We start from the raw sequence: 57671 nt of genomic DNA on the forward strand, positions 1-57671 counted from the left end.
CCTCATAGGCGAGCTAAAAACTTTATATTATTCTTTTTCTCTATTCAAGCATATTTTGTTTCAATCCCTCATAGGCGAGCTAAAAACTTTATTCTCTTCTACCTGCTGTTATTGAAGAGCCGAGTTTCAATCCCTCATAGGCGAGCTAAAAACTTTTTGTCGATTTAGAGGATGATGGGGTAATAGAAAGTTTCAATCCCTCATAGGCGAGCTAAAAACATATAACCCCCCTAAATAACCCTGGGGGTGATCGCAGTTTCAATCCCTCATAGGCGAGCTAAAAACTATTCAACATCAATAAATAATGCTGCTTCTCTTTCAGGTTTCAATCCCTCATAGGCGAGCTAAAAACTTAAAAATTTGTAATAATTACAATTTACATTTTTAAGTTTCAATCCCTCATAGGCGAGCTAAAAACGAATTTAAAAGAGAAGAGCAAATTACACCATTCCAATGTTTCAATCCCTCATAGGCGAGCTAAAAACTAGTTTTAAAATTTGACATTCTGGCTATCTTATCTAAGTTTCAATCCCTCATAGGCGAGCTAAAAACTAACAAAAATTTTTCCACATGTCAACCTAAGGATTTAGTTTCAATCCCTCATAGGCGAGCTAAAAACTTTCATCGCTAAATTGTATGCCATCTATTTCGTTAGAAGTTTCAATCCCTCATAGGCGAGCTAAAAACTCCTAGAAAGTGAAAAAAGAGATTATTAATATATCGTTTCAATCCCTCATAGGCGAGCTAAAAACTGAAAATACAAAACATAAACATAACTATAAAAGACGGTTTCAATCCCTCATAGGCGAGCTAAAAACCAATTGGAACATTTAATATAATTCCAGAAATTACATTGTTTCAATCCCTCATAGGCGAGCTAAAAACTTAAGTTATTATGGAAATTATGTTGAAGCTGTTCGTAGTTTCAATCCCTCATAGGCGAGCTAAAAACATAAAAAGACCATGAATAAAATGATACTTAATCCAAGTTTCAATCCCTCATAGGCGAGCTAAAAACATTTTTATACTCAAAACTTTTGAGCAACAATGAACAGTTTCAATCCCTCATAGGCGAGCTAAAAACTTATGAATGTTATAATGGTTAAAATATTGAGAGAGTAGTTTCAATCCCTCATAGGCGAGCTAAAAACGAATATAATTTGGGAAAAGATAGAAAATATTATAAAGTGTTTCAATCCCTCATAGGCGAGCTAAAAACTTTTATGAAAGAAATGTAAGAGATGCAAATAATCTTTGTTTCAATCCCTCATAGGCGAGCTAAAAACCTTTCAAGACGTACTAAAATAATTAAAGAGGGGTTGAGTTTCAATCCCTCATAGGCGAGCTAAAAACTAAGATATAGTTTTATAGTTGAACCTGTATCTGTAAAGTTTCAATCCCTCATAGGCGAGCTAAAAACGGTGTAATGTAATATGTTCTATTTCTATAAAACATAGTAGTTTCAATCCCTCATAGGCGAGCTAAAAACTATGATAAATATTCAAAAAATTAATATCGCCAGAAGGTAGTTTCAATCCCTCATAGGCGAGCTAAAAACGAAAATAAATAATTTTTAAAGGTCCCATCCTACTGAGTTTCAATCCCTCATAGGCGAGCTAAAAACTTTTATTTATCATATTACAAGCTTCTCTCAAAGTTATGGTTTCAATCCCTCATAGGCGAGCTAAAAACAAATTTTTCTGAAAAAAGAGCATAACAAGTATAAATAGTTTCAATCCCTCATAGGCGAGCTAAAAACAATATTCGAGATTGCAAATTATACAGGAGGTATAAAAGTTTCAATCCCTCATAGGCGAGCTAAAAACCTTGAAGCATTAGCAATAATGAGTCCAGTTAATAAGGTTTCAATCCCTCATAGGCGAGCTAAAAACTCCAGACCTGCCACTATTTCATCGAAATTAATATCTGGTTTCAATCCCTCATAGGCGAGCTAAAAACTCAGGAAGGCTTAGTTGTTTATTACGATGATGGTGGTTTCAATCCCTCATAGGCGAGCTAAAAACCTCTAATATCATCTCTAAATTTTTCAAAAAGAGCAAGTTTCAATCCCTCATAGGCGAGCTAAAAACTAAAAAGGAAATCAGTTAATACGATGATGAGATGCTAGTTTCAATCCCTCATAGGCGAGCTAAAAACTAAGATAAAACTTTTCCTTTGAATATGAAATTAAATGGTTTCAATCCCTCATAGGCGAGCTAAAAACTGCCTTTTGAAACTTCTGTTCCTACTCCAACAACTCCGTTTCAATCCCTCATAGGCGAGCTAAAAACGTGCACCTATGGATAATAAAAGGGTATGGTTTTTTAGGTTTCAATCCCTCATAGGCGAGCTAAAAACAAGAAAAGAAAAATGCTTAAAAATTATGGTTTTTTAAGGTTTCAATCCCTCATAGGCGAGCTAAAAACCCTCTTTCCAATTAGTGACATTAAACTCTTTTCTTTGGTTTCAATCCCTCATAGGCGAGCTAAAAACGCAACTGAACAAGGAAGACTAAAAGATGCAGAAGCTCGTTTCAATCCCTCATAGGCGAGCTAAAAACGGAATATTCCAATTTTTTTTCCTTCAATGGATAGAATAGTTTCAATCCCTCATAGGCGAGCTAAAAACGACATAAAAGCAGAACAAATAACAGACTATATAGAACTCGTTTCAATCCCTCATAGGCGAGCTAAAAACTTAAGATTTTCAAGAATTTTTTTATACTCATTATCAAGTTTCAATCCCTCATAGGCGAGCTAAAAACTCCTGATAAAACAACAACTTTAGGTGGATTATGAGGTTTCAATCCCTCATAGGCGAGCTAAAAACCGATTACTTACATTTTTACAGTTGCTCAAATAGTTTAGTTTCAATCCCTCATAGGCGAGCTAAAAACGAGGTATTGGAGGATACGAATTTTGATATTTTTATTGGGTTTCAATCCCTCATAGGCGAGCTAAAAACGAATTAGGTAGGAAACTAGAAGGGAAAGCACTTGTATAGTTTCAATCCCTCATAGGCGAGCTAAAAACTCATTTTATACTAATATAATGTAAATTTTTAAAAATTAATTTTCAAAGATCAATACTAATTATAATTATATTATAATTATGGAAAATTTTTTGTAAACTAATAAATTTTTACTTTTTAAGTTTCTGTCGATCTCCATATATTTTTTCAATTTTATAGATCGACTGAAATTGTTTTTAAAAAATTTATATAACAATCTCAGAACCTCCTTTTTTTAAACCTATTATTTCTCTTTGTGAATACATGGTTGTTCTTAATATATAAAAAATAACTGAGTCTTCTTCTTTATTAATTACTCTTAAAATTTCAGATTTAAGTTTTTCATATTTAGCAATTGTTATTTCGCCTTCTAAAACAGAATTTTGTATCCAATTTAAATATTTTCTTCCTATTTTTAATACTTTATTTACTCTCCTTTCATTTACATCATAAACCATGATAATATACATTTAATCACCACTCTGATATAAAAGGCTCATATTCTTCTTCACCAATTAAATGTTTTTCTAATTTATATAACTCTAATCTTAATATTCTTCTATATGAAACATCTTTACCAATTTTCCTATGTTTTATAGTTGTGTTTAATCTTTCCTCAAATTTTTCTATAAAAGTCCTCCTACCTTTCTCTTTTAAATATAACCCTCCAAGTTTTTGATCAAAATCTGATAAATCAATCATATTTTTATTCAAAAGATAAAAAATCACTCTATCTACAATAATAGGTTTAAAAATTTCTGAAATATCTAAGTTTAATGTAAATCTTCTAAAATTAGTAGCATGCAAAAAACCAATTCTAGGATCTAAATGTGTTTTATAAATTTCTGATAGAATCGTGGTGTATAAAAGAGAATTGCCAAAACTAATTAATGCATTTAATCTATTTTTAGGTGGTTTTTTACTCCTTTCATCAAAAGAAAATTCTTCTTTATCAATGATTCTATCAAAAGCGTTATAATAAACTTCTCTTATGTTACCTTCTATTGCCATTAATTGCTCTATATTTTCACATTCATTAAACAGTTTTGTTAAATTTATTATTTTTGAAATAATATCACTTAAATCTACACCTCTTGAGTGGTAATAATTCAAGACCTTTTCTATGTTTGAAGCCGCACCATAGACAAATTTCTTTGCAAGATGAAATCTTTTTTCAATGTCAATATAATGTTCTGCTTGCTTTAGAATCATATACCCTGAATTATAATGCTCACGAGGATAATAAGATCCAATATAATAACCATAATAGTTGTAAAAATGTAAAATAACTTCATTTTGAGTTAAAAACTCTAATATCTCTTTATTAAATGTAACTTCTCCAAATATGTGTAGTTCATTTAAATTCTCTATTGGTAAGAATTTTTTAATACCACCCTCACCTTCAAAGTAGATAGTATTTTGTTTTCTTTTTAACTCACCATTTGTGAAAACAAAAATTCTCTCTTTCATGACCAACAAAATTCTCTAAAAGCACATCTTTTACAAAATCTATTTTTTTGAAGTTCTGGTGGTTTATCTAAAATTATTATCTTTTCTATTTCTTCAATTGCTTTATCAATCTCTTTCTCTAATTGTTCATTTAATTCAACTTTTATAACTTTTCTTTCCTTAGGGATCAATAACTCACCTTTAGATTCTACTCCTAACTCCTTTAATTTCTTTAGATAAAAAGCAAGTTGTAATATACTTGATTTTTCATATTTACTTGATTTTTTAATTTCACCTATGAGTAAATATTTTCCACTCTTTTTTATAAGATCAATCTTCATATTTTTAAAATTGTAAAATTTATTTGCTCTTTTATAAAAATTTTCTTCAATAACTCTTCCAAATTCAAGAAAAGAATTATCTTGATCTGGATTTAGTTCTCTACTCATAAACCATACTTCTCTCTTGCATATATTAAAATACCAAATAAGAGTTCCAGTTATAGAGAACACTTTAAATTATCCAAACACTTTTTTCACAACTTTTATATCCAATTTCCATATCATAGTTTTTCTCAGTTATGTACCCTAAATATGGTTCGATTAGAAACTCCTCAACTTCTTTTTTAGGTACAGAAATTATAAAATTATAAAATTTATTTCTTATCTTTAAAAACTCATTTCTTCTTTTATATTTATCTTTAATCTTTCTTATCTCTTTATAATTTTTCCATATTTCACTTGACTCTTTGTTGATGTCAACAAATATATCAATCTTTGGCTCTTCATCTGTTATAAGTTGAAATTTACCAATTGTTGAAAACATTAACCTTTCCATTGCTTCTATATTTTCCTTTGATGAGTTTTCAGCTCCTCTTTCTAAGACTTTTTTAAAATATTCAGGTATTAATAAACCTATTTCTTTTTCTCCAATTTGTTTATTTTTTAAATTTTCAAATATTTCTTTTGTTATTCCAATTAAAGTACTATCATAAATTCTACTAAAAGTCCTATTATTATCTTTTAAATGTAAAATTTTTAAAACACCCTCATTTTTTTCATTGTTTCTGTTACATCTTCCTCCTGTTTGAATAATACAGTCAAAAGGAGCCATATCTCTATAAATTATATCTAAGTCTATATCAACTCCAGCCTCTATTAATTGAGTTGTAACTATTATTTTTCTTTTATCATTGCTGTTTTTAATATATCTTATTCTTTCTATTCTATGGATAGGTAAAATATGTGTTGAAAGATTAATTAAAATTAAGTTTTTGAATTCTAAAATTCCTTTTAATCCTTCATTTTCTATTTTATTTTTAGGCTCTCCGTATATTTTCTTTAATTCATCTTTTAAAAACTTATAGAGATCTTTTGAGGCATTTATTGTATTTACAACAATCCCAATATTTTTATTGCTTTCTAAAATTTCATTTAATAGATTTTTCTTAAATTCATCAAAATCTATCTCATCAGTATTTATCAAGTATTTCACTCTATTAAATTTTCCAAAATATTTATTTTTGTCTTTTATCAAAGGAATAATTTCATCTTCTTTAAAAATAAAAGGTTGTGTTGCTGTCATCAAAATAAGCCAACTGTTATAATTATAAACGAGATGTTTTAATGCCTCTTTCACTAAAAGCCAATATTCATAAGGAATAGATTGTACTTCATCTAAAATAATTATGGAATTTGCCATGTTATGGAACTTTCTCGCTGCTTTATTTCTATTTGTAATCAAACTGTGGAAAAATTGGACAAATGTAGTCATAATTATTTCTGAATGCCATCCTTCTATTAACAATAAAGATTTACTTGGATCATCTTCTAATTCCTCCTCACTTGTTATATATTTAATATCTATAAGATGGTGATGTTTTAAAAGTAGACTACTTGGTATTTTTTCTAATTTTTCCCTTTTTTCTTTTTCGTTCATTTTTAATAATTCTTTCCAGTTTGCAATTCCTGCATATTCTGCCAAAACCTCAGAAAATACATCTACATTTTGATCTATTATGCTTAAAAAGGGAAGTGAATAAATTATTCTTGGTGTAGTACCTAATCGAGATTTAATAATATGTCTCAATTTTAATGCAAAAGATAAAACAGTTAATGTTTTTCCAAAACCTGTTGGTAATTCTATAGAAAAAATTCTTTCATTTTCCAAGTTTTTTTCAATTTCTTTTAGTCTTGAAATTATCTCCTTATATGAGTCATTTCTTACAATATTTATTTTCTCCCCATCATCTGTAAATTTTACTTTTTTATAACGATCAACTAAGTCTGATGGAATATTAATCCACTTTTTTCTTTCTTCTTCCAACTTCTCAAAATCAATTTCTGATGCATCAAGTTTATCTGAATCCAACAAAACAGAGTATAGAAATAGAATCAAAAAATAGTTTTTAATATTACTTTCAAATGCTATTTTTTCTCCTTCTTTCTTTATTTCTTTACAAATATCTTCAAATTCTTCAAAAAATTCCTCTAAATTTATTTCAATCGGGCTTAAGTTACTGTATATAGCATTCACTTCATTAAGATGAAATTGTCTAATATTATTTATTTTCTCCTTTTCTATATACAAATCATTTAATTTTTCTAATTCTCCTTGTGTTCCCATTAAATCTTCAAGATCAAGATGGTGTTTCATTATTACAAGCCATGAAATTAAAGAAATATTATAAGAGGTATTATTAAATTTTGTAAATTTTTTTATTAAATAATACCCAAAAATTGAAGACAATCTCCCATGATATGCTCTTTCAGTTTTTATACCAGTCTTAAGGTATTCTTGAAAATATGTTGTCGACTTTGCAAAATCATGAGAAATACCAATTAAATAAGATATTTCTGATAATAATTCTTTATCTTTTATTCCTTCTTTACTAAGCACTATTTTCTTAGAAATCTCACCAACATTTTTTAAATGATGATATAGAAGTTTTTTTGGGTGTGATTTGAGCTTAAAATAAAATGACATTGACATCGATATTCTTGCCTATTACTTTATAATAGTTTCCACTGATTATTTTTATTTTTTTTCCATCTTCTTCATATATCATCTCTAAAAAATCCTGTATAACTCTATTATTGTCCATAAATCCCGGGATTTTAATTTTTCCGTATCTTTTGCCTTCTTCTAATACAATTTTAATATCATTACTATTTTTAATGATAGATGATATTTCAACTATTTCATCTTCAGTATATTTTGGTTCAACCTCAAGTATATCAATATATTTGAAATTTGCTATGCACTCTGAAATTCCAAGGTAAGGAGTATAGATAGACTTATGTTCTTTTAAGAGACGCGCTAGATCATCTAAATTTTCTTTCATCCATAAATAAATTCTGTATTTTGGTTCTTTAAGATATTCAAAAGGAATCTGTGTTCTTTGTCCCTTATTATCCCATAAATAAAAACCTGTTTTTGTATCAATTAAATTTTGTGTAATCTTTATCCTTTTTATAGGGTTTATAATTTGTAAAGCAATGGCACTATTATCTTTACTAAATAAGTTATAATAACTATCTCTTGGTAATCCTATTATTGCAGCTATCATTCCAGAAAGAGCAGTTCGTGGAGGAAAGGGGTAAGTTAATGGAGATGTTGTTGTATAACCTCTCCTAAAATGTGCATAATCTCCCCAAACATCAAAGACAAGAACTTTATTTATATCAGGCATTTTTTCTTTACTTATCCAAGTTAAGCTCTTTTATCTTATCCTTCAATTCTACAATACTTTTTAAACCCTCTATTAGTGCTTTTTTACCTCGGTATTCCCTATCATCAACTTTAAACAGAACTTTATCATTTGCTTCTATTTGAACTTCTTTTATTCTATCACTTTTTTCTTTTAATATTGTTACAAGATCTGATAACTCCACTTTTACCTCATCGATACTTCTTAAAGTTTTTCCATTTCTCCCATCTTTATCAATCTCTTTCCCATTAATATCGAGAAGTTTTATCTCTTTATCCAAATCACCAATATGATAATTTTTTTCATTATAAATTACACGTAATAATAATCTAGGGACTTGACCTATTTTGGATCTAGTAATGAGATTTTTGGTTCCATTCCACATTCCATCAAGGAGTTCATTTATATCCTCTTCCGTTAGTTTTGTATCTTTGGCTGCATTTTCATTAATCAAACCATAAAAGCAAATTAAAGAATAAGGTACTATCCATGATTCAGTAAATGACCCACCTGCTTTCATTTCTTGTGTTGGTAATACACTTGTTCCTTTAATAAAAACAGGCTCAACTTTATGAAGGGAATGTCCAAATCTAAACTGTACAGGTCCTATCCAAGTGAATACTTTTTCTCCTTTTCTTTTTGTTTTTCCAACCTCTTCGATTTCCTCTTCCTCCCCTTTTCTTTCTTTAGGTTGTTTGCCAGCTATAGTTGCACCAAAAAGTCTTAAATCAATATACTTCTCTAAAAGATTCACTGCATTAGCTTTATTTTTTATCCCGGCTTCCTCTAATTTCTTTTCTCTTGTTTTCCTTGATCCGTCTTCTTCAATTTCTTCCTTTAGCCAGATATCTTTTCCTTTGAATTTAGCTAAATAGTCTCTTATTGTTCTCTTTAATCTAACATCAGTCACAATGTTTATTTCAGTTTCTACATCTAAACGTGGTTTATTCTCATCTGGATCTCCATTAGGATTTGCATCTTTAACATCATACAAAAAAATTAACTCAGATCTTCTTACTACATCCATAATAATTAACCTCCTTTTTTATTTATTTTTTTGATTCAAATATAAACATTTCATTAAGAGTTATTCCTAAAGCAAAATAATAACTTATTTCATCTTTTGGTATATTCCACTTATTTCCAGCTTTAACTAAGAATTTGGCAGCAATTTCCTCAAGTTCTTCAAAACCTACTTTGTATTGTCTTAATTTATTGATTGCCTCCGTAAAGATATTTTTTATTCTTCGTTCATCCATCATTAATCCATGTAGTTTATCCCAAAATGGCTCTTCCCCAAATTTTGTTTTTCTTTCTTTCCTTTGGACTCCTAGTAAATATCCTACTAACATTCCAACAGAGAAGGCCGCTTTTGATGGGGTATCAAATTGATATTCTTTAAAGAAATTTTCTATTCTTTCTTCAAACTTTTCTTCGCCCATTTTTATAACCTCCTTTTCTAATCTTTCTTCTATATTTTCATCTATTAATAATTTTAACTCTCGAAAGAATAAATAAAGCATAAATGACTTTAAACAAAGAACTTTCATATTATAAAAATCATTATCTTTAATCGCGTTCCTTATTTCTCTTACAAAGGCTGAAATTAGGAAATCTTTATTAATTCTTCTATTTGATAGAATAGAACGAGTTATCTCTCTAAAATATTTCTCGTAAATTCCATGTGTTCTTGAAAAAGGAAAGAAATTTCTAGTAAATACTATAAACCAGTTATTTATTCCTAAACCTTTATCTTTTTTAGTTCTTCCTTTTACAAAGTCTCCGTGCCAATCTTTACCCAATATTTTTTTGATATTCTCCTCTTGAAATATATCTTTTTTTCTAATATTTTCTTGGATCCTATCAATTTTTTTAATCCATGATGGAAGGACATCTTCTACATATTGAACAATATCAATATATTTTCCACCACCTTTTTTGCTATAAAAAATAAAAATCAATCTCAAATCATCCTTTTTCTCTTCAAGTGTTTTTTCTAACCAATCTTCTTTACTTAAGAGCCCTTCTTCATATTCTTTATCTTTAAAGAATTCAATGTATTTATAGAATTCGTCAAATAATTCACCATACATAAATTTAGGAAGAACATAATAATTACAACCAAAGAAATTATTTTCCTCTTTCTTGGGGAAATTTAGATATAAATCTAAAAATCTTTTCCCAATCTCTAAAAATTTTGCACAATCTTTACAAATTGGTATATATTTCCAGTGATCTGTTTGAACAAAAGAAGGTGTAAACCCAGGTTTATCTGATGTAGCAAAGGAGAATCCAAAAGCAGGTAAAACAAAACCATAAAGATCTTTATGTTCTTTACATAAGAAACAAATACCTTTTCCTTTCGACTCCCCTATAGATTTTAAAAAATAATATTTTTTAGATGCATCTTCAACTAAAATTTTTCTAAATATTTCTATTTCTCCTAAATGTTTCTCCTTACCATTCTCTTCTATTTTTATTGTCAATAATACATTTTTTCTTTCATCTTTATGAAAATTCTCATATTCTTTTATTAAAGCTTCAATTATTTTACCTTTATTATTTTCTAAAATTTCTCTAATTTCTTTTACTTCACTTTCTTTCTGATCATTAAACCATTTTATGATTTTATTTTCAAATGTTTTATTAACTTTTTCAGTGATTAATGAAGAAGGTAAAATATCTTTTCCTCTTCCAGACCCTCCACGATAAAGAATAGGCTTATCAACTGAGTAAGGTTCAGAAATTACCTTTTTGTAAAAATATTTACCATCTTCCGTTTTTTGTAAAAGTATACATAAAATCTTCTTTGTTTTTGAAAGTTTTGCTTTGTCCAAAAAAATTTCTATTTCACTCTTATTATCTTTTTTACTTATATGCTCTCCAATCTCTTTTAAAGCGTCAATCATTCTATCTCACCTCCTTTATAAATTTCCCATAAACCAAAACCTTCTGAGTTTCTATCACCCAAACCTGTATCATAAGATAAACTTATAAGTTGTTGAGAACCATCTAATTCAAATATACCATCATATGCTTCAATTGGTGTGTTTTTAAATTTAATAAGATGGAAGTTTGATTTTATTGAAAAATAGATTGGCTTTATTTCAAATTTTGTACATTCTGGATCTTTTCCGTAAAGTGCTCTAAATTTTTTAATTAAATTTTGAGTTAATAATGAATTGAATGCTTTTTCGATAGGTTTATAATAAATACTTCTTTTATTTCCATCTTGAAGTTCAATTGTTGAGTGAATAGTAACTGGAGATAAAAATTTAATTTTTAAAGGTGCTTCTAATCTTGGCGTCATATAAACTCTAATTTTTGATAAGTATATTCTATTTTTAAGTAAAGTAAACTCTCTTTCCTTTATACTTTTCTCCCCAAGATCTGATACTATCTCTTCTTTTGGTGAAGAGAAAATAAAAGAAATTGAATTTTTAAAAATCAAAAAATCTTGATCTTTTAATTTTACTTTTTCACCCTTTTCTAAAATTCTTGAAAATGTAAAAAATTTAAAACTTCTCTTTTCAAATTTAAAACCATCGTTATGAAGTTTCGTTGCAAGAATTGGAGAAAATATTTTATAAATTAATGATTGAATGTAAAAATTATAATGCACAGGCAAAATAATTTTTCCATTTAGACTTTCAAAAGATATCTCAATTCTCATCATATCCTCCATTTTAATATTTTTAGGGTGAAAAATAAGTTCCCTTTACCTCTTATATAATTTTTCCAATTTTTTAATTTCCTCAATAATTTCATCTCTAAATGATTCTGGCTCTAAAACCTCTACATGACTACCATAACCAATTATCCATCTTTTAATTTCATTTCTATTTCCATTTATTTTTAAAATTATACTTCCATCATCTAATTCTTTAATTTCTTGACTTTCGTGCCATATTCTTTCTTTTATCCATTTTGATTGATAGGAATCAAATTTCAACTTTATTGTTTCTATTTCACCCTTATAAATCCTAAATGCTTGATTTAAATAATTTTTGATATTAAAATTTTTATCTCTTTCAAATCTTTCGTTTAAAATCTCTATTTCTTTGATTCTATCTAATGCAAAATCTCTAAACTCATTCCTTTTATGACAAAAAGCAACAAGATACCAAATTCCTTCTGAGTTGTAAATATGATAGGGATCTAAAATTCTCTCACTTGTTTCATCTCTTGTGATTGTATAGTAAACAATTTTAATTCTTCTGTTTTCTCTTATTGCTTTGAAAATCTTATCAAAGGTTTTTAATATATCTTTTTTTATTTTTATTGGCGATATGCTTACAGATAAAATATTTTCTAAATCTTCACTACTTATTATTAAATTTTCAGGAAGAAGTTCTTGCAATTTTCTTGTTAAAGTTTTTGCTGTCTCGAAAAATGGGGTTGATTTAAATTCTTTTAAAATATTATTAGCAATAAAAAGGGTCAAAATTTCTCCTGCAGAAAGAAAGTTTAATGGAAAATTCCAATCTTCTTTAAAATAATATCCACCATTCTTTTTTGAATAAAAAATAGGAGCGTTGAATGTGTATTTAAGAGTTTGAATATCTTTTTTTATTGTTCTCTTTGAGACCTCCTCTTCTTCTGATAGTTCATCTACAGATGGATATTTCCCATCTTTTATTTTTTTATAAATTCTAAAAAGCCTCCCGAGTTCAAATCTTTTCATATCTGTTTTTTCTTAAATTGAACAGTTTCTTGAGTTGGTTTAAAGTTTAATTTTTTCGAAATATCATTAATTAATGAAAAAATGTATTGTTGAGAATAATCTGAAAAACCTTTGTTTTTTAAATTTTTATAAACTGTTTCTTTTTTTATAAAAACTTTTGATTGAGCATTTTCAAGTAAAATATTTTCTATTTCTTTTTCTATATTTTTTAATTGTATTTGAGGTTTAATTTTTGGGTTTAGAATTAAATCAAAATCAATCCCACTTTGTTTTAATAATGTTTTTAAATCTTCAAAATTGAATTCACTTAAATCAAATATTTCAGATAAATTGATAAGATAGGAAAGATAAGCAAGTTCTGTATTATTTAATTCATCTTTTCTTAATATTCTATAACTTATAAACATATCTATTGAAACATCTTCAAGTGGTGATTTTGTTATCCAATATAGATATCTATTTTGATTTTCTTTTAAAATTTCAATTCTTGATTTTATATCATCATACCCTACTCTTCCTTCTTTCATTTTAATTTCGAAAATAACCTCATAAGGTGGTTCATAATATTTCATAACTTTAAGTAAAATATCTGCGGAGTAATTTAAAATTTTAACTTCAGAGTCTGCTTCAATAAAGATTTTATTTGATTCAAAATATTTTTTTAAGTAATTAAAAATTTGTGATAACTTCTCATTTATAAATTGAGAACTCTTCTCTTGTTTAACCCTTTTTTCCAATTCATTTCTAAAGAATTCACACTCTAATTCATTAAGATTGACTTTATCTTTTTTAAATTCTTTTATAAAATTTTTAATATCATAATAATAAGTTATTTTTCCATTCTTTCTTATTTTTTCAATTAAATCAAAAATATTTCTCAAAGTGTCTCTCAAATCTCTTCTATTGTAATCATATAAAAACTTTAAAGTATCCTTATTAAAAATTCCTAAAATATTATCTGGTGGTAAAGCTCCTTCTTGAATATAATCTTTCCAAAATTTATTAAATGCACTTTTTATTAAATCTACAAAATTATCTGGATTTAAATTTTCAAAATAAATTGGATAAAACCAATCTTCAATTCTTTTCCTTTCATTTTGACTTAAACTTTGAATAAATTCATCATAAAATGTAGAAGATCCTGCAAAAATAAGTGTAAAATTTTTTAATAATGTTGAATCATTTCTAAATCCCATCAAAATTTTATATAAACTTCTATATATTTTTTCATTTCTTTCATAAATATCAAAATCATCAATCATTAAAACTGTATGAGTGATTTCTAAATAATTTTTTAAAAATTTTGAAAAATTACCTAATTTCGTGATAGCATCCATCTCATTTTTTGAATTTACTAAATCTGAAGAGGGTATTTCATTTGGTACCTCTTGATCATTGTAAAAGAAATTTTCATAATATATTTCAGTTGGTGAGGGTGAAGTTGATGATATAACAAAACTAATTATTTTAGGATAACTTCTTAAAATTGGTGGAAGATTCCCCACTTCTTTTTTTAATTTATTTAATAAAATATTTAATTCTTCTTCTGTTTCTGGTTTCTTCAAAAATATATAATTACATTCTTTAAAAATTTTATCTTGTATCTCATTCAAGATTTTAGAATAAAATAGTTCTTTTAAATAATTTTTATAAATGTATGAGAAATTAAGTTCCTCTAAATCTATTGGAAATTTCATGTAAACATATAAAATGTTACTCTTCGGATATGAGTATTTTCTTTTAAAATTTCTGAGGAAAGTTGTTTTACCTTTTCCTTGATCTCCTAAAATAAAGATTAAAAATCCACTATTTTCAATTATTGCTTTATTTACAAATTCTAAAAGTTCTTCTTCCTCCTTTTCTCGATTTATAAAACCAAATTTTTCATCTAAATCAACATAAGGAGGCGGAGGTATTGGATTTGGAAGATTTTTATCTAATAAAACGCTTTCCCAACTCTTCATTTTTTAAATTTTAAATAATAATAACTTTTACCATCAGGAGTGACCAAATTTCCTTCTTTTTTATCACCATATTCAAGTAAAATCTCATCTTTCAGAAAAAGATTGTATATTGCATTGTGAACTTCTTGAACACTTACGCCATATCTTTGAATCAAACTTGAAACTATTGATGGTATTGGAACAAGACCAGCTAAATATGAATAATTTTTAGTTGATAGTTCTTTGTAAACTCTATAAATCTCATCAAAAAGATTAACTTTTTCTCCAAATTTTGTTAAGGTTTCTTTCTTTATGGATAGAATTTTAATTAGATTCTCAAGATTTTCATTTAATTTTTTGATTTCAGATTGAAGATCATTTATTCTATCTTTTACAAAATTTTCAAAACTATCTTTTTCCATTCTTTTAATAAACTCAATTTCACCTTTTTCAGTAATAAAGAACTTTTCGCCTCTTCCAACTTTTTCTGATTTTGCAAATCCATCTTTTATTAATTTGCTTAGAATTTCTTTAAATTTTTCACCAGAAGGTAAATCTTTTTTTCCAACACCATCTTTTCTTTTCTCTATTAATTTACTTAATATTTTATTAACCTCCTTCTCCATCTTTTCCTCCATTAATTTATAAGTTTATTTTCATTTTACTATAAATATTCTATTAAAAAATTTTAAAATTATTCTAATTAATTATAATTCCTACAACTTTTAAAAAGGTTCCCATAATAGATTCTCCCTCCTTGATTTTAAATTTTATTTTTCTAAATCAAATGGGTTAATATAGTCTCCAAATTTCTCTTTTGCTTTAATTAACCTCTCCCTCTCATTTTTTAATTCAAAAAATACAACATCTGGAGTATCTTTTACTTTCTCTCGATATATTTTTTCAATTCTTTCAATTTTTGAAAGATTTTCTGGAACTCTTATCATAAATTGTTTTATATAATCATCCTTTTTGTATTCTTTCATTAAATATTCTGAAAAAAGTTTTACCAAATCTTCATATTTTGGAATAATGCCAATTGGTGTTTCTATTCCACCAATATCGCCATTACATCTTAATTCAATCCACTTGAGCCAGACTTTTTTATCTAGTTTATCATTAAGCCAATTTCCATTTTTATCTTTTAAAAAGTAGTTTACACCATAAATTCTTGGAGGATTTTTTAAAAACTTTCCAAAATCAAGATTCATTTGGATATATTTCCCAATTGGAATAGATAAGAAATCAAGATTTGCCATTGGATTAAATTCTCTTACACCCTCTTTTCCAAGTGTTGCTGCAGTTGTTTCAGATTCTAAAGATGCACCTTTTAAAATAATTCCGTGTTGATAGTTAAATGCCTCACAAATAGGAACCCAGGTGTCTGAATCTCTTCCTCCATAAATGAATCCTTTGACAACAACTCCTTCTGGATTCTCAAGATTAGCATCACAATTTTTCAAATTTTTAAGTTCAAATGTAAATCTTGCGTTTTTGTGGGATGGATCTATCTCTTTTCCTTCTTTATCCTTTTTTCCTTTATACCACTCTCCGGAATGGTTGTATCCTCTTTCTGGAATCTCACCGTCTTTTCCAATCCAATAAACAGAACCATCTGGTAGTTTAAGGACATTGGAAAAAATAACTTCATATGGAGAATTTAAAACTTCCCAAATATATGGATCATCTTTTGAATTTATACCCATAATTATTCCAAACATTCCTTTTTCAAAATTTGCTGCCCTTACCTCTCCATTTACACTTTTAATTAAAGCAATATCATCTCCAACTAATCTTTCACCCATAAGAGTTGCAGTTGATGTTTTTCCACACAAAGATGGGAAGGCGCCAGTTAGATAAGTTACTCTTCCATTTGGGCCATTTATTCCAACAATTAACATATGTTCGCAAAGCCAACCCTCAAGATATGCTTTTTTAATAGCAAGTCTCAGTGCTAACTTCTTTAAACCAATTGAGTTTCCTCCATATTGAGTGTTTAAAGAATAAACAATTTTTTTATCAACATCTATATAAATTCTTCTTTTATCAATATTTTTACTTGTTTTATTATCATCTAACTCACCCTCTGAATGAACAAATCTAAAAAACTCATCTTCATCCTTTAGTTTCAAAAAATCTTCATATCCATCTCTATACAGAAGATTTTCAGAATGAGCAACATATGGTGAATCAGTAATTTGAATGCATGGAATTGTAAAAATTGAATTTTTTGGTCCAAGAGTTTTAAAAAGAATATAAATTTCTCTATCTTTGCAAATATCTTTCATGAGTTCATTTAACTCTTTTTCACCCTCTTCTCTTAAAATAAGATTTAATGTAGGATCAAGATCTGTATCAGGAGATACCATAAATTTTGTGTTTTTCTTATCTCTTCCCTGATCATAATATCCATCAAAGTGAATTGTATGATTTGGGATTTTTAAAGGTTCCTCTTCTTTTTCTTCAATTGCTCTTCTTTTTATATATTCTCTATCCTCATCTGTTCCTATTGAAACAAAAATTTTTTTTGGATTTAAAATTTTTAAGAAATTTTCAATAAAATTATGAACACCTCTGCTCTTAATTTTTTTTAATCTTTTTAAACTCTCTTCATCAAACTTTTGAGAAAACTCATCTAAATATTCAAACATCTTATACCTCCAAATTTATTTTAATAGATAAAACCTTGAATTATCAAAAATTGGGCTAAACCATAAGTAATCATTATAATAATTGAATTTTTACTAATTTTACCTTTAAAAATTTGAAGTGCAAGAGTTGAGTCAGAGAGTATAAAAAGGATAGAACCAATAAATACTAAAAGAGAAGATTTTAATGGAAATATATAAATTCGTGGAATTGTAATAAAACTCATCAAAATTATAACAATTATGTAAATTAAGATCTCTTTTTTAAACTCTTCAATTTCAGGGAAGAGAAATTTATAAAAATAAGTACCATAAAGAATATATGGAATAAGAAAAATAAAAATATAAGAAGGTGTGTTCTCCTTGAAAAAATTTGATGTAATCAAAAATGTTAAAATGTAAAAAATGTGAGAGAGAAGAAAAGAAAATAAACCTAATTTGAAAAATATTTTTCTCTCTTCAAATAAAAGGAGTACATCTCCTAGAAAACTCATAAATAAAGCAACTATTAAGAGAAAAAGAACATTTTGAGAAGAAAAAACATAATACAAAATTAAAATTGGCATCAAAAGAGTTTTTGAAAAAAATCTTTTATTATAGAGTTTAAAATGAATAAAAATAAGATCAATGATGAGAAATAAAAAATATAAAAGTAAAAATATTATCTTCATTCAAATCTCCTTTTTGTTAATTATAAAACATATAATAACTAATTTCATGTTACAAAAGTGTCTGACACCTTTGTAACATAAGAAGATAATAAGTGAAATTCAAAAATTAAGTAAATGTGATAAAATTAAAAAAGTTAACATAAAACCTTCGGGGTCGGGTGGAATTCCCTACCGGTGGTAATGGGTTGAGTTAATTTAACTCAACCTTAGCCCACGAGCGTCTCTTCTTCAAAGAGAAGAGATGCAGATTTGGGTGAGATTCCCGAGCCGACGGTGAAAGTCCGGATGGGAGAAGGTTCCCTCCCCGAAGTCAAAAGGAGGGAAAGATGAGAAAAAAAACAAAAGAATTAGTTCTTGGTGCATTGCTTGCTGCACTTTCTTTTATTTCAATGTATTTTATCCAAATTCCAATTTTTGCTTCAGCGCCATACCTTCAATTTGATCCATCAGAAATTTTCACTCTCTTTGCTGCATTTTTTATCTCTCCAACAATGGGTGTTCTTGTAACTCTTGTTAAAGTGATTCTTTTTTACTTTACCAAACAGGAAAGTGGAATAATTGGGTCACTTATGAACTTTTTTGCAGTTGCACCATTTGTTTATTTTGCTGGTGTTATGTTTAAAAAATTAAAAAATTTAATTTATCCTTTAAATTATGTTGTTCCCATTTTAATTGGCACACTTGTTAGAGTTATTATTATGATACCTCTTAATTTAATCTTCTTACCACTCTTTATTGAAATTGGATTAAAGGAAACTTGGATTTACATTTATACAATCAACATTCCATTTAACATAATTGTATCACTTCTTAATGGATTTCTTTTTATTGTTTTTGCTTTTGCTCTATTTAGAATAAAGGAGATGAGAAAAAAGTTAGTTGATGTTAAAGAATGAAATCTTTTTAAAATTTGAAAAACCTTTAAGATATTTAGGTAGAGAATGGAATTCGGTTTATAAAAATCCTAAAGACAAAAAAAGATTCTTACTTATTTATCCCGACCTTTATGAGGTCGGGATTTCTTCTTATGCAATTATTCTTTTATATCATCTCATAAATGAAAGAGAAGATAGTTTCTGTGAAAGAGTTTTTTCACCCAATTCAGACTTTGAAAATTATTTAATAGAGAATGATCTCCCTCTTTTTTCAATTGAAACAAAAACTCCAATAAAAGATTTTCATATATTAGGTTTTAGTTTGCAATCTGAACTTAATTTTACTAATGTTTTAAATATTTTAAAACTTGGAAAAATTGAAATTTTTTCTAAAGATAGAAAAAATCTCCCAATTATTTTAGGTGGAGGACCACTAACTCTTAATCCATCACCACTTATGCCATTTTTTGATGCTTTTGTGATTGGCGAAGGAGAAGAGGTTGTAAATGAGATTCTTAATAAATTTGATTTAAATAAAGAGGCTTTTCTTGAAAATCTAAATGAAATTGATGGTATTTTTGTTCCAAAATTTGGAAAAAAGAAAATTAAAAAGAGATACATAAAAGATTTTGAAAATTCATACTATCCAAAAAAACCTTTAGTTCCATACATTCAAGTTATTCATGATAGAGGAGTTGTTGAGATTTTTAGAGGATGTGATAGAGGCTGCAGATTTTGTGTTTCAGGAATGGAAAAAAGACCAAGAAGAGAAAGAAGCATAAATAAAATAGTAGAAATAGTTAACTCAATTATAAAAAACACAGGTTTTGAAGAAATTTCTCTACTTTCTCTTTCAACAACAGATTACTCAAAAATTGAAGAACTTTTAAAAATTTTAAAAGAGAATCTTAATGATAAAAAAATAACAATCTCTTTACCATCATTAAGAATAGATAGTTTTTCTTTAAAACTACTTGATTTGATTGATACAGGAAGAAGGATAACACTTACCTTTGCACCTGAAGGTGGGAGTGAAAAAATAAGAAAGGTGATGAATAAACCAATAAAAGATGAGGAAATTTTTGAAGTTATAAGAGAGGCAGTTAAAAGAGGATATAAAAAGATAAAACTCTACTTTCTTGTTGGAGTTCCTTATGAAGATGAAGAAGATATAAAAGGAATAAGAGAAATTATAAAAAGAATAAAAATTGAAAATAAAGAAATAAAACTTTCAATTTCAATTAATCCTTTTATTCCAAAACCATTTACTCCTTTTCAATGGGAACCCTTTATTTCAAAAGATGAATATATTAAAAAAATAAAAATTATAAAAAGTGGATTAAAGGATATTAATTTAAATTATAGAGGATGGGAAGAGTCATTTATTGAAGCAATCCTCTCAAGAGGTGATGAAGAAATTAGTGAATTGATTTATGAGGCCTTTTTATTAGGTGAAAAGTTTTCAAACTGGAGAGAATATTTTCATTTTGAAATTTGGGAGAGGATTTTAAAAAGAAAGAACTTTAAAATTGTTGATAAAATTTTAAATGGATTTGATTTAAATGATGAGTTTCCATGGGATTTTATTGATATTGGAATTGATAAAAATTTTTTAATTTGGGAAAGAGAGAAAGCAAAAAGAGGAGAGATAACAGAGCCATGTTTTATGAATTTTGAAAAGTGCTCATCATGTGGAGTTTGTTTTAATTTATGATAAGAATCAGAGTTGAATATAAAAAAGAGAATCTTTTTATATTTTTATCTAATCTTGACATAATAAAGTATTTAGAGAGAACACTAAGAAGAAGTGAGTTACCAATTGTTTATACTCAAGGCTTTAATCCAAAACCTAAAATGGATTTTTCGCCAGCACTTCCTCTTGGAATTCCAAGTGAGAGTGAAATTTTTGAATTTTATTTAACTCAAAAAACTGCAAATGATCAAATTTTAGAAAAATTAAAGAAAAGTGTTGATAAGGAACTAACAATAAAAAGAGTAAGGGAAATAAATATAACTTCACCTTTACTATCTTATCTTATTACTCATTTTGAAATTGAATTAATTGGGGAGATTTTTAGAAAATTTGATTTTAAAAATTTCAAAATAAAAAAAGAAAACTATTCATATTTAGAATTAAAAAACTTTCTTTTTCTCGAAGAAGAGATATCTTATGGAAAAAGGTTAATTATAAGTAAAAATCTCTCTTTAAGACTTTTTTATGAAAATTTAAAAATATATAGCAATGAGATGCTTTTTATTAAAAAAATAAAAAATTTAAGAATTGAAAATGGAAAAATTTATGATTCATTTGATTTAGATTAAATTAGTTGATAAAATAGTTTTAATGCAAAAAGAACTTTTAGTTTTTGGCTCTTTTACAAAAGATTTTCTTGAAAATCATAAAGGAGATAAGAGAGTTGCAATTGGCGGAAGTTCAGCATATTTTTCAATTTCAACATCCCTTGTTGGATTAAAAGTATATCCTGTGGGATTTATATCAACTGATATAAATGAAGAAGAATTAGAGACTCTTTCAAAAATAGTTGATTTAAGATATTTAAAAAGGGAGAAAAGATTAAATTTTCATATAAAATATGATGAAAATTTAAATGCTCATTATATAAAAGATCTTGAAGAAAATGATGAGATTATTGAATATAAAAATGTACCAATAAAACCATATGTGCATGTGTGTGTTATCTCAAGCATTAGAAATCAAATGGATATAATTGAATATTTCAAAGATAAAGGCAGTTTTGTATCAACAGGAACTTATTTAATTAGAGTTAATAAAGATAGAGAAACTGTTTTAAAAATGTTAAAATTATCAGATTTATTCTTTTTAAATAGAGATGAAGCACTCTCTCTTTCTCAAAAAGAAAATTTTGATGATGCATTAGAATTTTTTAAAAATAGTCAAAAAATGGTTGTTATTACCCTTGGAAAAGATGGTGCAATTTTTATAAAAGGAGAGGAATTTTTTAAAGTAAATGCTTATAAAACAGAGGTTGTTGATCCAACAGGCGCTGGAGAAACATTTGCAGGAGGTTTTTTAGCATCTTATATTCTTTATGGTAATCCTCTTCTTTCATTAAAATATGGAACTCTATTATCATCTTTTGTAATAGAAGATTTTGGGATAAGCGCTCTTCTTAAGATAAAAAGAGAGGATATCTTAAAAAGATTGGAGGAGATAAAATGATTGAGATTAATTTTGATAAAGTTAATTCTATAAGCAATTTTTTAAAAAATTTTGAAATAAATTATGATGTTTTGCCTGGAGTTGAAAAAGCAAAAGATAGAGACGATGCAAAGGAAAAACTGACACTTCTCTTTTATGTAGATGCAATATGTCATCAAACACAAAATTTTTATGGTGAAATTGATGGAGTTTTTTATAAAGGTTGGGACTACCTTCTCTACTCTTTTAAAAAGGAGTATGAAAAAGATAAAAGTTTTATAAAAACAAAAAGGATGAAAAAAATCAGAGGTGATGATTTAAAAAGAATTTTGAATGGCTCTGGAGATAGATATTATGAGAGAGCGCATCTTTTGAGAAATTGTGCTTTTATTCTTGAAAGAGATTTTAAAGGAGACATTTTTGAAATTTATAATCTTTCAGAAGGTTATATAAAAAGAGAAGGCAAACCTGATCTTATAACTCTTTTTCATAAATTTAAAGCATATAAAGACCCACTCAATAAAAAAACTTTTCTTTTCTTAAACATTGCAAAGAAGGTCGGGTTTTGGGAAATAAAAGATCCCCATTCTTTGTGGACACCGGTTGATTATCACCTTGAAAGGGTTAGTTTAAGAGTTGGCTTGGTTGATGTTTCTGAAAAAATAAAAAAGAAGTTAGTTTTAGGAAAAAGGGTTTCCCAAAAATTTGATTTATCTTTAAGAGAAAAAATTGGTAGTGCAGTAAAAGAAATTTCAAATTTATCAGGAATCTCAATTGAAAAATTGGATCAAGTATTTTGGTCTCTTGGAAGAAGTATTTGTTTTAAAGACGGACCAAAGTGCGATGGAGTTTTTGATGAAAATAACACATTTACTAAGATAACTCATATATCGCTAAAAAATGGGTGTCCATTTAAAGAATTTTGTAATGCTTATAAAAATATTGAACTAAGAAATTTAAAAGAATCAAACATTTACACCATCTTCTACTAACTATGTTACAAAGGTGTCTGACACCATAGTAACATGTTGAAAATTTTGAGAAAATCTATATAATTTTTAAAGAGCCTTCTTATCAAGAGTGGCGGAGGGAACTGGCCCTGTGAAGCCCGGCAACCTGTGTCTCAAAGGCATAAGGTGCCAAATCCAGCAGGCTCAATATTTGCCTGGGAGATAAGAAGGTTGTCTTCTCCCAGAGTAAAAGTAAAGGAGGTATTTTATGAGAAAATATCTTTTTACATCTGAATCAGTAACAGAAGGACACCCAGATAAAATTGCTGATCAAATTGCAGATACGGTTTTAGATGAATGTTTAAAAGTAGATCCATTTTCTAGGGTTGCCTGTGAAGTTATCACAACAACTGGCCTTGTGCATGTTGCTGGAGAAATTACAACAAAAGCAAGATTAGATTATCAAGAAATTGTAAGGAATGTAATAAAAGATATTGGTTATGATAAAGAGGGGTATGGCTTTAACTATGAAAGTGTTGGAGTAATTGTTTCTGTTAAAGAGCAATCTCCTGATATTGCAATGGGAGTGGATAAGGCTCTTGAATCAAAAGAGGGGGAGATGGAAGAAACTCTGGGAGCAGGAGATCAGGGAATTATGTTTGGTTATGCAACAAATGAAACTCCAGAATTTATGCCAATGCCAATTATGCTTTCTCATAAATTGTGCAAAAGACTTGCTGAAGTAAGAAAAAAAGGAATTCTTCCGTATTTAAGACCAGATGGAAAATCTCAAGTAACAGTTGAATATAATGAGAGAAAACCAAAAAGAGTTACAAAAATTGTTCTTTCAGCACAACATGATCCAGATGTGCCTCTTGAAAAATTAAGAGAAGATCTTATTGAAACAGTCATAAAGCATGTTATTCCAAGTCATATGCTTGAGACGACTGAATATTTTATAAATCCAACAGGAAGATTTGTTATTGGTGGTCCAAAAGGAGATACAGGTCTTACAGGTAGAAAAACAATTGTTGATACTTATGGTGGAATGGCTAAAAATGGCGGAGGTTGTTTTTCTGGAAAAGATCCAACAAAGGTTGATAGGAGTGCATCTTACATGGCAAGATATGTTGCAAAAAATATAGTTGCAGCAGGTCTTGCAGATAAAGTTGAAATTCAAGTTGCATATGCAATAGGCAAAGCAAAACCCGTTGCTCTTTTTGTGGATACATTTGGAACTGGAAAAATTGATGATGAAAAACTTGAAAAATTTATTGAAGAGAAGATAGATTTTACTCCTCTTGGTATGATAAATAAACTTAATTTAAGACAACCAATTTATAGAAAAACTGCATGCTATGGACACTTTGGATGGGAAGAGTATCCTTGGGAAAAACTTGATCTTGTCCCACTCTTCAAATCTCTCCTTGAGTAAAATTGCAGATGTTTTTATTGAGGATGTACCACTCATAAAAGAAGATTTACCACTTTTTTCATATGTAATTCCTGAAAAATTAATAGAAAAAATTGATATTGGAAAAAGGGTTTTTGTTCCTTTTGGTAGGGGAAATAAATTAAAAAGGGGAATAATTATAAAAATTTGGGATGGGTCAAAAGAAAATTTAAAAGAGATAATAGATCTTGTTTCAGATTATAAAATTATTGATGATGTTGGTATAAGAGTTTTATTAAAATTACATGAAAAATATTTTGCTCCTATCTCAACTATTTTAAAAAAGATTTTACCACTTGGAAAAAGCAAAAAAGGAGAAGAGATAATTAAACTAATTGATTTTGAATTTGAAAAGAGCCTCTCTTTTCGTGAAAAAAGGAAGTTTGAACTCCTAAACTTTATTCAAGAGAGTGGTGGTGAAATAAAATTAAGAATTCTTAAGAAATTTTTCTCTTCAAAAGTCATAAATGATCTAATAAAAAGGGGGATAATAATAAAAAAATATGAGTTTCCAAAAGGAAGAAAAGCAGAAAGAGGTATGATTGAAGAGAAAAAATTTGAAAATGTAAAAGATATTTCAATTGATGAAAATACAATTTTATATGGTTTTACATATAAAGAGAGATGGAACTACTATGTTGATTTGATAAAATCATATGTTTCAAAAGATAAAAAGATAAAAATTATTTTTCCTGAGAAAATTGAAGTTGAAGAGTTTTATAAATTTATTCCAGATGAAGTAAAAATTATCTCTGAAAAAATAACAGGAGAAGAAGGAAAAAGGGAGAGAGAAACTATTTTAAAAGAAATTTATGAAAATAAAATAAAAATTCTTATTGGAACAACAATATCTCTTCTTCTTCCTTTAGATGAAAATTTGCTTATTATTGAGAATGAATCAAGATTTAAAGAACTTGAAGATATTCTCTCTTTAAAAATAATAGAATTTGTAAGAACTTATGCACAAGAGAAAAATATTAAAATTCTAATTGGTTCACTATATCCATCTTTCGAAGCACTTCTTACATCAAAAAGAGAGAAATTTAATATAATAAAGAAAAAATTTAGTTTAAAGAATATTGAAATTTTATATAGAGATTCTGAAAGGTTAATTACACCATATATAAAAAACTTAATTATAAAAAGTAAAAATAAGAAAATTTTTATTTTTTATCCAAGAAAAGGTTATTTTCAATATCTTTTTTGTGATGAGTGCGGATACACTTCAAAATGTCCAAAATGTAAAGTTCCGCTAACATATTTCAAAGAAGAGGGAAAACTTATATGTAAAATTTGTGGTTATGAAAAACTTCCTTTTGATATTTGTCCACAATGTGGTGGATTTTCAATGAGATTTTCATCTCCAGGAATAGAAAGAGTAAAAGAAAAATTTAAAAAAATCTTTAAAGATAAAATTATTCTTGAGTTAGATGATTGGATTACAAAAGGAAGTGATAAAAAAAGAAGAGAGATTGAAAATGAATTTATGCTTAATGGAGATATTTTAATAGGTACTCATCTAATTTTACCACTTTTAAAAAGAGTTAATAATTTCATCTTTATCTTTCTTGATATAGATTTTATGCTTAACTTTCCAGAGTATGACTCTTTTGAAAATATTTTTTATCTTATTTTAAGAGTAATTGAGGAATCAAATGTAAATCAAGGAAAAATTTATTTGCAAACAAAATTTCCAAAAAATATTATTTTTAAGGCATTTAAAGAGAAAAACCTCTCTCTCTTTATAAATGATGAATTAAAAAGAAGAAAAGAAACAAAATTTCCGCCATATTATAAATATGTTGTGATTGAAGATATTCAAAAAGAATATTTAGATGAATTTTTAAAATTAAAAGAAAATGATGATGAGATTTATTATTTTAACGGAACATTAAAGATTAAAACGAAAAATTTTTTCAAATTTAAATCAATTTTTGATAAAATTAAATATGAAAAGACTTTAAGAATTAAGGAGTTTTGAAAGTGAGAGAGATTATATTAATTGGTAATCCAATTTTAAGAAAAAAATCTCAACCTGTAAAAAAGGTAGATAAATATATTGAAAGGTTAGTTGATGAGATGAAAAAAATACTTTTAAAAAGTGAAATTCCAGCAGTTGGTCTTTCTGCACCTCAAATTGGAGAACTTTTAAGAGTAATAATATATAGAGAGGAAGATAAAATTCACACAATTATTAATCCTAAAATTTTAAAAAAAGAGGGAAAAATTGTAATTGAAGAAGGATGCCTTTCAATTCCAGGAGTTTATGGTGATGTAGAGAGAGCAAACAAAATTTTGGTTTCAGGAATTTCTTTAACTGGAAAGAAGATTGAAATAGAAAAAGAGGGTTTGCCTGCTGTTATTATTCAACATGAAATAGATCATTTGGATGGAATTTTATTTATTGATAGAGTAAAAGATATTAAAACATTAAGAGTTGAAGAAGGATATAAAATTCCAGAGGAGCTTTTAAATAAAGTTTAATGAAAATAGTTTTTTTTGGCTCAGACTCTTTTTCTCTTCCATTTTTAGAAGAGTTATATAAAAAAGGTTTTGAAATTACTCTTGTTATAACAACTCCAGATAAACCAAAGGGAAGAGGTTTAAAAATTGAGGAGACACCAACAAAAAAATTTGCAAAGGAAATTGGTTTAAATTTCATTGAGGTTGATAAATTTAAAAATTTTTTTGAACTAATTGAAAAAAATAAAGGAGATATTGGAGTTGTTGTTTCTTTTGGAAAAATAATTCCTCAGAGAGTTTTAAATATTTTTGAGAAAGGAATAATAAATGTTCATCCATCTCTTCTTCCTAAATATAGAGGTCCAAATCCTATAAGATGGCAAATTTTAAATGGAGAAAAAAAGAGTGGAATAACAATAATAAAATTGACAAAAGAGGTTGATGCTGGACCAATTTTAACTCAAAAAGAGATTTCAGTTGAAGAAAGTGATAATTACACAAACTTAACAAAAAAGTTAATTGAAATTGGAAAAGAAGCGCTAATTGAGGCTCTTGAATTAATAGAGGAAGGAAAAGAGAGTTGGATTGAACAAAAAGGAGAATCAACATATGCACCTAAATTTGAGAATGATTTTGAAAAACTTGACTTTAAAATGGATGGAGAATACTTAAGAAGAAAAATTCTATCACTTTCTCTTGAACCAGGAGCATATGCTTTTTTTAGAGAAAAAAGAGTAAAAATTTTAGATGCTTCACTTTTAAATAATCAAATTCAAGGAGAAGCAGGAGAAATAGTTTTTGTTGATAAAAATTCATTTGGAATTAAAACTTTAAATAAAATTCTTATTCCTAAATTAGTAAAAGTTGAGGGTAAAAGAGAGATGAGTATTAAAGAGTTTATAAATGGATATAAACCAAAAGTTCATGAAAAATTTTATTAAATTTTTAATAAATCTCTAAGTATCTCTCTATCTCCCAATCAGTTACATGAGTTCTAAAACTATCCCACTCCTCCTTCTTTGCTTCAACTAATTTTTCAATGACATGTTCTGTTAAAGCGCTCTTTAAAACATCATCCTTTAAAAACTCTTCCATTGCTTCCATTAAATTTCCTGGTAGACTCTCAATTCCGAGTTTTTTTCTTTCTTCATCTGTCATATTGTAAATATCAATATTAGTTGGCTCTCCTGGGTCAATTTTATTTCTAATTCCATCAATTCCTGCTGCAAGAATTACTGCAAAAGCAAGATAAGGATTACATGATGGATCAGGTGATCTAAATTCAATTCTTCTTCCAATACCAGTTGCAGATGGAATTCTAATTAAAGCAGATCTATTTCTTAATGCCCATGATATATAAACTGGTGCTTCATAACCTGGAACAATTCTTTTATATGAATTTACTGTTGGATTAGCAATGAAAGTTATTCCTTTTGCATGTTTTAAAATTCCTCCAATAAAATAGAGTGCTTCTTTTGATAATTCATATTTTCCATTTTTGTCATAAAAAATGTTTTCTCCATTTTTAAATAAAGATAAATGTGTATGCATTCCAGAACCATTTATTCCATAAACAGGTTTAGGCATAAATGTTGCATGTAGTCCATATTTTAAAGCAATCGTTTTTGTTACAAGTTTAAATGTAATAACATTGTCTGCGGTTCGTAAAGCATCTGAATATCTAAAATCAATCTCATGTTGTCCTTCTGCTACTTCATGATGTGCTGTTTCAACTTCAAATCCCATCTCTTTAAGAGTTGTAACAATCTCTTCCCTTACTTTTTCACCGAGATCAATTGGAAGCATATCAAAATAACTTCCATGATCATGTGTTATTGTTGTTGGTTTTCCAAATTGATCTTTTTTAAATAGGAAAAATTCTGCTTCTGGTCCTGCATTTAATACATAACCAAACTCATCTTTTACTTTTTTCATCTCTTTTTTAAGAATATATCTTGGATCCCCTTCAAATGGTGTGCCATCTGGATTTAAAACATCACAAATCAATCTTGCAACTGTTCCTCCACCAATTGTCCATGGAAGAATTGCAAATGTGTCTGGATCTGGTAAAAGAAGCATATCTGACTCTTGAATTCTCACAAAACCTTCAATTGATGAACCATCAAATAAAACTCCATTATCAAGAACATATGGAAGTTCTGAAGAAGGTATTTCAACATTTTTAGGAATTCCTAAAATATCTGTAAATTGAAGTCTAATAAAAACCACATTTTTCTCTTTCACAAGTTTTAAAACATCACTCTTATCCATTTTAATATACCTCCTTAAAAATTAAATTTTATATATACCACTTCTCAAATTTTTGTCAACATGTTACAAAAGTGTCAGGCACCTTTGTAACATGTTACTATGGTGTCAGGCACCATTGTAACATGGTGTATAATAATTATTAGAGGTTAATTATATGAAATATATTAAAGATGGTGGTATTATTTTTGTGGTTATGGAAAAAGGAGAGAGAATTAAGGATAATTTAGAAAAACTAATTCTTAAAGAAAAAGTTTTAGATTGTGGAATTATTTTATCATCAACTGGAATGGTTAAAAATGTTGAAGTAGGTTTTGGATATTATGATGGAAAAAATGTATCTTATGAAAAAGAAATTTTAGAGGGACCATTTGAACTTTTAAGCATGAGTGGATTACTTATAAATAATGAAAACTATCCATTTCATATTCATATAAATTTAGGAGATAAAGAAAAAAGAAGTTTTGGAGGACATCTTTTTGATGGAGAAATTCATACATTTATAGAAATGGCAATAATTGAATCAAATTTAAAATTAGAAAGAAAATTAAAAGATGGTTTAAATTTACTCAATTTTAAACATTAAAACATTTCTAATTTCCTTGTTATAATATTAAAGTTATTTTTAAAGGAGTTTTATTATGGAAAAGAATTTTGCAATTAAAACAATAAATCTTGGAAGAATTTATAAAAAAGGAAAAAGAATAATAGAGGCTCTAAAAAATATTAACATTGAAGTTAATAGAGGAGAAATTTTTGGTCTTTTAGGACCAAATGGGGCTGGAAAAACTACACTCATTAAAATACTTACAACAATTCTTCTTCCAACTACTGGAAAAGCATATGTATTAGGTTTTGATGTAGAAAAAGATACATTGAAAATAAGAGAAAAAATAAATATGGTTAGTGGAGGAGAATGGGCAGGGTATGGAATTTTAACCGTAAAAGAAAATTTATGGATGTTTTCACAATTTTATGGAATTCCATCTAAATTAGCAAAAAAAGAAATTGAAAAATATCTTGAGATATTTGACTTAAAAGAAGAGGCAAACACAAAAATAAGTAATTTATCAACGGGAATGAGACAAAAAATGAATTTCATCAGAGGAATACTTTCAGATCCTGAAGTTCTTTTCCTTGATGAGCCAACACTTGGTTTAGATGTTCAAGTTGCAAGAACAGTTAGAAATTTTATAAAAGATTGGATAAAAGAGAAACCAATAAGAACTATACTTTTAACAACTCACTATTTACATGAAGCAGATGAGTTGTGTGATAGAATTGCAATAATTGATAATGGACAGATCTATGCACTTGATACCCCAGAAAACCTTAAAAATATTTTAAAAGATAGAATCTATTATTCGGTTGAAGTCTTAAGAAATGAGTATTTAAAACTTGACTCAATTCCTTATACAACAAAATTTTTTGTAAATCCAATTAAAGATGGAAAAATTGAAATTAAATTTCAGTTAGAAAGTGAAAACCGAATTGTCGATGTCTTTAACTTTTTAAAAGACAAAGGTTTTAATGTTCTTTCATTTAAAAAAAGAGAGCCAACCCTTGAGGATGTTTTTATAGAAATTGTTGGAAGGGAATTTAAAGATGAAGAGATACATAGTTAGAAATTTAAGAGCAATAAAAGGAAGAGCATATCCAAGAATTATTGCAGCAAATAGAGAATATTCTTGGGTAATTGCAGATGTTGTTTTACCACTTCTTTCTGTTGTTGCTTATGGACTCCTTTATAAATATTTAGGAGCAAGTAAAGATTTTTTAGGCTTTGCAGTTCTTGGTGGAGCAATGAGTGCTTTTTGGCTAAATGTTTTATGGGATATGGCATCACAACTTTATTGGGAGAGAATGAGTGGTAATCTTCAACTCTACATAATTAGCCCAATTTCACTTATGTCTATTTTATTTGGGATGAGCATAGGTGGTATGTTTTCAACTTCTCTTAGAGCACTTGCAACATTAACTGTTGGTACACTTATATTTAAACTAGATTTTAGTTTTATAAATATACCTCAACTTATTCTTGTCTTCTTTTTAACTCTTTCTGCTCTATATGGACTTGGAATGACTCTTGCCTCACTTTATCTTATTTGGGGAAGAGAGGCTTGGCACCTTTCAGAATTTTTCCAAGAGCCAGTCTATCTTGTTAGTGGAATGTATTTTCCAATTAAATTTTTAGGAATTACAGGATTTTTCTCTTCAATTATTCCTTTAACTTTAGGCCTTGATGGAATAAGACAACTTATATTCAAACAAGGTGCACTTTTTGGATTTTTAAGCGTTAAAGTTGAAATAATAATTCTTGCAATTTTAACAATTATTTATCTTTTTCTTGCCTATTATTACCTTAAAAAGATGGAGTATCTTGCAAGAAAGGAGGGGAAGTTAACAATAAGATGGGAATAATTAAAAAAATTATAAATGATTTTAAAGCATCATTTTCTCTTGGTTGGAAAATTGAAAGCAACTGGACAGATCCATTTTTGTTTATAATATACTCTCTTGCAAAACCACTTTCGAGTGCATTTATATTAATAATTATGTTTATTATAATAACAAGGAACCAACTTCCAGAATATATTCCACATCTACTCATAGGAAATGCACTTCACCTTTATACTGCAAATGTTCTTTTTGGAATTGCCTGGACAGTAATTGATGATAGAGAATATTATGAAACATTAAAATATGTTTACATTTCTCCTATAAGTTTATTTTTATTTTTAACAGGAAGAGGTTTTGCAAAATATATAACAACAACAATTTCAGCAATAATAATTTTAATTACAGGATCTCTTATTTTAAAAGTTCATTTTTCATTGATTCCATATTGGTATATCTATCTTCCAATATTTATGCTTCTTGGAACATTATCACTATTTATAATTGGTTACTTTTTTGCAGGTGTAAATTTTTTAATTTCAAGACAAGGTTGGTTTTTAACTCAAAGCGCAACAGGAGTTTTTCTTCTTTTAACTGGCGCAATTTTTCCAATTGATACACTTCCATCGTTTTTAGGTAAAATAGGAATTTTTATTCCACAAACAATATGGATGGATGGAATGAGAGTTATTCTCTTAGGAAGCGGGTGGAATGAAGTATTTAAAAATTTAAATATAAATGAATTAACTACATTGCTTGCTCTTGAAAATTTAATTTATTTTATAATTATTTTTCTTTTCTTTAACTTTTCACTTAAAATCGCAAGAACAAGAGGACTTATTGATCAAAGATCAATGGGTTAATTAAAATAAACTCTTTTCAATCACAAACTTTTCTAAAATTAATTTATAAATTTCTTCATAACTATTTGCTGAAAACTCATTGCAATTTTCTTTTCCCCTTGAAAAATGAATATAGTTTATTCCACAATTTTTTGCACCAAGGCAATCTTTTTCAAAACTATCCCCAATATGTAAAACTTCACTTTTTTCTACCTTAAACTCATCTAAAATTTTTTGAAAATTTTTTTTATTTGGCTTAACAAACCCCAATTCATCAGAAAAGAAGGTTTTATCAAAATAATCTAAAAGTGAATATCTTCTCAAAATTTCTCTTAATGCCCATCCTGGAGTCCTTCCAGCATCAGATAGGATACATAGTTTAATATTTAATTTTTTCAACTTTTTTATAAAATCTTCAACTTCATCAATAAGTGGAGGTGGAATTTCAAAAATTGCTGTTTCATAAACTTTTTTCACATCTTCCAAAACAACTTTATTTGGTTTTATTCCAAAAATTTTATAAAAATAACATATCTGCTTTTCTGTGTTTACACTTTTTAAAGTTTTTTTCTGAGTTGAGAAAAGCCAATTACTCATTTTTTCATATGCTTTTTTTGCATCTGAATATGAAATGTTAAGAGGGGAGAGATATTCTAAAAGTTTTTTTAATCTTATCTCTCCCCTCTTCTCTTCAAGATCTTCTCTGTCTTCAATTATTGTGTCCCAAAGATCTAAACTTATTACTTTAAGCAACTTTTTCTTTTCTAATATCTTCGAGAATTCTCTTTAACTCTTCTCCTTCAATTGTCTCTTTCTCAAGTAAGACATCAACTACTTTATAAACTCCCTCTTCATTCTCTTTTAGAATTTTCTTTGCCCTCTCAAAGCACTCCTCAACAATATTTCTTACCTCTTTATCTATCTCATAAGCGATCTGTTCTGAATAATCTCTCTCTGATGCAATATCTCTTCCTAAAAATATGTATTCACTTTTTCTTCCAAAAGTAAGAGGTCCTAATCTTTCACTCATTCCAAATTCTGTTACCATTTTCCTTACAATTTCAGTTGCTCTTCTAAGATCATTTTCTGCACCAGTTGTTTTATCTTTTGTAAATAGTTCTTCTGCTGCTCTACCACCAAGAAGTGTAGTCACTTCTGAAAGAAGTTGTTCTCTTGTTCTTAAAAATTTCTCCTGTTCTGGAAGTTGAAGTGTATAACCTAATGCCATTCCTCTTGAAACTATTGAAATTCTATGAACTGGGTCAGAACCTGGTAGCATATTTGCAACTACAGCATGACCTGTCTCATGAAATGCAATAATTCTTTTTTCTTCTTCTGAAACAACTCTTGTTTTTTTCTGTGGGCCTGCAATAACTCTATCAATTGCCTCTTCAAGTTCATCCATTGTAATATATTTTTTATTTCTTCTTGCTGCAAGAAGTGCTGCTTCATTCACTAAATTTTCAAGATCTGCTCCAGTAAAACCTGCTGTTCTTTTTGCAAGAGTAGTCAAATTTATATCTGGTCCAAGTGGTTTGTTTCTTGTGTGAATCTTTAAAATTGCTTCTCTCTCTTTTACATCTGGATAATTTACAACAACTCTTCTATCAAATCTTCCGGGACGTAAAAGCGCAGGATCTAAAATATCTGGTCTATTTGTTGCTGCAATTACTATTATTCCACTATTTGGATCAAATCCATCCATCTCAACAAGAAGTTGGTTTAATGTTTGCTCTCTTTCATCATGTCCACCACCAAGACCTGCACCTCTTTGCCTTCCAACAGCATCTATTTCATCAATAAATATGATACAAGGAGCATATTTTTTTGCTTCATTAAATAAATCTCTTACTCTTGCTGCACCAACTCCAACAAACATTTCAACAAATTCAGAGCCAGAAACAGAGAAAAATGGAACCCCAGCCTCCCCTGCAACTGCTTTAGCAAGAAGAGTTTTTCCACAACCAGGTGGTCCAACAAGAAGAATTCCTTTTGGAATCTTTGCACCAAGTGCTGCAAATTTTCTTGGGTTTCTTAAAAATTCAATTTCTTCTTGCAAATCTTCTTTTACCTCTTCTAATCCTGCAACATCATTAAATGTTACTTTTGGCTTATTTTCTATAAAGAGCCTTGCTCTACTTTTTCCAAAGTTAAAAACTTGTGAATTTGCCCCTCCAGAAATGGCTCTCATCATTATCATCCAGAAAAAGATAAGAAGAATTACTGAACCAATGTTTGTTAAAACATACCACCATGTTCCACTATTTGAAGTTGGTTTAATTGTTGCATTAACTCCTTTTTCAATAAGAAGATTTGGAAGATTTGGATCATCAAATGGAGGAAGAACTGTTGTGAATTTTGAACCATCTAAATATGTTCCAGTTACATTTTGACCATCAATTGTGATTTCTTTTACTTTTCCATCTTTAACTTTTAAAATAAATTCTGTATAAGAAATTTTTTCAGTTGAAGTGAGACTTGATGATCCAGAATAGAAACTATAAATAAAGTAAACAAAAATTATCATTAATATAATTGGTAAAATGCTTCTAATTATATTAAATATGTTATTATTTTTTTTCATATTTCATCACCTCATACATATAAACTTCAGGTTTCAAAACACAAATATAAGGAAGATTTCTATATTTTTCATTAAAATCAAGACCATAACCCACAACAAACTCATCTGGAACTTCAAAACCGTAAAATTCAACTGGAACTTCTTTTATCCTTCTTACTTTTTTATTTAAAAGTGCAACTGTTTGAAGAGATAAGGGTTTCCTTGAGGAAAGTAGTTCTCTAAGGTGAGATAAAGTTAAACCTGTATCAACTATATCTTCAACAATTAATACATGTCTACCTTCTATTGAGTGATCAAGATCTTTCGTTATTTTAATTATACCAGAACTTTTTGTAGATGCACCATATGATGAAATTCCCATAAAATCTAATGATAAATAAATATCCATCTCTTTAATTAAATCAGATAAAAAAATTGTTGCACCCTTTAAAATACAAACAAGGTGTGGAAATAAATTTCTATAAACTTCACTAATTTCCTTTGCAAGTTCTTTAACTCTTTTTTTTATCTCTTCTTCTGTTATAAGAATCTTTTGTATATCTTTGTCCATTCATTATCCTCCAATTTAATTGTAATATATAAAACTCTTTTTGTCATCTCATTAACCTTATAATCATCGCTTATTCTTAATCCAATAATCCATAGTATATCACCTTTTGAGTCATAAAGAATAGGTATTTTCCACTTAACACTTTTTGGAATTTTTATATCTGTAAGAAAATCTTGAATTTTTTTAGAGTTTTTCATCCCAAGTGGAGTTACTCTAAACCCATATTTTGGAGGTTTAATATAAAGAGGAAATGAAATTTTATCAAAATCAAAATATGCCTCAAATTTATCTTTTGTTTTTTCTATTCTTTCAACTATTTTAAGAGAAATAGTTAAGCCTTCTTTTTTAATCTCTCCTAAATCTTTTATTTCAATTAAAAAATCTTTAAAAGTGGGCTTTTCTCTTTCAATTACAATATTCTTTCTTTCCCTTATTGCAATTAAATTTTTTGACATTTTTATCTCTTTTCCACTTTTTTTATCAACCAAAGAGATGATATCATCAATGTTTTTAACTGAAAATTCTCTTATCTCTTCTTTAAACTTTTCAATTATCTTTCTTATAACTCTTCTTTGAATTGATTTATGAAGATTTTTAAATTTTTCTATTTCAATGAAATATGAATCTTCCTCCTCTTTAACTATCTCTTTAAATTTTTCTTGAGTAACACTTTCAAGAAAATCTTCATCTACCCTTATAAGATTACTTAAATCAAAAACTCTTTCTCTAAATGATTTATTAAATGTATTCTCAATATATGGAATTAACTCGTTTCTTATTTTGTTTCTTAAATAGATGTTCTCCAAATTTGTTTTATCAATTCTATATTCTATTTCTTTCTCTTTTAAATAATTTATTATTTCTTCTCTTTTTACAACAAGAATTGGATGAATTATATCTTCTCTTTTTGGTAATATTCCTTTTAAACCACTTAAACCTGTCCCTCTAATAAAATTCATTAAAATTGTCTCTATGTGATCATCAAAATTATGAGCAAGTGCTATTTTTGTATAGCCTTCTTTCTTTTTTATTTCATTGAAAAAAAGAAACCTCTCCTCTCTTCCGACCTCCTCAATTGACTTTTTTCTCTCTTCGCTTAACTTTTTTATGTTTAATCTCCTAACATAGAGAGGAATTTTTAATTTTTGAGATATAATTCTTACAAAATCTTCATCTAAATCAGAATCTTCACCTCTTAAAAGATGGTTTAAATGTGCAAGTATTAAAGAATTTTTATAATTTTCTTTTAAAAAATAAACAAGGAAAGTTGAGTCAGGACCACCTGAAAATGCAACCACAATTTTATCTTGAGGCATAATAATGGAATTTTCTTCAATAAAATTTTTTACTTTAGATATTAAATTCATTTTAATGGTGGCGGCGGAGGGAGTCGAACCCACGACACCACGGGTATGAGCCGTGTGCTCTGACCAACTGAGCTACGCCGCCTTAATTCAAATTTTACTAAATTTAAAAAAAGTTTCAATAAAAAATTTTGATTAATAATTAATAATTTTTTACTATAACAATTGCATTTGCACCAAGTCTTTCTTCTCTTAAAGTCATTTCTTTAAATACATCTTCTTTTGCCTACAATGTTGAGTTTTATTGTTAAAATCACAAACTCTTCCAAAGTTAGAAAATGATGTTTTTATTGAAGATAATTATAATTTTTTTTAAAATATTCTTCAATTTTTTTACCTAATTTTTGTTGAACTCCCCAATCTCCAAAAACAATTTTATCTTTTAAATTTTCTTTTATAAAATTCTTTATTTTTTCATCTACCTTCCCACTTTTTTTAAATTGAAATGGAGTTTGAGGAAGTGGAATAAATGTATGCGCGTGAATTTTTGCACCCATTTGAACTAAATCTTTCATAACTTTTAATGTATCTTCAATATCTTCTTCCTCCTCTCCTGGAAGACCAAAAATAAAATCAACAATTGGTTTTATATTAAACTTAATTGAAAGTTCAACAGATTTATAAATCTCTTTAACTCCATGACCTCTATTTATTAAACTTAAAACTCTTTCACTTCCAGACTGTGCACCAATTACAATTGAATCATTAGATGCATATTTTTTTAACAATATAAGCGTTTCTTCTAAAACAAAATCTGGCCTCACTTCAGATGGAAATGTGCCAAGAAAAATCCTTCCTTTATCTTTTAAAACTCTCTTTATCTCTTTTAAAAGTTCTTCAAGAGAATTTAAATTTAAACTTTTCCCATCTTTTGATCCATAGGAAAAAGCATTTGGAGTTATAAATCTTATATCTACTAAATTTAATTTTTTCATAATTTCAATGTATTTAATTATATTCTCAATGCTTCTGTGCCTTATCTTTCCACTAAAAATATATGGAGTTTGACAATAGAAACAAAAAAATGGGCATCCTCTTGTTATTTCAATAGGACTAAATTTTTCATATTTTATAGAAAAAGGCGGATAAAGATTTATATCAACAGGATCACTAAGTTGGGAAATATTGAATTCTCCATCTTTTTTTGATGAAATGCCTTTTATATTTTCAAAATCCTTGTTTTCTATTAAATTTATTAAAAATTTTATAAAACTCTCCTCACCTTCTCCTCTAAAAATATAATCAAAACCCATTTTCAGTGGACCAAGTGGTTCTCCTGTTGGATGTGGTCCTCCTCCAACAATTAAAATTTTATCTTTATAAATTTCCCTCAATTTCTTTACCAAATCTAAAATTTCAAAGATTTGTGTTGTGAAAAAAGAGAAAAGAAAAAGATTTTTTGTATCTTTATCAATTAATTGTGAAAGATTAAAAAGATCTTCTTTTTTATTTATAAAAATTACATTTATATCTTTTAATCTCTCATCTATCTCAATTGCTCCTAAGAGAGAATTAAAACTGTATCTATTGTTTTTATTATAATAAATAACTAAATTTAAGTTGGTTTTCACTATTCAAAGAAAATAATTGAATCAATTTTAATTTTAAGTTTTTCATTAAGATTTATTTTGTTTTCACCATTAAAATTCATAAGGATATAATTTTTTTCTTGAACTCCCTCTTTTATTTCACTTATAATTATGTTTTCTTTTGAAGTTGAAATTATTAAATCTCCACCATAAAAATAGTTTTCATTAGTAAATTTTTTAAAAGATCTCTTTTCTAAATCTATTCCAAATAAAAGATATTTTGATATGCTACTCTCTTGAGCCATTAAATATAGATAATTTTCAAAAGAACCTCTAATATAAAAGTCAGTAAATTGAGGAACTTCAAAATTTTTTAAAATATTTCCATTTCTATCAATTATCATAATATACGGCTTTTTATTTTGATCAAAAGGAACAATTTTAAAAACTATTTCATCTGAGTTATTTATAAACATCTCATTATAAATTTCACCTTCATTTGTTTTAAAAATAGTTTTTGTATTACGGCTCTTTAAATCTAAAATCTCGATAGTTGAAATTTTAGATTTACTATCAAAAGTTCTTCCTAAAACTTCTCCCATCAGATTTGAATTTCCTTGAAAATAGAAGTTATCTTTAAAACTTAAGTAGTTTTCATTAAATTCATCTGAAGAGTAAGAATAAAGAGCAATTTTAGATTTTTCTTCTTTTTGTTTTAAAAGATGAATATAAACATTTTTTGAATCTTCATCAACATAAATTGGATATATATAAGTGGAAATAATAGTAGTTGAGATGGGTTTTTTATTTTTAAGTTTTAAATTGTAAATATAAAGATACTCACTTTCATAACTCTCTTTTAATGTGAACAAAATGTTTTCATTATCCAAAAATTTTGGAGAGTATGGAAAATTTCCTAAAAGACCTTCAGTTAAATTTAAAATATCTTTTGTATCAAGATCTAACAAAAATATTCCACTTTTTTTAAAATCAGAAGAGTAATAATTAAAAAGAACTTTCTTATTTCTTATCTCTCCAAGGAGCACCTTTCCATCTAAACCAGTTTCAATTTCATCTATTTTATTTAAATTTTTATCAAAAAGAATGATTTTCCCTTCACATGAAATAATTAAAAAAGGTAATCTTTCTACTTTGCAAGAATTGAGAAAGAGTAAAAAGATAAAAAATATGGTAATAACAATAAAAACTCTTTTTTTCATTAAAACCTCCACTTTTTATTATAAAATGAAAAGTATATATTTAAAAATTTAAGGAGTGAAAATGATAAAGATATATGAAGGAGTTGGTGAGGAAATTATTCCTCTCTTTAATAGTGTTACTCCAGAACTTGAGGTTGATATTAAAAAGTGGAGATGGAAATATATTGAAAATCCACTCAAAGAAAATTTAATTGCTGTTTTTGAAACTGATAAAGGCGAAATCGTTGGAGAGGAGGCAATTGTTCCTTTTAAAGCATATTTTAAAGGAAAAATAGTAAAAATAGGACACTCAGTAGACTCTATGGTTTTAGAAAATTTTAGAGGAAGAGGAATCTTTAAAAGACTTGCAATTAAAACTCTCGAAGAGGGGAAAACAAGAGGTTACTACTACTTTTATGGATTTCCAAACAAAAACTCACTTCCAATTTACACAAAAAAGTTAGGCTGGATTAGTTTTGGGTATATAAGAAGGTGGATTTTTCCTCTTAACCTTAATATTCTCTCTACTAAATTTAAAATTGACCTTTCAATTCTATCATCTCTTTTTAAATTTAATAAATCTCTTCTTAAGAGGAAATTTAATTTTATTAAAGTGCAAAATTTTAGCGGAGTTGAAAAATATTTGGATAATTTAAAAAATCATTATGATATTTTTCTTTTAAGAGATGAGGAGTTTTTAACATGGAGATATCTTTCTCACCCATATTATATTTATGAAATTTTTAAAGATGATGATTCGCTTTTTATTTTAAGAATAAAAGAGGTTGATATTAAAAGAGGAACAATTGAAGAATTTTTGTATAAAAACTATGAATCTTTTTCAAAACTCGTCTCTTTTTCTTTAAGATTTTTCATTGAAAATAATGTTGACTTAGTTGATATTTGGATAAAGCAAGGAGATCCACTTGAAAGAATTCTTTTCTTTAAAGGATTTATTCCATATCAAAAAAGATTAATTATACTTTATCCATTTGAAAAAATTCATTTCTCAAAAAATTACTTCTTTAACTTTTCTGATCTTGACGTTATTTAAAAATGTTACAATGGTGTCAGACACTTTTTTAACATGTATAGAGTGAAATAAAAAGGAGGTGTTTTATTATGATGTCAAACATTCCATTTAAGTTGGAAAATTTAAGTAAAGAAGAAATTGAGCAAGAAATTTTAAGAATTGGTATTATTGCTGAACTTGATGCAATTAATCTTTACGAACAACTTGCTTCATTAACTAAAGATGAAAAATTGAAAGATGTATTTTTAGACATTGCAAAAGAAGAAAAAACACATGTTGGTGAGTTTTTAACACTACTTCTTTTAAAGGATAAAGAAGCAAAAGAGGAACTTAAAAATGGTGAAAATGAAGTAAAAGAAATTTTATCAAAATAAATATGGAAATATTTGATTTATCAACTCCAAACATTTTAATTGATTATGATAAACTTTTAAGAAACATTGAGGAGATGGCAAATTTTGCAAAAAAACACAATAAAAAATTGAGACCAATGATAAAAACTCACAAATCAATTGAAATTGCAAAAATACAAAAAAGTTTTGGAATATCTGGTATTCAATGTGCAAAACTATCTGAAGCAGAGATTTTTGCAGATGCAGGCTTTGACGATATTTTTATATCAAGTGAAATTATTGATATTGAAAAATTAAGAAGGGCAAAAAAATTAAATAAAAAAATTAAAAAATTGATTTTATCTGTTGATTCTATTGAAGGAATAAAAAGAGTGGCTGAAGTTTTTCAAGATGAAGAGGTGTATTTAAGAGTTGAAATTGATTCAGGGCATCACAGATGTGGAATTAAACCTCAAGATATACTTGTTTTGTATAAAGAAATTGAAAAATATCAAAATTTAAAATTTGAGGGTATATTTACTCATGGAGGTCAAGTTTATTCATCTAAAAATAGAGAAGATAGAGAGAGGTTATCTTATGAAGAAGCAAATGAAGTTTTAAAAGCAAAAAGAATTCTTGAGGAGAATAATATTAAATGTGAAGTTGTAAGTATAGGATCAACTCCTTCTGTTTTTTATAGTGGAAAAATTGATGGAATAACAGAAATAAGGCCTGGAAATTATGTTTTTTATGATTTCAAACAGGTAAATCTTGGAGTTCAAGATATAGAAAGATGCGCTTTATTAATTTTATCTCAAGTGATTAGTAAACAAGAAAATAGAGCATATATTGATGCAGGATCAAAAGTTTTTGGTCTTGATTTTTTAGAAATAGATCATCAAAAAATTTATGGATATATTTTAGATTCACCAAAATCAAAACTTTTTGCTCTTTCTGAAGAACATGGATGGATTATAATTAGTGAAGATTCAAAAATAAATATTGGAGATAAAATTAAAATAATTCCAGTTCACTCTTGTATTACAATGAGTAATTTTGATCACTTTTATATGGTTAAAGGGAGTGAGGTTATTGGAAAATATAAAGTTGATGCAAGAGGAAAATTTGAGTAAATATTTATTTTAAGTGATAAAATAAATTTAAAATAAATTATTTTAGGGATAAAGAAAATCATTTTTCTTTTTTCCCTTAAGGAGGAAATAACATGAATGAAAATTTTAAGAGTAAAAGTTTAAAAAATATTGGTATTGAAGTTGAAATTCCAGAAAGTTATGACTTCATTGAAACAGAATCATTAAATTATATTCTTGATTCGCTTAAAAATTATCCAAAAGCACTTGAAATGTTTAATCTTCTTGTAAATGATCCAGAATTAAGGGCTGATTGGGATCTTGCAAATTTTATTGCAGTTAAAAAATTAAAATATAATGACCATGGAGAGGTTCATGCAAAAATTGTTTGTGCATCAGCATTAAAAATGCTTGATATACTCCTTGAAAGAGGTATAATACCAGATTTTATTAAAGAAGGTGGAGGAGATGAAGATGATGAACATTTAATTGTTACTTCTGCTTCTCTTCTTCATGATATTGGAAATCAAATTTATAGAGAAAATCATCCTCTTCATTCATCTTATCTTGCAATACCAATTCTTGAAAGGCTTCTTCCAAAAATTTATACAGATCTTGAAAATAGGACTGAAGTTAGAGGGTTTATTTTAAATTCAATTTATGCTCATGATGCAGATATACCAGATTTAATTATTGAAGCAGCACTTGTTGGAATTGGTGATGCAACTGATATGACAAAGGGAAGAGGAAGAATGGCTTATGATCTTGGAAGTTTATCAATTCACACAATCTCTGCCCTATCAATTGAAAGAGTTTTAATTTTAAAAGGAGAAGATAAACCTATTGAGATTTTAATTGAAATGAGTAATTCATCTGGAATATTTCAAGTTCAAGAGATACTTGGAAAAAAGATAATTGGTGGTCCACTTGAAGATTTAATAACCCTTAAAGCAGAAGTTACTCCAACAGAGGGAGATTATGATAAAAGAATAGTTAGAGCAATTACACTTAAAGGAAGAAAATTCGTTACATTTTAAATTTATTCAATCTTAAAACTTACCTCTTTAACTAAAATCATCGTCAAAATAGATTTTACATTTCCACTCACCAGGAATTTCCTCTAATTCTTCTCCTTTAATTTTTGGTAACACCAAGCCCAACTCTCTTTATCTTTTTCAAGACTTTTTACATCTGTTTTTACTTCATTATAAAATTCACCATTTGGCTTAAAGAAATTTTATTCTGGAACCAGAATTAATTAAACTTCTAAATCTAATTAATTTTCATTTTTTATAACATTAATATTTGAAGTTCTTCAATTTTTTCATCTTTCTCTTTAATCAATTATTCATTATTCATATTAATTTCGCTCTTCAAATATTCAATTGAATCCATCGATATTGTTACAGTTTTAATTGCACCATCCCAACCAACTTCTGCTCCCAACCCTTCACTTATAAATCTAACAGGAACCATTGTTCTTCCATTTATAATTTAAGGTGGAACATCAAGAGTTAGTTTATTACCATCAACAAAAACCTCTTTGCTACCGATTTTAAGTTTAATTATTCTTTTTTCATTTAAACTTTTTAAATCACTATTTATAAAAAATGATAGTGATATATTTACTTATTTATTATATCCAGTTATAATTCAAATAAAAAGGAGGAAAAGTATGAAAAATTTTAAAATTCTTTTAATTTTGATTCTTGTTTTTTCTCTTATAACTATTTATGGTTGTAAGAAAGAAGTAAAAACATCTGAAATCTTAGTTACTGTTATTGATAATGAAGGAAAGCCAGTTCAAGATGTTAATCTTTCACTTGATGGAAAAAGTGGAAAAACTGATTCTCAAGGAAAATATACTTTTTCGAATATTGATTTTGGTAAATATAAAATAAGAGCAACAAAAGAAGAATTTGAAGATTTTGAAGATGAAATTGAAATATCAAGTGCAGAAAAAAAGGAAATTAAGATTGTTTTAAATAAAAAGAGTGAATTTGAAGAGATAAAAAATTACTCTGACATTGAAAGTTTTCATGTTATTGCAGAATTTAGAACAAAAGAGGCAACTTCTGATCAAAGAATAGAACTCATAACAGAAAATTTTGGAAAAAGAGAATATATGAAAGTAACAAATTTAAACACTGGTGAACTTTATACAGAAATCTATTCAGATGAAAAGATTGCAAAAATTCGCTATAGTGAAAAAGGAGAATTTTACGAGATGCCAAGAGAACAAATTGGAAGCATTTCTGAAAGTTTCCATTCCCTTGTTAATGAATATGCAAAAGGAATAAAAGATGCATTTAACCAAAGAATTAAAATACCACAAGGTTCATTAGAGTATTCTGTAAGAAAAATTGGAACAGAAAAAGTAAATAATTATATGACAACAAAATATGAATTTAGAGATGAAGTAATATATCAAAATGAAAAAACAAAAGTGCTTTATGAAATTTGGGTTATTAATAGCGGAAAATATAAAAACTTTCCAACAAAATTGAATGCTATTATGACTTTTCAAGATGGAAGCATGCTATCTTATACAATAAATATTTTTGAATTAGGAGAGGCAAAAATTCCAAAATTTTAATTGTTATAATAAGTATATAAACTTTTAGTTGGAGGTATAAATGGAAAAAGTTCATATTGGAGTTTTTGGTGGAACAGGTTTTTATAAATTTTTTGACAATGTAAAAGAGGTAACAGTTGAGACTCCTTATGGTGCTCCTTCAAGTTCAATTGCAATTGTAGAAATTGGAGATAAAAGAGTTGCCTTTTTGCCAAGACATGGAAAAAATCATGAATACCCACCTCATAAGATTCCATATAGAGCAAATCTTTGGGCAATGAAAAAGTTGGGAGTTGAAAGAATAATTGCACCAAATGCTTGTGGAAGTCTTCAACCTCATATTAAAATTGGTGATTTTGTAATTTGCGATCAATTTGTTGATAGAACATCAGGAAGAGTAGCAACATTTTATGATGGACCAATAACAACTCACATTAGTATGGCTGAACCATATTGCCCAGAACTTAGAGAAATTGCAATAGAAAAACTCAAAAAACTTAACTACTCTTATCATCCTAAAGGAACAGTTGTTGTAATTGAAGGTCCAAGATTTTCAACAATTTCTGAAAGTAAATGGTTTACTTCAATGGGTTGGGAAGTAATTAATATGACTCAATATCCTGAAGTAGTTCTCGCAAGAGAGTTAGAGATGTGCTTTTTAAACATCTCTGTTGTTACAGATTATGATGTTGGACTTGTAGCAGAGGGTAGTGTTGAACCAGTTTCACATGAAATGGTTATTAAAATTTTCAATGAAAATTTAGAAAAATTAAAAACTCTACTTATTGAAATAATCAAAGACATTCCTCTCAAAAGAGAAAAATGCAAATGTTGTGAAGCACTAAAAGGAGCAAGATTTTCTGGAGAAAATTTTATTTCACTTTTTTAAAATAAATTTTTTAAAAGGAGGAAAATTGTTATGGGAGTAAGAGAAGCAAAAATTTTAGGTGGAGTTGGTTCAATTCTATCACTTGTAGGAATGTTTGTTCCAAAAGTTGGATGGATTGTTTCAATTATTGGTTTTGTTCTTCTCTATCTTGGCTACAAAAAGATTTCTGAAGCAACTGGAAGGTCTGAAATAATCTCAAGTTTTATAATTGCTGTTGTACTTGCAATTGTAAGTGCAATAATAATTGCTTTTGGTGGAACAAGTGCTATGCTTGGAATTTTCTCAATGATGGGTCATGGAAGAGGCGGCCTTCTAGCATTAGGAATAATTCTTTTTATTCTTGCTTGGATAATTGCAATTGTTGCATATTTCTTTTATAAAAAAGCACTTGATACAACAAATGAAGCTACTAATATTTCATCTTTCAAAACTGCTGGACTTTTAATGTTTATAGGAGCAATTCTTATGATTGTTGTTGTTGGATTTATAATAATAATTGTTGGAAGAGTTTTTGAAATAATTGCTTTTTTCTCTCTACCAGATACTTTAGGTTAAACCTTGACAAAAAAGAAAAATTTTTTTATATAATAAAAATTAATTTCAATTTTGAAAACAATTAGGAGGTGAAAATGAAAAGATTATTTGGTAAGAAAGGTTTTACATTGATTGAATTGGTATTAGTTATGGTTTTATTAGCTGCACTTGCAGCAGTTATTTATCCAAAATATCTTGATTTAAGAGATGATGCTCACAAAGCACAAGATCAAGCAATAATTGGTGCATGGAGATCAGGAGTTCATATTTATTTTGCAAGACACAAAAGTTTTCCTGCTACTGATACTGATCTTGAAGGATGTTTAGATGGTGGTTTACCATCTGGTTGGACGGTTCAAGATAATAATGGAACATTTACAATCAGTTGTAATGGGTTGCCAAGTGATACAACTAAGAAAGCTATATGGATCTATGATCCTCAAAATGGTACATTCACCTATGATTCTCAAAATAGTGGACACGGATTTTAATTAATTTTAATCTTTCAGGGTGGGCTTTGGCCCACCCTTTTTATTTTTAATGAAAAATATTAAAAAGGGCCTAACAATAAAAATTTCATTTACATTATCAACAATTCTTATTCTAATTTTTTTCTTTTTTATAACATTCTTTGTTTTAAGAATTCAAATTGAAATTGATGATATGATGGTTTTTGCGAGTGGAATAGATTTAATTAAAGATATAAAAAATTCACAATATATTGCTATTGTAAAAGGAGAACCATTAAAATTTGAAATAGATGAAGGAAAGTTTAAAATTTCTTATACAAAAGAAAATTTAGTATATTTAAACTCATATCCTCTATTTAAAAGTGTTAAATTAAAACCAAATGATTTTGAGTTTCTTATAAAAGATGATGGAACTTTTGAATTTTTAAATAATTTAAATGAGATTTATCTTTATAAAGAAAATAAACTTATAAAAATTTTTTTAAATAAAACATTTAGTTATAAAATAAAATTAAAAGAAGATGGAACTCTCTCTTTTGAAAAAAATCGTTAATATAACTAAAGATAAAAAAGGTTATATTTTAATAATCATAATTGTTATTTTGCTTGTAATATCTCTTTTACTTGGAGTTGTTTTATCCTTAAATTTTACTTCAAGAGCAAAATCACTTCAATTTAATATCTATAGAGCACAATCTCTCTACATTGCAGAAGCAGGTGTAAGAGAAGTTATGTGGTATTTAAAATATGGACAGATTCAACCACCTAATTATATTGAAATTGATTTTGAAAACTGGAAAGGAAGAGCAGAAATGGTAATTCAGCAAAATACACCTCAACAAGGAAAAACGACAATAACCTCAACTGGAAAAGTTCCATATAATTCATCTCTTGAAACTCAAAGAGTAATTAAAGTTGTAATTGATAGTGCAACTCTCCAAATTGAAAATTGGGAGGAGGTAACCCTTGAATATATTCAATAAAAAGGGTTTTAATTTTATTGAAATTATAATTTTTGTTGTTATAGCAATTTTAATTTTTGCAACATTTTCACAACTATTTTCTTTATCAGTTGATTTACCATTCATTTCAGATAGAAGCAAAGCATTATATTATGCCCAAAAAGAGATAGAGAAATTAAATAACACTCCTTACAGTAATATATTAACTATCTTAAGAACAAATTATCCAGATGATACAAATTATGATTATGAGATAATAGTAAATGAAAATTCACCTCAAAACAATAAAAAAGATGTTTTTATAAGATTTTATTTTAAAGATAAACCTCAAATTTTAGTTGAACTCTTTTCAAAGTTTATTAAATTAGAAAAAGTTGAATTGTGTGAAGATTTTCAAGATAGAAATTGGACTGCGCCACCATGGAATTGGACAAGGAATCCTAAAGGTCAGTGGGATATAATTGAATATCCAAATAACTCTCAAAATTATCGAGCGTATTATGCAAGAAGACAATCAGGTTTTATTTACCCAGATTGGGCTGGCTCTTCCAATTACACTCTTTCAGTCGATTTTTATTTAACATCATTTTTACTTAATTATTCTATTGTTAGATTTTATGGAAGATATAATAACACTACAGATAATGGTTATTTTGTTGAAGTACGAACCTATAATATTTGGTTAATTGATGAATATACATATTTTTATTTGTACAAGGTTGTGAATGGTGTTAATACTCTTTTAGGTCAATACTATTTAGATTATTCAATTTTTAACAATTGGCATAATATAAAACTTGAAATGGTACAAAATAAAATAAATGTTTATTTTGATGGAGGACAAACACCAATTATCACTGCAATTGATAATCAATTTACAAGTGGAAGCATAAGAGTTAGTGTAGAATCACAATCACTAGCAACTCCAGTCTATTTTGATAATATTTGTGTTAAAGAGGTTGATTAAAAATGAGAAAGGGATTTACTTTAATTGAATTAGTTATTGCAATTATGATCTTTAGTATTATTATTGCTCCAACAATCATATTTTTCAATCAAACAATAAAAAATTTTACATACGGAAAACCAGATTCAAAAACTGTTGAAGTTGTAACAGATGCAATAAATGAAATTGAGTCTCTTTTAAGGCAAGCAAATTCTGTTGGAATAGCAGAGACAAATAAAATTGGTTTTATAATACCAAAGAGTGGTGGAGAAAGAAAAATCACTTTTGAGTTAATAAATGGTTTTATACAGAGAACAGATGACTTTGGAACAAAATATACTCCTTATTATAACTCACCTAATACACCTTTAAGCGAAGTTGTTAATTTAGAATTATCATTTAGATATTTCGATGAAAATAATAACCTTCTTCCTTATAGGGTACCAGATCAAGTAAGAGTAGTTGAAATTGCAATTAAAGGCTCTCCAAAGGAGATACCACAAGGGATGACAAATAGTGAATTTGAATTACAAACAATGGTAAAATTAAGAAATGTGAAATAAAAAATGGAAAGATTTTTAGGATTAACATTAACAAAAAATGGAGTTAAATTAGTAGAAAGTAGAATTAGAAAAGGAAAGGTTTCAATTATAAATATAAGAGAGGGCTTTACTGGAAACATTTATGAAAAAGATATAAAAGTGAAAATAAAAAGATTTTTAAGAGAAAGCAGAGTTAAAACAAAATTAACTTCATTTTCAATTCCAGATGAAGATGTTTTTGTTAGAGTTAACAATTATCCACTTATGCCTGATGAAGATCTTAAAAAAATTGTTCTTGATGAGTTGAGCACATATAAAATTTTTGAAAGAGACTATCCAGTAGTTAACATATTTAGATTAAAAGTAGAAGAAAATAGAGGGAGATTTCTTATTGTTGCATCACCAAGAAGTATTGTTGAAACTCATATAAAATTTTTAAACACTCTTGGATTAGAAGTTAAAAATGTTGATTTACCATCAATTTCATCTTTTAGAGCAACAAAAATATTTAAAAGAGATCTATTTAAAGGGAGCGGAGTTTTTATATATGTTAGTTTTAAAAAAACAACTATTATTTACTTTTTTGATGGCGAAATTAATCAATTAAGAGAGTTTGACATTGGTTTAGAAAATTTAAGTGAAAATAAATTGCAATTTTTAAATGAAATTTCAAATACAATTGCCTATTTCTCAAGAGAAGAGAAGAAAACCATTGAAAAAATCATTTTATCAGGAATTGATAAGGGAATAGAGGAAATTTTAAAAGAGGTAAAAGAAAGATTTGGAATTGAAACAATATTGGGCGAAATTTTACCTCAAAAAGAATATTATTTTTCAACTCCAATAGGTTTGTCTTTGTTTCCACTTGAAGAGAAAATAAAAATAAATTTAATTCCAAAAGATATTTTAGAGAGAAGAAAAGATGAAGCAAAGGTTTTCTTTCTTTTTCTATCTTCAATTTTGCTTGCTCTTCTATTAATTGGTCTTTCAATTTATTTAATAAATTCAATTTCATTAACAGGTGAATCAATTAAAAATATAGATGTAAATTTAAAAAATGTTGAAAGGTCTCTTGAAAATTTAAAAGGGATTGAAGATGAATTTAAAGATTTAAATGCAAAAAAGGAAGAAATCGAGGGGGTTTTATCAAAATATAAAACTACAAATTTAAAAATTTATTTAGATGAGATAATGAAAATTAAGCCTCAAGAAATAACCATATTAAATTTAAATTTTGATAGTGATTATAATTTTTCATTTAGAATTAGTTCAAAAAGCATTGCATCAATTTATGAATTTAGAAGAAAACTTGAGGAAAGTCAGTTATTTAATGAAGTTATTTTAAGAGGAATAGATAGAACTCGAGACGGAAATTCTTTTACAACAATTGAGATTAAAGGAGTTAAAAAATGATAAAAGAGTATATTCCAAAAATTAAAAAAACTATTAGAAAATTAATTTATGTTTTAATAATTGAAGTTTTTATATTTGTAGGTTTTGTGGGATATGAGTTTTTAATTTGGAGAAAAAATATAAATTTACTTAATTCAAAATCTCAAGAACTTCAAAATAAAAGTGAAAAATTTGTGATGTTAAACTCTATGAGCAAAGAGAGTGAAAAGATAAAAACTTATTTAGAGGAGAATCAAAATAGAATTTTTAAAAGAGAAGAGGCTGAAAAATTTATTTCAACTCTTCCTTTAACAATGTTAGACTTTGGATTAAAAAATATAAATATCTCAATTAGTGAAGAAAAGAGAATTTTAGAGAAAAAAGATTATTTTAATATAGATTTATATTTAACATTTGATGGAGATTTGGGTAGTTTTTATAAATTTTTAGATTACCTTGAAAATTTAAATAAATTTATAAATATAAATGACTTTTCATTTACTCAAACAAAAGATGGGTTAAATTTTGAGTTGTCAATATCAATTCCATTATTTTAATCCTTGACTTTTTATTAATCTAACCATGTCAAAAAGTGGAAGGTAAATTGAGAAAGCAATAAATGCAACTAAAATTCCTAAAATTATTGTCAATGTTGGTTCAAGATAGGCAATAAACCTTTTTATATCATTATCAAGTTCACTCTCAAAATATCTCTCCATTTGTTTAAGGACTTCTTCAAGATTTCCACCAGCCTCACCAACAGAAATCATTCTAACAAAAAGAAGTGGAAATACTTTTTCATCAAGTAGTGCCCTACTTATACTCATTCCAGACATAATTTTTTCTCTTGCATTAATTAAACTTTCACTTATCACTTCATTCCCACTTATTCTTGAAAGAAGTTGAAAAGAATCACCTAAGTTTATTCCACTTCTTATTAAGGTTTCAAGTGTGTGTGAGATTCTTAAAAATATGTTTTCTCTATAAATTTTCCCTATTATTGTTGGTAAATTAAATAAAATTTTATCAATAGTTTTTTTTCCATTTTTTGTTCTTCTATATAGATTGAATAGAAAAATAATTAAAATTATGGCTGGTAAAATTATCCACCAATAATTTTTAATTCCATTTGATATTCCAAGAAGTATTCTTGTTGGAAGAGGTAGTTTAACTCCAGAACTTTGAAATAGATTCACAAAAATTGGGACAATTGTTAAAAGAATAAAGACAACTGCAACAACTACTGTTCCAATAACAATTTCAGGATAAATTAAAGCATTTTTAACTTTTCTTCTTAGTTCATCTTCCTTTTCTAAAAAATCTGAAATTCTCGAAAGAACTTCATCAATATTTCCTGTAAATTCACCAACTCTTACAACTTCAATAAAAATTTCTGGAAAAACCCCTTTAAAATTTCTTAAACTCTCTGAAAAAGATTCTCCACCTAAAATATGTTCTCTTAATTTCTGAATTACATTTCTAAAATTTTTATTTTTTACATTCTCTTGAATAATTTCAAGTGCTTGAATTATTGTTACTCCAGATCTTAAAAGAAGAGAAAGTTGTCTTGAGAAAAAAATTAATTCTTGAGATTTTAATTTTTGAATTACAAACTCTTTTTTCTTTAATTCCTTAATATCAATTATGTATATTCCTCTTGATTGTAAAATATCTCTTGCTTCGTTTAAATTTTCTACTTCAATTTCTCCACTAACAGGATTTCCTTCTCTATCTCTTCCAAGATACTTTATTCTCATTCTTCCATCCTTATTACTCTTAAAACCTCTTCAAGAGTTGTAATGCCATTTAACACCTTTTCAAAACCAGCATTTATAAGTGGAATCATCCCTTCTTTTTCTGCCTCAAATCTAATTGTATCAGTTGAATCTCTTCTTTTAATTAATTCTTTAATATTTTTTGTTATAGGTAAAACTTCAAAAACTCCTGTTCTTCCTCTATATCCAGTATAATTACACTCAGGACAACCTTTTCCTCTTTTAAGTCTAATTTCCCTTTCTGGCACTCTTCCGAAAATTATCTCTAACTCCTCTTTTGTAGGTTTATAATCAATTTTACAAGAAGGACAAATTGTTCTAACTAATCTTTGTGCAACAACTCCAATCATTACTGAAGAAATAAGATATGGCTCAATTCCAATATCAAGTAGTCTCACAAGAGTGGAGGGTGCGTCATTTGTGTGAAGTGTTGAAAAAACAAGATGACCAGTAAGCGCTGCCTCAACTGCAATTTTTGCAGTATCTATATCTCTTATTTCTCCAACCATTATAATGTCAGGATCGAGTCTTAATATACTTCTTAATCCTGTAGAAAAAGTTAAACCTGCTTTTGGATTCACTTGCATCTGAATTACTCCTGGTAGATCATATTCAATTGGGTCCTCAATTGTAAAAATGCTCTTTTCTGGGGTGTTTAATTTGTTTAATGTTGCATAAAGAGTTGTTGTTTTTCCTGAACCAGTTGGACCTGTAACTAAAACCATTCCATAAGGATTTTTAATTATCTTTTCATAAATTTTTTGTTGTTTTTCATTTAATCCTAATCTTCCAAGTTCAATTAAAACTCTTGCTTTATTTAAAATTCTTATTTCAAGTTTTTCACCAAAACGTGTCCCAATTGATGAAACTCTAAAATCATAATCTTTATCTTTTATTTTTAATGAAAATCTTCCATCTTGAGGTCTTCTTTTTTCTGCAATATCCATGCCTGCCAACACCTTTATTCTTGAAAGGACTTGATCATCAACTCCTGCTGGAATATTCATTGTATCTTGCAACATTCCATCAATTCTATATCTTACTCTTGTAAATTCAGGATATGGATCAAAATGTATATCTGATGCATTTTGATCTATTGCATCAGATATTACTGTATTTACAAATTTAACAATTGGAGTTTCAACAGCAACCAATTCATTTTCTCTCTCTTCTCTTCTTAAGCCTTGAAGCGTTTTTGATGCAAAAGATTTTATATTGAAATATTGATTTAATAATCTTTGAAATTCAGTATCTGTTACAATATAGGGTCTAATTTTTAAACCAGTCATTGCCTTTATATCATCAAGAACAATTGGGTTGAGTGGAGGAACAATTGCAACCAGAAGCGTATCATCTTCTTTTCTAATTGGAAAAACTTTCTTTTCTTTTATAACCCCCTCTGGAATTAAATTAATTGAATCTGGAGAAATATAAATCTCAGATACAGGTTTATACTCTATTCCAGATTGAATAGATAAAATTTCTCCTAATACTCCAGGAGAAATAAGCCCTCTATCAATTAAAATTTGTCCAAGTGGAACACCTGTTTTCTCTTGTTCTTTAAGAGCATCATCAAGTTGATCTTTTGTTAAAATTCCTTTTTCTAATAGAATATCACCTAATTTTTTCTTGACTTCCATTTTATTTAATTATAATTCATTTTTAAATTTAAAAGAGAGTGCTTTTGTTGGACACATATCAATACACTTTCCACATCTAATACAATTTATATTACTTGGATCTTTAAATATTGGTATTGAAAATGGACAAACTTTTTCACATTTATAACACTCACTACATTTATTTAAATCAACCTCAATTTTTAAATATGAAATTTTGTTAAAAACTCCAATAAATCCACCAAGCGGGCAAAAATAGTGACAAAAAGGTCTCTCTTCAAAAATAAACCAAATTAGAAAAAAAATTAAAATAATAATTTTTGAAATATAAAGTGGCCCTATCAAACCTCTTAAAGAAGGATTTATTAGAACCTGAGGAATTCCAGCAGTAAGTGATCCTGCAGGACAAACTTTACAAAAAAGAGTTTCATAAAAAATAAATGGTCCTATAATAACAAGGGAAAAAAGAAACCCATATTTTAACCAGAAAAGGTTTTTAATTTTTGGTTTTATTTTAAATGGGGTTTTTATTTTAAATAAAAGATCTTGAAAAAAACCAAATGGACACATAAAACCACATGATAGTTTTCCTAAAAAAATGTAGATTAATGAAACAACTCCAATTGTATAAAATGGAATATCTCTAATAATAATAAGGTGTTGAATTGTTCCAACTGGACAAGCAAAAGATGCAAGTGGGCAGGAGTAGCAATGTAAAACAGGCATAGGAACTCTTTTTAAAATTGGTGCTAAAAATGGTATATTAAAAAGAATTGTAAATAGGGTCTGAGTTATCTTTCTCTTTTTATCAGAAAATAACTCTTTTATTGAATTCCAATGCATGAGAAACAGATTAATACTGCATTTTTGAGTACTTCAAGATACTCTTTATTTAATATTCCAAAAAGAATAAAAATTAAAAAGATGATTATTAAAAAAATTCTTAAAGTTTTTTTCATTCAAATTTATTCAGTAAGTTTTTTAATTATTTCAGGAAGCATAAATGGAAGATCATCTGGTGTTCTTGATGTAATTATATTTCCATCAACTACAACTTCTTTATCCACAAATTCTGCTTGAGAATTTATAACATCATCTTTAATTGTTGGAGTTGATGTTATTTTCTTTCCTTTTGTAATCCCTGCAGAAATTAAAACCCAAGCACCATGACAAATTGATGCAACAACCTTTCCCTCTTCATACATTTTTCTTACAAAATCAGTAACTGATTTGTGTGCTCTAAGATAATCTGGACAGTATCCACCTGGAATAAAAACAGCATCAAAATCTTTTGTATCAATCTCTTTACTTGTTAAATCAGGTTTAACTGGAAGACCACCATATTTTCCATGATAAACTTCAATATTTGGTGCAACTATTTTTACTTCAGCACCCTCTTCTTTAAACCTAAAATATGGATACCAAAATTCATGTTCGTTATATAACTTTTCAACAAAAAGTGCTATTCTCTTTCCTTTCAGTTTCATAATTCACCTCCATAGAAAAATTATAACAATTTTTAAAATTTTACATATAAAAATAATGATATAATAGAAAAGGAGGTAAATAAAAATGGTAAAAAAGATTTTTTTGATCCTTCTTATTTTTTTAATTTTAATTAATTTTAATTCATGTAAAAAGAATGTAGAGGAAAAAAATATTATAAAAGAAAAAGTTGTAAAAATAGATTCAAATCCTCAGAATGCAAAAGTTTTTATTGATAATAAAGATGTTGGTTTAACACCACTTGATATTAAATTAAAATTTGGAAAATATTTTCTTAAAATTATAAAATCTGGTTATTTAGAATATAATGAAGTTATTGAAATAAATGAAGGTACAAATACAATAAATATCACTCTCCAAGAAGAAAAAAATAATGAACAAAACTATAATGATGTATTCCTTACCACAGGTCCTATAATTTTTAATAGATATACATTGCATGAAGTTTGTTGTTCTAAGGGATTTTATTCATATTCTAGTATATATCTTAATGATAAAGTAACCATAAGTGGATATACAATTAAATATATTAATGGATTTGAAATTGTTTTTCCAAGTGGAAAAAAAGTCCATTTTGAATTAAAAGAGTTGCCAAATTCAGATGTAAAATTTTTCTCAAAAGAGGTTTTATTTGATGAAGTAGGAAGATATAAAGTTATTACTGATGAAGGGGATCTTGTTTCAACTTTTGATGTATGTTATAAATTGGAATTAATTTCAGAATATGATAAAATTTCTGATTTGTTCAATGATCTTGATAAAGATAAATTTATTTTAGTTCCATTTAATAAAGAGGTCAATTTAACTTTTAAGGTAGAAGATGCAAAGGGTAATTTGATTAAAAATAAAGAATTAGGAGTTTATAACTTAAAAACAGATAATAATGGATTAATTAATTTAAAGATTTTTGTAAAAAAAGAAAAAGGGCTTGAGCCATTTGAAATTTTTATAAATGATATTAAAGGTAATGCAAAAATATATGATAATAAATTTCTAACAGCATATGAATATTTAGTTTATGATAAAAATGGAAAATTAATTGAAACCAATTCACTTTTTCCACCAACTTATGAAAATATAAAAATTATAGAAAAGGATAATTCTATTTATTTACCATTAGAGTTTTTAAATTTGGATCTTATAAATTTAATAAAACCTGATATATCAAGTAGAGAAAATAATATTTTTATTCATGAGAAAAATAGCAACATAATATATCTTGATAGCGCAGTTTCTCAAGATGGAGGAAAAACCTGGAGAAAATATGATCTTGTAAATTGGTTTGATACAATTGGAGTTGATAGTGATAAACCCAATATTTTATATGCATGGACAAATTCTTATAAAAATTTCTTATTAAAATCTGAAGACTATGGAGAAACTTTTGAAAAAATTGAGATACCAGAAATAGATTATATTGAAAAAATTATTATTTTTAAAAATAATATTTATCTTGCAACTTGGAAAGGATTGTTAAAATCTTGTGATAATGGCAAAAATTGGGAATTTTTAATAAAAAATGAAATTGTTAGAACTTTTAATATAAATCCAAAGAATGAGAAAGAAATTATAATAGGAACTGATGAAAAGATTCTAAAAACAAAGAATGGAGGAAAAAATTGGTATGAAATAGAATCTAAAATAGTTAATCCAATTTCTATTGTTTATGATAAATATAATCCAAAAATAGTTTATATTGGCGGAAGAAATGGTGTATTTATATCAAAAAATAATGGTGAAAATTTTGATATGTTGGGTATTTTTTATATTACAGGAAAAAATGGAGTAATATACAATCCTTTTGACAAAAATATATACATTGCTTCAATTAATGATGGAATTTATAAAGTTGAAAATTATGGTAAAAAAATAACTAAAATCAATTTTCCATTGACAATGAATCTATCTAATATAGGAATAAATGATAAAAATGAGTTATTTGTAAATTATGGAGGTTTACCAATTAAAATTAATGATATTGGTGAAATAATAATTTTAGATAATGATTTATTTTTAAAAGAAAATTTAAAAATTAATATCTTTGATAATATAATTTTTATTGATATTAAATCAATTAATCTTGAAACAATAAAATTTATTGTTGATAAAGATAAAATAAAAATTATTTATCTTATGGATTTAAATCCCTATTAATAAACTTGAATAAAATTTAAGAGTTTATCTTTTAATTTTGAGTATGTTTTCTCTGCAATGGTAAAACTTTTTTCAAGAGATTG

General features: G+C 27.1%; 55 protein-coding genes, 1 tRNA gene, 1 CRISPR repeat array and 2 riboswitches (2 of these 59 running past the window's edge). Of the genes, 28 read left to right on the top strand and 28 right to left on the bottom strand.

Annotation, left to right across the window (positions count from 1 at the left end; all coding sequences use genetic code 11):
• Positions 1–3032: direct repeats of the CRISPR family, unit length 30 nt; unit sequence GTTTCAATCCCTCATAGGCGAGCTAAAAAC; it begins 4037 nt to the left of the window's first position.
• 183 nt (positions 3033–3215) lie between these two features.
• The 13 genes from cas2 to QMD25_05690 all read right to left on the bottom strand — a co-directional run bounded on the left by cas2 (position 3216) and on the right by QMD25_05690 (position 18113).
• Positions 3216–3479 (bottom strand): CRISPR-associated endonuclease Cas2, encoded by a 264-nt coding sequence (gene cas2 / locus QMD25_05630; protein MDI6861475.1) that lies wholly within the window; start codon positions 3477–3479, stop codon positions 3216–3218.
• A gap of 4 nt (positions 3480–3483) precedes the next feature.
• Entirely contained in the window at positions 3484–4479 is a 996-nt protein-coding gene (gene cas1b / locus QMD25_05635; GenBank protein ID MDI6861476.1) for a type I-B CRISPR-associated endonuclease Cas1b, read from the bottom strand.
• A complete protein-coding gene (gene cas4, locus QMD25_05640; protein MDI6861477.1) occupies positions 4476–4970 on the bottom strand; it encodes a CRISPR-associated protein Cas4 in 495 nt (164 codons plus the stop codon). The genes cas1b and cas4 overlap by 4 nt, the downstream gene beginning before the upstream one ends.
• Before the next feature lies 1 nt (position 4971).
• Positions 4972–7443, bottom strand: coding sequence for a CRISPR-associated helicase Cas3' (cas3, locus tag QMD25_05645; protein MDI6861478.1), 2472 nt, complete (start codon positions 7441–7443; stop codon positions 4972–4974).
• On the bottom strand, positions 7427–8149 hold the full coding sequence (gene cas5b / locus QMD25_05650) for a type I-B CRISPR-associated protein Cas5b (protein MDI6861479.1): 723 nt from the start codon (positions 8147–8149) through the stop codon (positions 7427–7429). Before cas5b ends, cas3 begins: the two co-directional genes overlap by 17 nt.
• A 7-nt stretch (positions 8150–8156) precedes the next feature.
• Entirely contained in the window at positions 8157–9197 is a 1041-nt protein-coding gene (cas7b, locus tag QMD25_05655) for a type I-B CRISPR-associated protein Cas7/Csh2 (protein MDI6861480.1), read from the bottom strand.
• A gap of 19 nt (positions 9198–9216) precedes the next feature.
• Positions 9217–11076 (bottom strand): TIGR02556 family CRISPR-associated protein, encoded by a 1860-nt coding sequence (locus QMD25_05660; protein ID MDI6861481.1) that lies wholly within the window; start codon positions 11074–11076, stop codon positions 9217–9219.
• A complete protein-coding gene (gene cas6, locus QMD25_05665; GenBank protein ID MDI6861482.1) occupies positions 11073–11840 on the bottom strand; it encodes a CRISPR-associated endoribonuclease Cas6 in 768 nt (255 codons plus the stop codon). The genes QMD25_05660 and cas6 overlap by 4 nt, the downstream gene beginning before the upstream one ends.
• A 45-nt stretch (positions 11841–11885) precedes the next feature.
• The gene (locus QMD25_05670) at positions 11886–12851 is read right to left on the bottom strand and encodes a transcriptional regulator (protein ID MDI6861483.1); all 966 of its coding nucleotides are present in this window, start codon (positions 12849–12851) and stop codon (positions 11886–11888) included.
• Positions 12848–14815 (bottom strand): hypothetical protein, encoded by a 1968-nt coding sequence (locus QMD25_05675; protein MDI6861484.1) that lies wholly within the window; start codon positions 14813–14815, stop codon positions 12848–12850. The genes QMD25_05670 and QMD25_05675 overlap by 4 nt, the downstream gene beginning before the upstream one ends.
• Positions 14812–15420, bottom strand: coding sequence for a hypothetical protein (locus QMD25_05680; GenBank protein MDI6861485.1), 609 nt, complete (start codon positions 15418–15420; stop codon positions 14812–14814). The genes QMD25_05675 and QMD25_05680 overlap by 4 nt, the downstream gene beginning before the upstream one ends.
• A 144-nt stretch (positions 15421–15564) precedes the next feature.
• Positions 15565–17445: a phosphoenolpyruvate carboxykinase (GTP) gene (locus QMD25_05685; protein ID MDI6861486.1), complete on the bottom strand. Its 1881-nt coding sequence runs from the start codon at positions 17443–17445 to the stop codon at positions 15565–15567.
• Positions 17446–17465: 20 nt separating this feature from the next.
• Positions 17466–18113: a lysoplasmalogenase gene (locus QMD25_05690; protein ID MDI6861487.1), complete on the bottom strand. Its 648-nt coding sequence runs from the start codon at positions 18111–18113 to the stop codon at positions 17466–17468.
• Positions 18114–18253: 140 nt separating this feature from the next.
• Positions 18254–18414: riboswitch (FMN riboswitch) on the top strand.
• Positions 18415–18439: 25 nt separating this feature from the next.
• On the opposite strand from QMD25_05690, the gene QMD25_05695 reads away from it, so the two are divergent.
• The 9 genes from QMD25_05695 (at position 18440) to fmt (ending at position 27976) form a co-directional block, all read left to right on the top strand.
• Positions 18440–19009, top strand: a complete 570-nt coding sequence (locus QMD25_05695; GenBank protein ID MDI6861488.1) for an ECF transporter S component — start codon at positions 18440–18442, stop codon at positions 19007–19009.
• A complete protein-coding gene (locus QMD25_05700) occupies positions 18996–20702 on the top strand; it encodes a radical SAM protein (protein MDI6861489.1) in 1707 nt (568 codons plus the stop codon). The genes QMD25_05695 and QMD25_05700 overlap by 14 nt, the downstream gene beginning before the upstream one ends.
• A complete protein-coding gene (locus tag QMD25_05705) occupies positions 20699–21310 on the top strand; it encodes a TIGR03936 family radical SAM-associated protein (GenBank protein MDI6861490.1) in 612 nt (203 codons plus the stop codon). Before QMD25_05700 ends, QMD25_05705 begins: the two co-directional genes overlap by 4 nt.
• Positions 21311–21332: 22 nt before the next feature.
• The gene (locus tag QMD25_05710; GenBank protein MDI6861491.1) at positions 21333–22190 is read left to right on the top strand and encodes a PfkB family carbohydrate kinase; all 858 of its coding nucleotides are present in this window, start codon (positions 21333–21335) and stop codon (positions 22188–22190) included.
• Positions 22187–23161, top strand: coding sequence for a hypothetical protein (locus tag QMD25_05715; GenBank protein ID MDI6861492.1), 975 nt, complete (start codon positions 22187–22189; stop codon positions 23159–23161). Before QMD25_05710 ends, QMD25_05715 begins: the two co-directional genes overlap by 4 nt.
• A gap of 76 nt (positions 23162–23237) precedes the next feature.
• Positions 23238–23348, top strand: a riboswitch (SAM riboswitch).
• A 39-nt stretch (positions 23349–23387) separates the two neighbouring features.
• Positions 23388–24554 carry a methionine adenosyltransferase gene (metK, locus tag QMD25_05720; protein MDI6861493.1) on the top strand — a complete coding sequence of 389 codons (1167 nt, stop codon included), beginning with the start codon at positions 23388–23390 and terminating at the stop codon, positions 24552–24554.
• Positions 24547–26553: a hypothetical protein gene (locus QMD25_05725; protein MDI6861494.1), complete on the top strand. Its 2007-nt coding sequence runs from the start codon at positions 24547–24549 to the stop codon at positions 26551–26553. Before metK ends, QMD25_05725 begins: the two co-directional genes overlap by 8 nt.
• A gap of 2 nt (positions 26554–26555) precedes the next feature.
• A complete protein-coding gene (gene def, locus QMD25_05730; protein ID MDI6861495.1) occupies positions 26556–27056 on the top strand; it encodes a peptide deformylase in 501 nt (166 codons plus the stop codon).
• Entirely contained in the window at positions 27056–27976 is a 921-nt protein-coding gene (gene fmt / locus QMD25_05735; GenBank protein ID MDI6861496.1) for a methionyl-tRNA formyltransferase, read from the top strand. Before def ends, fmt begins: the two co-directional genes overlap by 1 nt.
• Before the next feature lie 4 nt (positions 27977–27980).
• Here the strand turns inward: fmt and glnA are convergent, their stop codons facing one another.
• The gene (glnA, locus tag QMD25_05740) at positions 27981–29306 is read right to left on the bottom strand and encodes a type I glutamate--ammonia ligase (GenBank protein ID MDI6861497.1); all 1326 of its coding nucleotides are present in this window, start codon (positions 29304–29306) and stop codon (positions 27981–27983) included.
• 154 nt (positions 29307–29460) lie between these two features.
• On the opposite strand from glnA, the gene QMD25_05745 reads away from it, so the two are divergent.
• Genes QMD25_05745 through QMD25_05760 form a run of 4 tightly spaced genes read left to right on the top strand, consistent with a single transcriptional unit; the run spans position 29461 to position 32563 of the window.
• On the top strand, positions 29461–29889 hold the full coding sequence (locus tag QMD25_05745) for a DNA-binding protein (protein ID MDI6861498.1): 429 nt from the start codon (positions 29461–29463) through the stop codon (positions 29887–29889).
• 55 nt (positions 29890–29944) lie between these two features.
• On the top strand, positions 29945–30928 hold the full coding sequence (locus QMD25_05750) for an ABC transporter ATP-binding protein (protein MDI6861499.1): 984 nt from the start codon (positions 29945–29947) through the stop codon (positions 30926–30928).
• Positions 30909–31724, top strand: coding sequence for an ABC transporter permease (locus QMD25_05755; GenBank protein ID MDI6861500.1), 816 nt, complete (start codon positions 30909–30911; stop codon positions 31722–31724). The genes QMD25_05750 and QMD25_05755 overlap by 20 nt, the downstream gene beginning before the upstream one ends.
• Positions 31715–32563, top strand: coding sequence for an ABC transporter permease (locus QMD25_05760; GenBank protein MDI6861501.1), 849 nt, complete (start codon positions 31715–31717; stop codon positions 32561–32563). The genes QMD25_05755 and QMD25_05760 overlap by 10 nt, the downstream gene beginning before the upstream one ends.
• On the opposite strand, the gene QMD25_05765 is transcribed toward QMD25_05760, so the two are convergent.
• From QMD25_05765 to QMD25_05795, 7 genes are all read right to left on the bottom strand, one after another.
• Positions 32564–33295, bottom strand: coding sequence for an HAD family hydrolase (locus QMD25_05765; protein MDI6861502.1), 732 nt, complete (start codon positions 33293–33295; stop codon positions 32564–32566).
• A complete protein-coding gene (gene ftsH, locus QMD25_05770) occupies positions 33288–35126 on the bottom strand; it encodes an ATP-dependent zinc metalloprotease FtsH (GenBank protein ID MDI6861503.1) in 1839 nt (612 codons plus the stop codon). Before ftsH ends, QMD25_05765 begins: the two co-directional genes overlap by 8 nt.
• The gene (gene hpt / locus QMD25_05775) at positions 35113–35676 is read right to left on the bottom strand and encodes a hypoxanthine phosphoribosyltransferase (GenBank protein MDI6861504.1); all 564 of its coding nucleotides are present in this window, start codon (positions 35674–35676) and stop codon (positions 35113–35115) included. The genes ftsH and hpt overlap by 14 nt, the downstream gene beginning before the upstream one ends.
• Entirely contained in the window at positions 35646–37043 is a 1398-nt protein-coding gene (gene tilS / locus QMD25_05780; protein ID MDI6861505.1) for a tRNA lysidine(34) synthetase TilS, read from the bottom strand. The genes hpt and tilS overlap by 31 nt, the downstream gene beginning before the upstream one ends.
• Positions 37044–37048: 5 nt before the next feature.
• Positions 37049–37125: transfer RNA gene (locus tag QMD25_05785), tRNA-Met, on the bottom strand.
• A 202-nt stretch (positions 37126–37327) separates the two neighbouring features.
• Complete coding sequence (locus QMD25_05790; GenBank protein ID MDI6861506.1) at positions 37328–38611, bottom strand: TIGR04013 family B12-binding domain/radical SAM domain-containing protein; 1284 nt, start codon at positions 38609–38611, stop codon at positions 37328–37330.
• Complete coding sequence (locus tag QMD25_05795; protein ID MDI6861507.1) at positions 38611–39789, bottom strand: hypothetical protein; 1179 nt, start codon at positions 39787–39789, stop codon at positions 38611–38613. Before QMD25_05795 ends, QMD25_05790 begins: the two co-directional genes overlap by 1 nt.
• Positions 39790–39850: 61 nt before the next feature.
• Between QMD25_05795 and QMD25_05800 the strand changes: the two genes are divergently transcribed.
• From QMD25_05800 to QMD25_05815, 4 genes are all read left to right on the top strand, one after another.
• On the top strand, positions 39851–40822 hold the full coding sequence (locus QMD25_05800) for a GNAT family N-acetyltransferase (protein ID MDI6861508.1): 972 nt from the start codon (positions 39851–39853) through the stop codon (positions 40820–40822).
• A 68-nt stretch (positions 40823–40890) separates the two neighbouring features.
• Complete coding sequence (locus tag QMD25_05805; GenBank protein ID MDI6861509.1) at positions 40891–41175, top strand: ferritin family protein; 285 nt, start codon at positions 40891–40893, stop codon at positions 41173–41175.
• 2 nt (positions 41176–41177) lie between these two features.
• On the top strand, positions 41178–42266 hold the full coding sequence (locus QMD25_05810) for an alanine racemase (GenBank protein MDI6861510.1): 1089 nt from the start codon (positions 41178–41180) through the stop codon (positions 42264–42266).
• A gap of 92 nt (positions 42267–42358) precedes the next feature.
• Positions 42359–43261, top strand: coding sequence for a phosphohydrolase (locus QMD25_05815; protein ID MDI6861511.1), 903 nt, complete (start codon positions 42359–42361; stop codon positions 43259–43261).
• Between the two features lie 307 nt (positions 43262–43568).
• On the opposite strand, the gene QMD25_05820 is transcribed toward QMD25_05815, so the two are convergent.
• Positions 43569–43700, bottom strand: coding sequence for a stalk domain-containing protein (locus QMD25_05820; GenBank protein ID MDI6861512.1), 132 nt, complete (start codon positions 43698–43700; stop codon positions 43569–43571).
• Positions 43701–43899: 199 nt separating this feature from the next.
• Here QMD25_05820 and QMD25_05825 point away from each other — a divergent pair, with 199 nt between their 5' ends.
• The 10 genes from QMD25_05825 to pilO all read left to right on the top strand — a co-directional run bounded on the left by QMD25_05825 (position 43900) and on the right by pilO (position 51091).
• The gene (locus QMD25_05825; protein MDI6861513.1) at positions 43900–44820 is read left to right on the top strand and encodes a carboxypeptidase-like regulatory domain-containing protein; all 921 of its coding nucleotides are present in this window, start codon (positions 43900–43902) and stop codon (positions 44818–44820) included.
• Positions 44821–44860: 40 nt separating this feature from the next.
• Positions 44861–45688 (top strand): S-methyl-5'-thioadenosine phosphorylase, encoded by an 828-nt coding sequence (locus tag QMD25_05830; GenBank protein ID MDI6861514.1) that lies wholly within the window; start codon positions 44861–44863, stop codon positions 45686–45688.
• Between the two features lie 30 nt (positions 45689–45718).
• Positions 45719–46243, top strand: a complete 525-nt coding sequence (locus QMD25_05835) for a DUF996 domain-containing protein (GenBank protein ID MDI6861515.1) — start codon at positions 45719–45721, stop codon at positions 46241–46243.
• Between the two features lie 74 nt (positions 46244–46317).
• Positions 46318–46713, top strand: a complete 396-nt coding sequence (locus QMD25_05840; GenBank protein MDI6861516.1) for a prepilin-type N-terminal cleavage/methylation domain-containing protein — start codon at positions 46318–46320, stop codon at positions 46711–46713.
• Positions 46714–46762: 49 nt separating this feature from the next.
• Positions 46763–47245, top strand: a complete 483-nt coding sequence (locus QMD25_05845) for a hypothetical protein (protein MDI6861517.1) — start codon at positions 46763–46765, stop codon at positions 47243–47245.
• A complete protein-coding gene (locus tag QMD25_05850) occupies positions 47229–47675 on the top strand; it encodes a hypothetical protein (GenBank protein MDI6861518.1) in 447 nt (148 codons plus the stop codon). The genes QMD25_05845 and QMD25_05850 overlap by 17 nt, the downstream gene beginning before the upstream one ends.
• Positions 47659–48621 carry a hypothetical protein gene (locus QMD25_05855; GenBank protein MDI6861519.1) on the top strand — a complete coding sequence of 321 codons (963 nt, stop codon included), beginning with the start codon at positions 47659–47661 and terminating at the stop codon, positions 48619–48621. The genes QMD25_05850 and QMD25_05855 overlap by 17 nt, the downstream gene beginning before the upstream one ends.
• 2 nt (positions 48622–48623) lie before the next feature.
• A complete protein-coding gene (locus QMD25_05860; GenBank protein MDI6861520.1) occupies positions 48624–49163 on the top strand; it encodes a prepilin-type N-terminal cleavage/methylation domain-containing protein in 540 nt (179 codons plus the stop codon).
• A gap of 3 nt (positions 49164–49166) precedes the next feature.
• The gene (locus tag QMD25_05865; protein MDI6861521.1) at positions 49167–50555 is read left to right on the top strand and encodes a hypothetical protein; all 1389 of its coding nucleotides are present in this window, start codon (positions 49167–49169) and stop codon (positions 50553–50555) included.
• Positions 50552–51091, top strand: coding sequence for a type 4a pilus biogenesis protein PilO (gene pilO, locus QMD25_05870; GenBank protein ID MDI6861522.1), 540 nt, complete (start codon positions 50552–50554; stop codon positions 51089–51091). Before QMD25_05865 ends, pilO begins: the two co-directional genes overlap by 4 nt.
• On the opposite strand, the gene QMD25_05875 is transcribed toward pilO, so the two are convergent.
• From QMD25_05875 to QMD25_05895, 5 genes are read right to left on the bottom strand one after another with little or no spacing between them, the layout of a single operon-like run.
• Positions 51083–52291 carry a type II secretion system F family protein gene (locus tag QMD25_05875; protein ID MDI6861523.1) on the bottom strand — a complete coding sequence of 403 codons (1209 nt, stop codon included), beginning with the start codon at positions 52289–52291 and terminating at the stop codon, positions 51083–51085. The genes pilO and QMD25_05875 overlap by 9 nt on opposite strands.
• Positions 52288–53949, bottom strand: coding sequence for an ATPase, T2SS/T4P/T4SS family (locus QMD25_05880; protein MDI6861524.1), 1662 nt, complete (start codon positions 53947–53949; stop codon positions 52288–52290). Before QMD25_05880 ends, QMD25_05875 begins: the two co-directional genes overlap by 4 nt.
• Before the next feature lie 9 nt (positions 53950–53958).
• Positions 53959–54771: a 4Fe-4S binding protein gene (locus QMD25_05885; GenBank protein ID MDI6861525.1), complete on the bottom strand. Its 813-nt coding sequence runs from the start codon at positions 54769–54771 to the stop codon at positions 53959–53961.
• Positions 54753–54887 (bottom strand): hypothetical protein, encoded by a 135-nt coding sequence (locus tag QMD25_05890; GenBank protein MDI6861526.1) that lies wholly within the window; start codon positions 54885–54887, stop codon positions 54753–54755. The genes QMD25_05885 and QMD25_05890 overlap by 19 nt, the downstream gene beginning before the upstream one ends.
• A 6-nt stretch (positions 54888–54893) precedes the next feature.
• Positions 54894–55415, bottom strand: coding sequence for a type 1 glutamine amidotransferase domain-containing protein (locus QMD25_05895; GenBank protein ID MDI6861527.1), 522 nt, complete (start codon positions 55413–55415; stop codon positions 54894–54896).
• Positions 55416–55500: 85 nt separating this feature from the next.
• On the opposite strand from QMD25_05895, the gene QMD25_05900 reads away from it, so the two are divergent.
• Positions 55501–57588 carry a PEGA domain-containing protein gene (locus QMD25_05900; GenBank protein MDI6861528.1) on the top strand — a complete coding sequence of 696 codons (2088 nt, stop codon included), beginning with the start codon at positions 55501–55503 and terminating at the stop codon, positions 57586–57588.
• On the opposite strand, the gene QMD25_05905 is transcribed toward QMD25_05900, so the two are convergent.
• Positions 57585–57671, bottom strand: the end of a protein-coding gene (locus QMD25_05905) for a patatin-like phospholipase family protein (GenBank protein ID MDI6861529.1). Its footprint extends 795 nt past the window's final position; only the last 87 of its 882 coding nucleotides appear in the window; its start codon lies off the right edge, out of view; the stop codon is at positions 57585–57587. The genes QMD25_05900 and QMD25_05905 overlap by 4 nt on opposite strands.

This window comes from Caldisericia bacterium (assembly GCA_030018355.1).
Lineage (GTDB): Bacteria > Caldisericota > Caldisericia > B22-G15 > B22-G15 > JAAYUH01.

Excerpts from the sequence above, each read along its gene's own strand:
- cas2 (MDI6861475.1), bottom strand. The coding sequence starts at position 3,479 with ATGTATATTATCATGGTTTATGATGTAAATGAAAGGAGAGTAAATAAA.
- cas1b (MDI6861476.1), bottom strand. The coding sequence starts at position 4,479 with ATGAAAGAGAGAATTTTTGTTTTCACAAATGGTGAGTTAAAAAGAAAA.
- cas3 (MDI6861478.1), bottom strand. The coding sequence starts at position 7,443 with ATGTCATTTTATTTTAAGCTCAAATCACACCCAAAAAAACTTCTATAT.
- cas5b (MDI6861479.1), bottom strand. The coding sequence starts at position 8,149 with ATGCCTGATATAAATAAAGTTCTTGTCTTTGATGTTTGGGGAGATTAT.
- QMD25_05660 (MDI6861481.1), bottom strand. The coding sequence starts at position 11,076 with ATGATTGACGCTTTAAAAGAGATTGGAGAGCATATAAGTAAAAAAGAT.
- cas6 (MDI6861482.1), bottom strand. The coding sequence starts at position 11,840 with ATGAGAATTGAGATATCTTTTGAAAGTCTAAATGGAAAAATTATTTTG.
- QMD25_05670 (MDI6861483.1), bottom strand. The coding sequence starts at position 12,851 with ATGAAAAGATTTGAACTCGGGAGGCTTTTTAGAATTTATAAAAAAATA.
- QMD25_05675 (MDI6861484.1), bottom strand. The coding sequence starts at position 14,815 with ATGAAGAGTTGGGAAAGCGTTTTATTAGATAAAAATCTTCCAAATCCA.
- QMD25_05680 (MDI6861485.1), bottom strand. The coding sequence starts at position 15,420 with ATGGAGAAGGAGGTTAATAAAATATTAAGTAAATTAATAGAGAAAAGA.
- QMD25_05685 (MDI6861486.1), bottom strand. The coding sequence starts at position 17,445 with ATGTTTGAATATTTAGATGAGTTTTCTCAAAAGTTTGATGAAGAGAGT.
- QMD25_05690 (MDI6861487.1), bottom strand. The coding sequence starts at position 18,113 with ATGAAGATAATATTTTTACTTTTATATTTTTTATTTCTCATCATTGAT.
- QMD25_05695 (MDI6861488.1), top strand. The coding sequence starts at position 18,440 with ATGAGAAAAAAAACAAAAGAATTAGTTCTTGGTGCATTGCTTGCTGCA.
- QMD25_05700 (MDI6861489.1), top strand. The coding sequence starts at position 18,996 with ATGTTAAAGAATGAAATCTTTTTAAAATTTGAAAAACCTTTAAGATAT.
- QMD25_05705 (MDI6861490.1), top strand. The coding sequence starts at position 20,699 with ATGATAAGAATCAGAGTTGAATATAAAAAAGAGAATCTTTTTATATTT.
- QMD25_05710 (MDI6861491.1), top strand. The coding sequence starts at position 21,333 with ATGCAAAAAGAACTTTTAGTTTTTGGCTCTTTTACAAAAGATTTTCTT.
- QMD25_05715 (MDI6861492.1), top strand. The coding sequence starts at position 22,187 with ATGATTGAGATTAATTTTGATAAAGTTAATTCTATAAGCAATTTTTTA.
- metK (MDI6861493.1), top strand. The coding sequence starts at position 23,388 with ATGAGAAAATATCTTTTTACATCTGAATCAGTAACAGAAGGACACCCA.
- fmt (MDI6861496.1), top strand. The coding sequence starts at position 27,056 with ATGAAAATAGTTTTTTTTGGCTCAGACTCTTTTTCTCTTCCATTTTTA.
- glnA (MDI6861497.1), bottom strand. The coding sequence starts at position 29,306 with ATGGATAAGAGTGATGTTTTAAAACTTGTGAAAGAGAAAAATGTGGTT.
- QMD25_05745 (MDI6861498.1), top strand. The coding sequence starts at position 29,461 with ATGAAATATATTAAAGATGGTGGTATTATTTTTGTGGTTATGGAAAAA.
- QMD25_05750 (MDI6861499.1), top strand. The coding sequence starts at position 29,945 with ATGGAAAAGAATTTTGCAATTAAAACAATAAATCTTGGAAGAATTTAT.
- QMD25_05755 (MDI6861500.1), top strand. The coding sequence starts at position 30,909 with ATGAAGAGATACATAGTTAGAAATTTAAGAGCAATAAAAGGAAGAGCA.
- QMD25_05760 (MDI6861501.1), top strand. The coding sequence starts at position 31,715 with ATGGGAATAATTAAAAAAATTATAAATGATTTTAAAGCATCATTTTCT.
- ftsH (MDI6861503.1), bottom strand. The coding sequence starts at position 35,126 with ATGAAAAAAAATAATAACATATTTAATATAATTAGAAGCATTTTACCA.
- hpt (MDI6861504.1), bottom strand. The coding sequence starts at position 35,676 with ATGGACAAAGATATACAAAAGATTCTTATAACAGAAGAAGAGATAAAA.
- tilS (MDI6861505.1), bottom strand. The coding sequence starts at position 37,043 with ATGAATTTAATATCTAAAGTAAAAAATTTTATTGAAGAAAATTCCATT.
- QMD25_05795 (MDI6861507.1), bottom strand. The coding sequence starts at position 39,789 with ATGAAAAAAAGAGTTTTTATTGTTATTACCATATTTTTTATCTTTTTA.
- QMD25_05800 (MDI6861508.1), top strand. The coding sequence starts at position 39,851 with ATGATAAAGATATATGAAGGAGTTGGTGAGGAAATTATTCCTCTCTTT.
- QMD25_05805 (MDI6861509.1), top strand. The coding sequence starts at position 40,891 with ATGATGTCAAACATTCCATTTAAGTTGGAAAATTTAAGTAAAGAAGAA.
- QMD25_05810 (MDI6861510.1), top strand. The coding sequence starts at position 41,178 with ATGGAAATATTTGATTTATCAACTCCAAACATTTTAATTGATTATGAT.
- QMD25_05815 (MDI6861511.1), top strand. The coding sequence starts at position 42,359 with ATGAATGAAAATTTTAAGAGTAAAAGTTTAAAAAATATTGGTATTGAA.
- QMD25_05820 (MDI6861512.1), bottom strand. The coding sequence starts at position 43,700 with ATGGTTCCTGTTAGATTTATAAGTGAAGGGTTGGGAGCAGAAGTTGGT.
- QMD25_05825 (MDI6861513.1), top strand. The coding sequence starts at position 43,900 with ATGAAAAATTTTAAAATTCTTTTAATTTTGATTCTTGTTTTTTCTCTT.
- QMD25_05830 (MDI6861514.1), top strand. The coding sequence starts at position 44,861 with ATGGAAAAAGTTCATATTGGAGTTTTTGGTGGAACAGGTTTTTATAAA.
- QMD25_05835 (MDI6861515.1), top strand. The coding sequence starts at position 45,719 with ATGGGAGTAAGAGAAGCAAAAATTTTAGGTGGAGTTGGTTCAATTCTA.
- QMD25_05840 (MDI6861516.1), top strand. The coding sequence starts at position 46,318 with ATGAAAAGATTATTTGGTAAGAAAGGTTTTACATTGATTGAATTGGTA.
- QMD25_05845 (MDI6861517.1), top strand. The coding sequence starts at position 46,763 with ATGAAAAATATTAAAAAGGGCCTAACAATAAAAATTTCATTTACATTA.
- QMD25_05860 (MDI6861520.1), top strand. The coding sequence starts at position 48,624 with ATGAGAAAGGGATTTACTTTAATTGAATTAGTTATTGCAATTATGATC.
- QMD25_05865 (MDI6861521.1), top strand. The coding sequence starts at position 49,167 with ATGGAAAGATTTTTAGGATTAACATTAACAAAAAATGGAGTTAAATTA.
- pilO (MDI6861522.1), top strand. The coding sequence starts at position 50,552 with ATGATAAAAGAGTATATTCCAAAAATTAAAAAAACTATTAGAAAATTA.
- QMD25_05875 (MDI6861523.1), bottom strand. The coding sequence starts at position 52,291 with ATGAGAATAAAGTATCTTGGAAGAGATAGAGAAGGAAATCCTGTTAGT.
- QMD25_05880 (MDI6861524.1), bottom strand. The coding sequence starts at position 53,949 with ATGGAAGTCAAGAAAAAATTAGGTGATATTCTATTAGAAAAAGGAATT.
- QMD25_05885 (MDI6861525.1), bottom strand. The coding sequence starts at position 54,771 with ATGCATTGGAATTCAATAAAAGAGTTATTTTCTGATAAAAAGAGAAAG.
- QMD25_05890 (MDI6861526.1), bottom strand. The coding sequence starts at position 54,887 with ATGAAAAAAACTTTAAGAATTTTTTTAATAATCATCTTTTTAATTTTT.
- QMD25_05895 (MDI6861527.1), bottom strand. The coding sequence starts at position 55,415 with ATGAAACTGAAAGGAAAGAGAATAGCACTTTTTGTTGAAAAGTTATAT.
- QMD25_05900 (MDI6861528.1), top strand. The coding sequence starts at position 55,501 with ATGGTAAAAAAGATTTTTTTGATCCTTCTTATTTTTTTAATTTTAATT.